This is a genomic window from Gilliamella sp. B2785, assembly GCF_026537005.1.
GTDB classification, from domain to species: domain Bacteria; phylum Pseudomonadota; class Gammaproteobacteria; order Enterobacterales; family Orbaceae; genus Gilliamella; species Gilliamella apicola_E.
The window spans coordinates 57,672-115,342 of the sequence record NZ_JAFNNC010000001.1 but is presented as its reverse complement, the minus strand read 5'-3'; the positions used below and the strand labels follow the sequence as shown (position 1 = coordinate 115,342).

60 protein-coding genes and 1 other annotated feature (2 of these 61 cut by a window edge) are annotated in these 57,671 nt (G+C 33.0%); of the genes, 35 read left to right on the top strand and 25 right to left on the bottom strand.

Features of this window, described 5'->3' with window-relative positions:
* The 9 genes from hisIE to J3U24_RS00535 form a co-directional block, all read right to left on the bottom strand.
* On the bottom strand, nt 1-365 hold the 5' portion of the coding sequence (hisIE, locus tag J3U24_RS00575; RefSeq protein ID WP_065563476.1) for a bifunctional phosphoribosyl-AMP cyclohydrolase/phosphoribosyl-ATP diphosphatase HisIE. 262 nt of this gene lie to the left of the window's left edge; 365 of the gene's 627 nt are visible here — the first part of the coding sequence; the start codon lies at nt 363-365; the stop codon falls past the left edge of the window.
* Entirely contained in the window at nt 359-1,135 is a 777-nt protein-coding gene (gene hisF / locus J3U24_RS00570) for an imidazole glycerol phosphate synthase subunit HisF (protein WP_267336882.1), read from the bottom strand. The genes hisIE and hisF overlap by 7 nt, the downstream gene beginning before the upstream one ends.
* A complete protein-coding gene (gene hisA, locus J3U24_RS00565; protein ID WP_370632616.1) occupies nt 1,117-1,854 on the bottom strand; it encodes a 1-(5-phosphoribosyl)-5-[(5-phosphoribosylamino)methylideneamino]imidazole-4-carboxamide isomerase in 738 nt (245 codons plus the stop codon). Before hisA ends, hisF begins: the two co-directional genes overlap by 19 nt.
* A gap of 17 nt (nt 1,855-1,871) precedes the next feature.
* Nucleotides 1,872-2,459, bottom strand: a complete 588-nt coding sequence (hisH, locus tag J3U24_RS00560) for an imidazole glycerol phosphate synthase subunit HisH (protein ID WP_065563474.1) — start codon at nt 2,457-2,459, stop codon at nt 1,872-1,874.
* Nucleotides 2,460-3,527: a bifunctional histidinol-phosphatase/imidazoleglycerol-phosphate dehydratase HisB gene (gene hisB, locus J3U24_RS00555; RefSeq protein ID WP_267336881.1), complete on the bottom strand. Its 1,068-nt coding sequence runs from the start codon at nt 3,525-3,527 to the stop codon at nt 2,460-2,462.
* 8 nt (nt 3,528-3,535) lie between these two features.
* Nucleotides 3,536-4,594: a histidinol-phosphate transaminase gene (gene hisC / locus J3U24_RS00550; protein ID WP_267336880.1), complete on the bottom strand. Its 1,059-nt coding sequence runs from the start codon at nt 4,592-4,594 to the stop codon at nt 3,536-3,538.
* A 12-nt stretch (nt 4,595-4,606) separates the two neighbouring features.
* Nucleotides 4,607-5,905, bottom strand: coding sequence for a histidinol dehydrogenase (gene hisD / locus J3U24_RS00545; protein WP_267336879.1), 1,299 nt, complete (start codon nt 5,903-5,905; stop codon nt 4,607-4,609).
* Between the two features lie 4 nt (nt 5,906-5,909).
* Nucleotides 5,910-6,809: an ATP phosphoribosyltransferase gene (gene hisG / locus J3U24_RS00540; RefSeq protein WP_065563470.1), complete on the bottom strand. Its 900-nt coding sequence runs from the start codon at nt 6,807-6,809 to the stop codon at nt 5,910-5,912.
* A gap of 32 nt (nt 6,810-6,841) precedes the next feature.
* Nucleotides 6,842-6,967, bottom strand: a sequence feature (His leader region).
* 191 nt (nt 6,968-7,158) lie between these two features.
* Nucleotides 7,159-7,551, bottom strand: a complete 393-nt coding sequence (locus J3U24_RS00535) for an Lrp/AsnC family transcriptional regulator (RefSeq protein ID WP_065563469.1) — start codon at nt 7,549-7,551, stop codon at nt 7,159-7,161.
* A 106-nt stretch (nt 7,552-7,657) separates the two neighbouring features.
* Between J3U24_RS00535 and J3U24_RS00530 the strand changes: the two genes are divergently transcribed.
* Together J3U24_RS00530 and J3U24_RS00525 are read left to right on the top strand one after the other, a co-directional pair.
* The gene (locus J3U24_RS00530) at nt 7,658-8,209 is read left to right on the top strand and encodes a cysteine hydrolase family protein (RefSeq protein ID WP_267336878.1); all 552 of its coding nucleotides are present in this window, start codon (nt 7,658-7,660) and stop codon (nt 8,207-8,209) included.
* Nucleotides 8,210-8,350: 141 nt separating this feature from the next.
* Nucleotides 8,351-9,505: a hypothetical protein gene (locus tag J3U24_RS00525; protein WP_267336877.1), complete on the top strand. Its 1,155-nt coding sequence runs from the start codon at nt 8,351-8,353 to the stop codon at nt 9,503-9,505.
* Between the two features lie 366 nt (nt 9,506-9,871).
* Here J3U24_RS00525 and J3U24_RS00520 read toward each other — a convergent pair whose 3' ends face one another.
* Nucleotides 9,872-10,288: a DoxX family protein gene (locus J3U24_RS00520; RefSeq protein WP_065734870.1), complete on the bottom strand. Its 417-nt coding sequence runs from the start codon at nt 10,286-10,288 to the stop codon at nt 9,872-9,874.
* Nucleotides 10,289-10,702: 414 nt separating this feature from the next.
* On the opposite strand from J3U24_RS00520, the gene J3U24_RS00515 reads away from it, so the two are divergent.
* Nucleotides 10,703-11,326, top strand: coding sequence for a TetR/AcrR family transcriptional regulator (locus J3U24_RS00515; protein WP_065563465.1), 624 nt, complete (start codon nt 10,703-10,705; stop codon nt 11,324-11,326).
* 116 nt (nt 11,327-11,442) lie between these two features.
* On the opposite strand, the gene J3U24_RS00510 is transcribed toward J3U24_RS00515, so the two are convergent.
* Both J3U24_RS00510 and crcB read right to left on the bottom strand, forming a co-directional pair.
* Entirely contained in the window at nt 11,443-11,841 is a 399-nt protein-coding gene (locus J3U24_RS00510) for a cell division inhibitor SulA (protein ID WP_065734868.1), read from the bottom strand.
* Nucleotides 11,842-11,947: 106 nt separating this feature from the next.
* Complete coding sequence (crcB, locus tag J3U24_RS00505; protein ID WP_065734867.1) at nt 11,948-12,325, bottom strand: fluoride efflux transporter CrcB; 378 nt, start codon at nt 12,323-12,325, stop codon at nt 11,948-11,950.
* Nucleotides 12,326-12,511: 186 nt separating this feature from the next.
* Between crcB and J3U24_RS00500 the strand changes: the two genes are divergently transcribed.
* From J3U24_RS00500 to hxlB, 8 genes are all read left to right on the top strand, one after another.
* Entirely contained in the window at nt 12,512-13,114 is a 603-nt protein-coding gene (locus tag J3U24_RS00500) for a riboflavin synthase (RefSeq protein ID WP_065734866.1), read from the top strand.
* A gap of 505 nt (nt 13,115-13,619) precedes the next feature.
* Nucleotides 13,620-15,590 (top strand): BglG family transcription antiterminator, encoded by a 1,971-nt coding sequence (locus J3U24_RS00495; protein WP_267336876.1) that lies wholly within the window; start codon nt 13,620-13,622, stop codon nt 15,588-15,590.
* Entirely contained in the window at nt 15,580-16,035 is a 456-nt protein-coding gene (locus J3U24_RS00490) for a PTS sugar transporter subunit IIA (RefSeq protein ID WP_065563460.1), read from the top strand. Before J3U24_RS00495 ends, J3U24_RS00490 begins: the two co-directional genes overlap by 11 nt.
* A gap of 29 nt (nt 16,036-16,064) precedes the next feature.
* Entirely contained in the window at nt 16,065-17,402 is a 1,338-nt protein-coding gene (locus J3U24_RS00485) for a PTS galactitol transporter subunit IIC (RefSeq protein WP_065563459.1), read from the top strand.
* 14 nt (nt 17,403-17,416) lie between these two features.
* Complete coding sequence (locus J3U24_RS00480; RefSeq protein ID WP_065563458.1) at nt 17,417-17,701, top strand: PTS sugar transporter subunit IIB; 285 nt, start codon at nt 17,417-17,419, stop codon at nt 17,699-17,701.
* A 97-nt stretch (nt 17,702-17,798) separates the two neighbouring features.
* Nucleotides 17,799-18,314 (top strand): YjbQ family protein, encoded by a 516-nt coding sequence (locus tag J3U24_RS00475; RefSeq protein ID WP_065734864.1) that lies wholly within the window; start codon nt 17,799-17,801, stop codon nt 18,312-18,314.
* A gap of 15 nt (nt 18,315-18,329) precedes the next feature.
* Nucleotides 18,330-18,980, top strand: a complete 651-nt coding sequence (rpe, locus tag J3U24_RS00470) for a ribulose-phosphate 3-epimerase (protein ID WP_267336875.1) — start codon at nt 18,330-18,332, stop codon at nt 18,978-18,980.
* A gap of 10 nt (nt 18,981-18,990) precedes the next feature.
* On the top strand, nt 18,991-19,527 hold the full coding sequence (hxlB, locus tag J3U24_RS00465; protein WP_267336873.1) for a 6-phospho-3-hexuloisomerase: 537 nt from the start codon (nt 18,991-18,993) through the stop codon (nt 19,525-19,527).
* Nucleotides 19,528-19,796: 269 nt separating this feature from the next.
* Here the strand turns inward: hxlB and mmuM are convergent, their stop codons facing one another.
* The 6 genes from mmuM to mfd all read right to left on the bottom strand — a co-directional run bounded on the left by mmuM (nt 19,797) and on the right by mfd (nt 30,526).
* Nucleotides 19,797-20,723: a homocysteine S-methyltransferase gene (mmuM, locus tag J3U24_RS00460; RefSeq protein WP_267336871.1), complete on the bottom strand. Its 927-nt coding sequence runs from the start codon at nt 20,721-20,723 to the stop codon at nt 19,797-19,799.
* A complete protein-coding gene (gene mmuP / locus J3U24_RS00455; protein ID WP_065734860.1) occupies nt 20,723-22,114 on the bottom strand; it encodes an S-methylmethionine permease in 1,392 nt (463 codons plus the stop codon). Before mmuP ends, mmuM begins: the two co-directional genes overlap by 1 nt.
* Nucleotides 22,115-22,264: 150 nt before the next feature.
* The gene (locus J3U24_RS00450) at nt 22,265-23,785 is read right to left on the bottom strand and encodes a DUF945 family protein (protein ID WP_267336870.1); all 1,521 of its coding nucleotides are present in this window, start codon (nt 23,783-23,785) and stop codon (nt 22,265-22,267) included.
* A gap of 250 nt (nt 23,786-24,035) precedes the next feature.
* A complete protein-coding gene (locus J3U24_RS00445) occupies nt 24,036-25,421 on the bottom strand; it encodes a DUF945 family protein (RefSeq protein ID WP_267330315.1) in 1,386 nt (461 codons plus the stop codon).
* 103 nt (nt 25,422-25,524) lie between these two features.
* Entirely contained in the window at nt 25,525-27,051 is a 1,527-nt protein-coding gene (locus J3U24_RS00440) for a DUF945 family protein (protein ID WP_267336869.1), read from the bottom strand.
* A 25-nt stretch (nt 27,052-27,076) separates the two neighbouring features.
* On the bottom strand, nt 27,077-30,526 hold the full coding sequence (gene mfd, locus J3U24_RS00435) for a transcription-repair coupling factor (protein ID WP_267336868.1): 3,450 nt from the start codon (nt 30,524-30,526) through the stop codon (nt 27,077-27,079).
* Between the two features lie 153 nt (nt 30,527-30,679).
* On the opposite strand from mfd, the gene lolC reads away from it, so the two are divergent.
* From lolC to lolE, 3 genes are read left to right on the top strand one after another with little or no spacing between them, the layout of a single operon-like run.
* On the top strand, nt 30,680-31,882 hold the full coding sequence (gene lolC, locus J3U24_RS00430) for a lipoprotein-releasing ABC transporter permease subunit LolC (protein ID WP_416380076.1): 1,203 nt from the start codon (nt 30,680-30,682) through the stop codon (nt 31,880-31,882).
* Nucleotides 31,875-32,567: a lipoprotein-releasing ABC transporter ATP-binding protein LolD gene (gene lolD / locus J3U24_RS00425; protein ID WP_065563449.1), complete on the top strand. Its 693-nt coding sequence runs from the start codon at nt 31,875-31,877 to the stop codon at nt 32,565-32,567. The genes lolC and lolD overlap by 8 nt, the downstream gene beginning before the upstream one ends.
* Before the next feature lie 13 nt (nt 32,568-32,580).
* On the top strand, nt 32,581-33,819 hold the full coding sequence (gene lolE / locus J3U24_RS00420; protein WP_065563448.1) for a lipoprotein-releasing ABC transporter permease subunit LolE: 1,239 nt from the start codon (nt 32,581-32,583) through the stop codon (nt 33,817-33,819).
* Nucleotides 33,820-33,869: 50 nt separating this feature from the next.
* Here lolE and J3U24_RS00415 read toward each other — a convergent pair whose 3' ends face one another.
* From J3U24_RS00415 to J3U24_RS00405, 3 genes are all read right to left on the bottom strand, one after another.
* Complete coding sequence (locus J3U24_RS00415; RefSeq protein ID WP_267336865.1) at nt 33,870-34,595, bottom strand: rhomboid family intramembrane serine protease; 726 nt, start codon at nt 34,593-34,595, stop codon at nt 33,870-33,872.
* Nucleotides 34,596-34,649: 54 nt separating this feature from the next.
* The gene (locus tag J3U24_RS00410; protein WP_267336863.1) at nt 34,650-35,144 is read right to left on the bottom strand and encodes a GNAT family N-acetyltransferase; all 495 of its coding nucleotides are present in this window, start codon (nt 35,142-35,144) and stop codon (nt 34,650-34,652) included.
* A gap of 203 nt (nt 35,145-35,347) precedes the next feature.
* Nucleotides 35,348-36,256, bottom strand: a complete 909-nt coding sequence (locus J3U24_RS00405; RefSeq protein WP_267336862.1) for a LysR family transcriptional regulator — start codon at nt 36,254-36,256, stop codon at nt 35,348-35,350.
* 216 nt (nt 36,257-36,472) lie between these two features.
* Here J3U24_RS00405 and J3U24_RS00400 point away from each other — a divergent pair, with 216 nt between their 5' ends.
* Complete coding sequence (locus J3U24_RS00400; RefSeq protein WP_267346953.1) at nt 36,473-37,666, top strand: MFS transporter; 1,194 nt, start codon at nt 36,473-36,475, stop codon at nt 37,664-37,666.
* A gap of 88 nt (nt 37,667-37,754) precedes the next feature.
* The gene (locus tag J3U24_RS00395; protein ID WP_267336860.1) at nt 37,755-38,480 is read left to right on the top strand and encodes a serine/threonine protein kinase; all 726 of its coding nucleotides are present in this window, start codon (nt 37,755-37,757) and stop codon (nt 38,478-38,480) included.
* 274 nt (nt 38,481-38,754) lie between these two features.
* Here J3U24_RS00395 and J3U24_RS00390 read toward each other — a convergent pair whose 3' ends face one another.
* Nucleotides 38,755-39,336: an IMPACT family protein gene (locus J3U24_RS00390; RefSeq protein ID WP_065734849.1), complete on the bottom strand. Its 582-nt coding sequence runs from the start codon at nt 39,334-39,336 to the stop codon at nt 38,755-38,757.
* Nucleotides 39,337-39,396: 60 nt separating this feature from the next.
* Here J3U24_RS00390 and nfi point away from each other — a divergent pair, with 60 nt between their 5' ends.
* Together nfi and J3U24_RS00380 are read left to right on the top strand one after the other, a co-directional pair.
* Complete coding sequence (gene nfi / locus J3U24_RS00385) at nt 39,397-40,062, top strand: deoxyribonuclease V (protein ID WP_065563507.1); 666 nt, start codon at nt 39,397-39,399, stop codon at nt 40,060-40,062.
* Nucleotides 40,052-40,798 (top strand): tRNA1(Val) (adenine(37)-N6)-methyltransferase, encoded by a 747-nt coding sequence (locus J3U24_RS00380; protein ID WP_267331970.1) that lies wholly within the window; start codon nt 40,052-40,054, stop codon nt 40,796-40,798. Before nfi ends, J3U24_RS00380 begins: the two co-directional genes overlap by 11 nt.
* A gap of 11 nt (nt 40,799-40,809) precedes the next feature.
* On the opposite strand, the gene J3U24_RS00375 is transcribed toward J3U24_RS00380, so the two are convergent.
* From J3U24_RS00375 to apt, 3 genes are all read right to left on the bottom strand, one after another.
* On the bottom strand, nt 40,810-42,219 hold the full coding sequence (locus tag J3U24_RS00375; RefSeq protein ID WP_065734847.1) for a basic amino acid/polyamine antiporter: 1,410 nt from the start codon (nt 42,217-42,219) through the stop codon (nt 40,810-40,812).
* A gap of 37 nt (nt 42,220-42,256) precedes the next feature.
* The gene (gene ddaH / locus J3U24_RS00370; protein ID WP_065563439.1) at nt 42,257-43,027 is read right to left on the bottom strand and encodes a dimethylargininase; all 771 of its coding nucleotides are present in this window, start codon (nt 43,025-43,027) and stop codon (nt 42,257-42,259) included.
* A gap of 243 nt (nt 43,028-43,270) precedes the next feature.
* The gene (gene apt / locus J3U24_RS00365) at nt 43,271-43,816 is read right to left on the bottom strand and encodes an adenine phosphoribosyltransferase (RefSeq protein WP_267331968.1); all 546 of its coding nucleotides are present in this window, start codon (nt 43,814-43,816) and stop codon (nt 43,271-43,273) included.
* Between the two features lie 250 nt (nt 43,817-44,066).
* Between apt and J3U24_RS00360 the strand changes: the two genes are divergently transcribed.
* From J3U24_RS00360 to J3U24_RS00275, 17 genes are all read left to right on the top strand, one after another.
* Nucleotides 44,067-45,419, top strand: a complete 1,353-nt coding sequence (locus J3U24_RS00360; RefSeq protein WP_267336859.1) for a vWA domain-containing protein — start codon at nt 44,067-44,069, stop codon at nt 45,417-45,419.
* Between the two features lie 2 nt (nt 45,420-45,421).
* The gene (locus J3U24_RS00355; RefSeq protein WP_267336858.1) at nt 45,422-46,888 is read left to right on the top strand and encodes a sensor histidine kinase; all 1,467 of its coding nucleotides are present in this window, start codon (nt 45,422-45,424) and stop codon (nt 46,886-46,888) included.
* Nucleotides 46,869-47,552, top strand: coding sequence for a response regulator transcription factor (locus tag J3U24_RS00350; protein ID WP_065563435.1), 684 nt, complete (start codon nt 46,869-46,871; stop codon nt 47,550-47,552). Before J3U24_RS00355 ends, J3U24_RS00350 begins: the two co-directional genes overlap by 20 nt.
* 112 nt (nt 47,553-47,664) lie before the next feature.
* The gene (locus tag J3U24_RS00345; protein WP_267336857.1) at nt 47,665-48,348 is read left to right on the top strand and encodes an RHS repeat domain-containing protein; all 684 of its coding nucleotides are present in this window, start codon (nt 47,665-47,667) and stop codon (nt 48,346-48,348) included.
* Nucleotides 48,349-48,360: 12 nt separating this feature from the next.
* On the top strand, nt 48,361-48,780 hold the full coding sequence (locus tag J3U24_RS00340) for a hypothetical protein (RefSeq protein WP_065734842.1): 420 nt from the start codon (nt 48,361-48,363) through the stop codon (nt 48,778-48,780).
* Between the two features lie 471 nt (nt 48,781-49,251).
* Complete coding sequence (locus tag J3U24_RS00335) at nt 49,252-49,917, top strand: hypothetical protein (RefSeq protein WP_267336855.1); 666 nt, start codon at nt 49,252-49,254, stop codon at nt 49,915-49,917.
* Between the two features lie 181 nt (nt 49,918-50,098).
* On the top strand, nt 50,099-50,488 hold the full coding sequence (locus J3U24_RS00330) for a hypothetical protein (protein WP_065734837.1): 390 nt from the start codon (nt 50,099-50,101) through the stop codon (nt 50,486-50,488).
* A 14-nt stretch (nt 50,489-50,502) separates the two neighbouring features.
* The gene (locus tag J3U24_RS00325; protein WP_267336854.1) at nt 50,503-50,859 is read left to right on the top strand and encodes a hypothetical protein; all 357 of its coding nucleotides are present in this window, start codon (nt 50,503-50,505) and stop codon (nt 50,857-50,859) included.
* Nucleotides 50,860-51,250: 391 nt separating this feature from the next.
* Complete coding sequence (locus J3U24_RS11520) at nt 51,251-51,898, top strand: RHS repeat-associated core domain-containing protein (protein ID WP_324123761.1); 648 nt, start codon at nt 51,251-51,253, stop codon at nt 51,896-51,898.
* Nucleotides 51,840-52,370: an SMI1/KNR4 family protein gene (locus J3U24_RS00310; protein WP_267346952.1), complete on the top strand. Its 531-nt coding sequence runs from the start codon at nt 51,840-51,842 to the stop codon at nt 52,368-52,370. Before J3U24_RS11520 ends, J3U24_RS00310 begins: the two co-directional genes overlap by 59 nt.
* 318 nt (nt 52,371-52,688) lie before the next feature.
* Nucleotides 52,689-53,141: a hypothetical protein gene (locus J3U24_RS00305; RefSeq protein WP_220679812.1), complete on the top strand. Its 453-nt coding sequence runs from the start codon at nt 52,689-52,691 to the stop codon at nt 53,139-53,141.
* A gap of 223 nt (nt 53,142-53,364) precedes the next feature.
* On the top strand, nt 53,365-53,649 hold the full coding sequence (locus tag J3U24_RS00300) for a hypothetical protein (protein WP_267337875.1): 285 nt from the start codon (nt 53,365-53,367) through the stop codon (nt 53,647-53,649).
* A 635-nt stretch (nt 53,650-54,284) separates the two neighbouring features.
* Nucleotides 54,285-54,917, top strand: a complete 633-nt coding sequence (locus J3U24_RS00295; RefSeq protein ID WP_267336850.1) for an RHS repeat domain-containing protein — start codon at nt 54,285-54,287, stop codon at nt 54,915-54,917.
* A 266-nt stretch (nt 54,918-55,183) separates the two neighbouring features.
* On the top strand, nt 55,184-55,849 hold the full coding sequence (locus tag J3U24_RS00290) for a hypothetical protein (protein WP_267336849.1): 666 nt from the start codon (nt 55,184-55,186) through the stop codon (nt 55,847-55,849).
* A gap of 470 nt (nt 55,850-56,319) precedes the next feature.
* The gene (locus tag J3U24_RS00285) at nt 56,320-56,523 is read left to right on the top strand and encodes a hypothetical protein (RefSeq protein ID WP_267336848.1); all 204 of its coding nucleotides are present in this window, start codon (nt 56,320-56,322) and stop codon (nt 56,521-56,523) included.
* Between the two features lie 560 nt (nt 56,524-57,083).
* Entirely contained in the window at nt 57,084-57,320 is a 237-nt protein-coding gene (locus tag J3U24_RS00280) for an RHS repeat-associated core domain-containing protein (protein ID WP_267337021.1), read from the top strand.
* A 56-nt stretch (nt 57,321-57,376) separates the two neighbouring features.
* Nucleotides 57,377-57,671, top strand: partial view of a hypothetical protein gene (locus tag J3U24_RS00275; protein WP_267336847.1) — the 5' end (the start) only. The gene runs 383 nt beyond the window's last position; 295 of the gene's 678 nt are visible here — the first part of the coding sequence; its start codon is at nt 57,377-57,379; the stop codon falls past the right edge of the window.

The following is a 57,671-nucleotide window of genomic DNA, read 5'->3' as shown; positions in this document are numbered from 1 at the left end:
TCGTATAGAAAGCCCCATTCAGTTTTAGAATTCTTAAAGCAGCTGTTTGTTCCAGTATGACAAGTTGGTCCAATCGGATTGACTAAAATTAACAGCGTATCGTTATCACAATCGGTTGAGATATTAACCACGTTTAAAAAGTTGCCTGAGGTTTCGCCTTTGGTCCATAAACGTTGTTTAGTTCGAGAATAAAACGTTACTTTTCCGCTACTTAGAGTTTGAGCTAAAGCTTCCTGATTCATATAACCCAGCATGAGCACTTCACCAGAAATATAATGCTGAATAATAACTGGCATTAAATTATCGATTTTTTGCCAATCAAGTGATTTTGTATCTATCTGTATTTGGGAATGTTGAGTTAACATAATCGTATTTCTACTCCATGTTGAGCTAAATATTGTTTAAGTTCGCCAATATTAATAATTTGTTTATGAAAGACTGAAGCCGCTAAAGCACCATCAACATTAGTTTCTTTAAAAGCTTGTAAAAAATGCTCCATAGTACCCGCACCGCCAGAAGCAATCAGTGGTACTTGGCAAACTTCTCTAATCGTTTTAAGTTGCTTAAGATCATAACCATTACGAACACCATCTTGGTTCATCATATTCAATACAATTTCACCGGCACCTCGCTTTTGGACCTCTTGAACCCAATCAATTGTATTCCATTTGGTGGCTACAGTTCGCTTTTCATCACCGGTAAATTGATAAACGTGATAACTATTTGAATCTTTATCATACCAAGTATCAATCCCTACCACGATACATTGCACACCAAAGCAATCAGCTAATTGAGTAATCAAGTTTGGGTTAGCTAAAGCAGGGGAGTTGATTGAAATTTTATCTGCCCCATAAGTTAAAATCTGCCCAGCATCTTCAACCGTTTTTATACCACCAGCAACACAAAAGGGTATGTCAATAACTTGAGCAACTTTAGCCACCCAACTTTTATCAACCACACGCCCATCAGATGAAGCAGTGATATCATAGAAAACCAGTTCATCTGCACCTTCTTCCGCATAGCGTTTAGCTAATGGTACAATATCACCAATGATTTCGTGATTACGGAATTGCACGCCTTTAACAACTTGGCCATTACGAACGTCCAAGCAAGGTATTATCCTTTTTGCCAACATGAAATTGCCTCCTGAACTGTAAATTTACCTTCTAGTAATGCCCGACCCACAATGACACCAGCAACACCACTGTCTTTTAAGTCCTTTACATCGTTCAACTGTCCGATTCCACCAGAAGCTTGAAAATCAATAGTTGGGTATTTTTTGCTAATTTCTTGATACAAGCTTATGTTAGAACCAGTTAATGTACCATCTTTTGAAATGTCAGTACAAAGGACATGTTTTAAGCCATAAGGTAAGTAATCCTCAATTACTTGTTCTAAAGTTTGCTTAGAATCTTCTTGCCAGCCATGAATAGCGACATTTTTATTGCCATATTTGTCAATACGAACATCCAATGCTAATACCAAAGATTCAGGTCCATAATTTTCAAACCATTTTTTTACTAATTTGGGATCTTTAATTGCAGTTGAACCGATAACAACTCGTGTTGCACCAGCAGAGAGAAGCGCTTTAACATCATCTTCACTGCGAATTCCTCCTCCAACTTGTACTGGAACTTGGACACCATTAATCAGTGTTTTAATTAATGCGATTTGTCGAGCTTTTGGATCTTTAGCACCTGTTAAATCAACTAAATGTAGTAATTTAGCTCCTTGCCTCTGATAGTCTTGTAATCGAGCTAAAGGATCATTACCATAATCACGTTTTTGTTCATAATCACCCTGATGTAATCGAACCACAGTGCCATCAATTAAATCAAGAGCAGGAATAATAATAGGGTAAACTGCCATTTTTACATCTCCAAAAAGTTCTTTAGTAATTTTGCACCGGCTGAGCCAGAACGCTCTGGATGAAATTGCACACCGTAAAAGTTGTCTTTTTGTACGGCAGCTGTAAAGCTTTCGCCGTAATTGGTTTCTGCGATAGTTGATGAGCATAATGGTAAGGCGTATCCATGTACAAAGTAAAAATAAGCACCATTAGGAATATCTCGGAATAAATGGTGGCCAGCTTTAGGGTTAACTTGATTCCACCCCATATGCGGTAGTGGTAGTCCACAATCAGGAATTTCAGAGACTTTTTCGTGAATGATACCTAACGTATGGACATGCCCTTCATTACTATAATCGGCTAAAAGTTGCATACCAAGGCAGATGCCTAATACAGGTTGGGTGCAAACTTTTATCAGCTCGATTAAATTCCGTTCTTTTAACTTTTTCATTGCTGCAGATGCGGAACCCACACCCGGTAAAAAGAGTTTATCCGACTCAAGCACAATATCAGGTTCAAGACTAATAATTGGATTATAGCCTAGTCGTTGTATTGCGTATTTTACTGATGAAAGATTTGCACAGCCTGTATCGAGAATGACAATTTTCATCTATAGCACTCCTTTCGAACTAGGTAATCTATCACTTTCAATTTTAATTGCTTGTTTAAGTGTTCGAGCAAACGCTTTAAATAAGCTCTCGATTCTATGATGATCATTATTTCCTGATGTTTCAATATGTAAGGTGATCCCCATAGCATAAGTTAAAGAGTAGAAGAAATGCTCTACCATTTGTGTACTCATATCTCCAACTTTAGGATCACTAAATTGTGTCGAAAATACAAGGTAAGGCCGACCAGAAATATCTATTGCACATTTTGCTAAACATTCATCCATTGGAATAACTGATGCATAGCGTGTGATTCCACGTTTATCTCCAAGAGCTTGTTTTAGCGCTTCACCTAAAGCAAGGCCAGTATCTTCAATGGTGTGATGATCATCAACATGAAGATCACCTTCAACTTGGATATTGAGTTTAATGCCACCATGAGTAGCAATTTGATCGAGCATATGGTCAAAAAAACCAATACCTGTATTAATTTGGCTACCACCTTGTCTATCTAACCAAACCTCAACTAAAATCTTAGTCTCTTTGGTGTTTCTTTCGACTTTTGCATAACGATCTGCTGTGGTTAAACGTTGAGCTATTTCGTTCCAATTAAGATTTACTGGATCATAACGTAACCCTTTTATTTGCATATTTTCTGCAAGCTGGATATCAGTGACCCTGTCACCAATTACATAGCTATTTTGTTTGTCTAAGTTGCCATTCATTAAATAAGGAAGCACCAGTTTTAGTTTAGGTTTACGGCACTCACAATTGTCCTCAGGAAAATGTGGACAAATTAAAACCTCTTCAAATCTGACGCCTTGTGATTCAAATATTTGCATCATTAAGTTATGAGGGCCATCAAATTTGGCTTGTGGATAGCTGCTGGTGCCTAAACCATCTTGATTGGTCACCATAACTAATTTATAACCAGCAGCTTGTAATTTAAGTAATGCGGGTATCACATTTGGTTCAAATTCAAGTTTTTCGAAACTATCAACTTGAAAATCGATAGGAGGTTCAACAATTAATGTTCCATCACGATCGATAAATAAATATTTTTGTAACATACTTGCTCCTATAATATGGCTTTAAGTGCTGTTATTACTGCTTCACATTCAGCTTGAGTACCAATCGAAATTCGAACAAAACCATCTTGACCAATTGATTTACTTTGGTCGCGCAATATAATGCCTTCATTCCAAAGTTTATGAAATACATCCTTATTACTCTGAAATTTAACACATAAATAATTTGATTCACTAGGATAAACTTTTTCGACTATAGGCAGTGCTGAAAGATGCTTAGCCAGCTTTTCTTTTTGATTATTCAGATTGATGACATGCAATCTCATCGTATTAATACCATCTTTACTCAATGCCTGAGTGGCAATGTCAGCTACAGGTGTAGCTAATGGATATGGAGCGATCACTTTTTGTAACGCGTCGATTACTGGCTTATTAGCTAAAGTAAATCCACAACGTAAACCGGCAAGTGCAAATGCTTTTGATAAGGTGCGTAAAATCACTAAGTGAGGAAACTCTTTAAGCCAACTGACTACCGTTGAATTAGGCGAAAACTCAATATAAGCCTCATCAATCACAACTAGCGCTCGATTTTCGGCTATATTAAGTAATGTTTTAATATCATCTTGATTGATTAAATTACCAGTTGGATTATTTGGTGAACAAACATAGATTAATTTAACACTATCAATATTTTGCTTAATTCCTTCAAGATCAAGTTGCCAATCTGATTTGGTCGGTACAGTTTTAGTTTTTATTCCTAAAGTTTCAGCACTGACTTGATACATACCATAAGTTGGTGGACAGTAAAGTATTGTATCTGTATCAGGTTCACAAAAAGCACGCATTAATAGCTCTATCGCTTCGTCAGCACCGCGGCTAACTATCACTTGATCAGGTCGAACTCCTGCATACTGCGCATAACCATTTATAACATGTTCAGGCTGTGCTTCTGGATAACGGTTTAATGTTTGTTCTGTTAACTGATAATTGGGGGCAACAGGGTATTCATTGGCATTTAACCACACGTCACCTTTACCACCAATACGTCTGGCTGATTGATAAGGTGTCAACTTTTGTACGTTTTTTCTGACTAATTGATTAATATCCATTTTATCCACCTATTATTTATTATCAGCATTAAGTTTAGCTAAGCGAATCGTTACCGCATTTTTGTGTGCAGTCAGTTGCTCAGCTTGTGCCATTAGCTCAACTGCTGTACCTATCGCTTTCAATCCATCAGGCGTTAATTTTTGTACAGTCATCCGTTTTTGAAAATCTGGTAACCCGAGGCTTGAATAAGTTGAGGTATAACCATAAGTAGGTAATACATGATTTGTACCTGATGCATAATCGCCAGCAGACTCTGGTGACCAATCACCGATAAATATTGAACCGGCACTATTAATTTTATCAACCAGTTGATCCGCATTTTTAGTTTGAATAATTAAATGCTCAGGCCCATAACGATTGCTGATATCTACACATTCTTCTAAATCATTGGTTACTATAAGTCGGCTTTCTTTCAACGCTTTTTCAGCAATATCTTGGCGCGATAGTTGCATAAGTTGTTTATCAACCTCAATCGAAACTTCCTGTGCAATCTTCTCATCAGGAGTAAGTAGTACCACTTGTGAATCCGGTCCATGTTCAGCTTGAGAAAGTAAATCAGCAGCTATAAAAGATGGATTAGCAGAACTATCGGCGATGACCAATACTTCAGAAGGGCCTGCTGGCATATCAATAGCTGCACCATCAAGACGTTGGCTTACTTGACGTTTGGCTTCAGTAACATAAGCATTACCCGGGCCAAATATTTTATCGACTTTTGGAACTGACTCGGTACCTAATGCCATTGCAGCAATCGCTTGTGCCCCACCTAGTTGATAGATTTCTGTTACACCACAAAGATCGGCAGCATATAAAATTTCGTCTGCAATTGGGGGAGGTGAGCATAAAATCACTTTACGACAACCAGCAATTTTGGCAGGAATAGCCAACATTAAAACAGTCGATAATAAAGGAGCAGAACCACCAGGTATATAAAGACCAACTGAATCAATAGGTCTGGTCACTGATTGGCATTGAATACCTGGCATAGTTTCAACTGTTATGGTTGGTCTCACTTGTGCTTGATGGAATTTTTTAATATTGCTCACAGCTAATTGCATTGCCTGTTTTAAATCCATTGTGACACGACTAATTGCTGTTTTTATCTCATCTTCAGTTAATTTAATTTGATTGGTTTGAGTTTTATCATATTTACTACTCAATGCTTTGAGGGCTTGATCACCATTTTGTTTAACCTGTGTCAAAATATCTTTAACCACTTGGCTAATAGAATCTGAGGCAGCAATTGCCGGGCGAGTTAATAATTCTGCTTGCTGTTCTTTAGAACAATTTTGCCAATAAGAAAGCTTCATTTGATTACTCCATCATTTTTTCAATTGGTAATACAAGGATTGAACTAGCACCTAATGCTTTTAGTTTTTCCATGGTTTCCCAGAATAATGACTCAGTGCTAACCATGTGTAATGCTACCCGATTTTGTTCACCGGTTAATGGTAAAATAGTTGGATTTTCTGCACCAGGTAATAGCGAAACAACTTGATCTAAAACTGCTGTTGGAGCGTGAAGCATAATATATTTAGATTCACGAGCTTGAATTACACCTTGAATTCGAGTCATCACTTTATCGATTAGGGCTTGTTTAGTGCAGGACATTTCACCTTCACGTTGAATTAAGCATGCTTTAGATTTATAAATGACTTCTATTTCTTGTAAACCATTGGCCTCAAGAGTTGCACCACTTGATACCAAATCACAAATTACATCAGCTAAACCAGCTCGAGGAGCCACTTCAACAGAACCATTAAGCAAACAAGTTTTAAAACTTACATTATATTGAGAGAGATAACGGCGGAGTAGGTGAGGATAAGTTGTTGCTACACGCAAATTATTTAAGCACTCAGGACCAGTATAGTTAAAGTCACGAGGGGCGGCAATAGATAAACGACATCCTCCAAAATCAAGTCTACGTAATTTTTTATATTGTGGATTATAACCTTCAGCTTGCCTATCTAGAACTTCTTCTTCTAAAACATTTTCGCCCACAATACCAATATCAACTACGCCATCAATCACAAGGCCTGGTATATCGTCATCACGAACGCGTAAAATATCAATTGGCATATTTTCAGCGAAAGCAATTAGACGTTGCTCTTGTAGATTAATTTTGATACCACACTGAGCTAGTAATTTTTTTGACTCATCACTTAAACGTCCTGATTTTTGCATTGCTATACGTAAACGTGAATTATCCAACATGTTATTCTCCCTAAATAAAATTATTAACCACAAACAAAAAACCCTCGGAAGTTTGATCTTCCGAGGGTTCTCTATTTGCTTTTGCGAAATCACCGGAAGACCATTTGTCTTCCAGCACCAATCGCCCGAAGACTATTCAGGAATGATGGTGATGATGGTGTTTAGTCATACAAAAACAATTCATAAAAATTAAAACCTTTAAATTTAACTGTTGTACAAAATATAACAGAAACGATTAATGAGCAATAGCTTTTTGTTAATTTATTGAAATAAATTGTAAGCAATCGATTATTATTAACCATAATGACTTATCAAATATAAATATTTAATCATTTATTTTTACGATTAATTATAAGATTTGTTTTAACTTATGGCTGACTTTATAACGACTATAATCAGCAATTTTATTTAAGAAGTTCTCTAGACTATTATTTTCAAAGTGGCAGACAATCATATAACAACCATCACCAGTAATTTTGTAAAATTCGGAAACCTCATCAAAAGATTTTACTAACTTTTCAAAAGATTCAAATTGATTTGAATTCATATAAATAGTAATAAATTGTAATTGAGATTTTTGCTCTTTAATGGTGAATTTTTCGATAATATGATTATTTAATAACTCTTGCACACGTTGACCAACTGCTTGGCTTGACAAGAATACCTTCTCTCCAATCTCTCGCCAAGATTGACGACTATTCTCTTTTAACTCATTTAATATAGCGCGATCTTTTTTATCCATATTTTCATTTTGAAAGCGAATTGCTGTTAATTCCTTCAATTTACTATGTTATTTAAAAGTTAATACCTGCAGAATAATAACATAAAATATTATAAAGGAGAGCAAAATGACGCAAGCATTAATAATTATTGATGTGCAAAATGATTATTTCCCTGAGGGAAAATACCCATTAAATAATACCGAACAGACGTTGAAATATATTTTAAAGTTACAAAATTATTTCCGTCAAAAGCAATTGCCGATTATTTATATACAGCACATTAATCAAGATGTTAATGCCGCTTTTTTTGTAAAAAATAGCGACGGAAGTCAGTTACATTCTAAATTACTTCCTCTTGAAGAGCATAATGAATTTATTGTTCAAAAAGCATATCCAAATAGCTTTTACCAAACTCATTTACAACAGAAGTTAGAGCAATTAGGTATATCACAATTAGTGATTTGTGGAATGATGAGTCACATGTGTGTTGATTCCACCACTCGCTGTGCATTTGAACTAAATTATCAACCAATTTTGATTCACGATGCTTGTACTACTCGTGATCTTAACTTTAGTGGCAATATTATTGCATCACAAGTAGTTCATGATAGTTTTATGTCTGCATTAATGAAGTTTGCAACAGTAATGAAGTGTGAATCGTTTATACAAAAAATTTAATGAAGTGAATAACTGAAATACTATCTTGAACTTTAATAATTGAAGTAAAAATTCTTATTTTTGACATTAATATTTATCTGTGATAATACTAGCTGATATCAAAATAATTTGATATTAATTATTCTGTTAGAGGTGTATTACATGTTTCAATCCGTTGGAGGGCATCATGTAGCAAGAGAGGTTATTATATTATTATTCTTGTTGCCAATTTTTTATTTCTTTTATGTTTTGTCGTTCATAGTTATCTTTGCAAGAATGAATCGAATTATTAGAGCAATTCTTGCAACTATAATTTTGGCTTTAGCTATTTATATTTCAATCAATGCTAATTTAGAGTTTTTTGTATTTTTTCTTTCAGCTATTGTTTTTCCGCTTATCATTCGTTTTTGCCAATCAGAAACGAAAAAATATTTTGGTTCAAGACATAAATTGGCTTCTCTATTGAGTTATATATTATTACCATTATTTTGTACTTTCTTTTGGCCGACTTATTTAATCATAGTACCTGGCGTGACTAAGTATTTAGAAAATAGACCAAGTAGCGAGTGTAAAAAAAATGGACGTTTAGTTGAACTGTCCAAAGATGCAATCTTACGTATTTATCCGAATTCTAAATATTCACCATTTTGGGTTATTGAAGGATATAATAGTGCTAATGTTTCAGAAAGAAAATTTTGCGAGAAGTTTTCTAATGATGTAGCTCATAAAATTGATAAAATTAGTGATATTAGAATTGACTCGAGTGATATTTGCCTTCATCCAACATCCAAAGCATTAACTGCTTATTGCAATAATATAAAAAATGAAAATTTACAATTTAACAATTTAGATATTGATTTTTTTAGAACTAATAAGAATAGCTCTGATGACAGTTCATTTAAAATATTTCAAGAAAACTTAGAGTATGCAAAAAGTAAAGAAAACTGCGATTATTGTTATAATAAATTTATAGAGAGTAATCAATTTGACAATAATATAGTTCTGTATAGATTTAAAAATAATAATATTCTAATTGTTCCCCAACCAAATTGGTTACCTATTCAATCTGAACCATTAGTAATTAAATGTTCAATTGATAAGGATTTAGGATGTCATTATATTTATGAATATAAAGGGGATTTCAAAGTATCACTTCACTATGAATTTATTAGTCATGATAATAAAGCTAATTATGGAGAGGAACCCATTTACAACCAAGAGTTCATTGATAAATATTTAGAAGGTGCTCAAAAAGCCGCTTTAGTAGTTGAAGATTTTATTGAGAGTCTAAGTGACAAGCAAGATATGGTGGATTGAGACTTTAGTTAAATAGTTTCAAATTACTTGCCGATTGATGTTAGTTTATATTTTAAGGATTGATTTCAGATAAAGCTTTCAATGCTTAGATAAATTTACCCAGAATATACAGATTATAGTTTTCTTATTATTAATAAATAAACAATCAAAAAATTGTAGCGTAATATGTTTAATAAAATAGATCATATAAACATAACTGGTTTAAATAAAATATAATTATCTGAATGTTAAGATAGGGAAGAGTAATAAACAATATCGATAGGAAAACTAAGCCATTATTAAAACTAGATTGAACTATTTATTTAAGCGATAAATCAAAATTAGAGGAAAGGTAATCATTTTTACCTTTCCTAGAAATTTAACATATTATGACTCGATAATTTGTGGATATTTTTTACCAGATAGAACACTAAATCTGCCGGTTCCAAGCAATGAAAGACTAAAAGCAGTTAAAGACATAAATGCTGGATATTCCCAACCACCACCTGGATTAGTAAATGACCAACCATTAGCCCAATGCACAATAGTTATTATTGCTAGTTGAAAAAAGGCAATTAATGCAACAGCGCGAGTTAGAATACCTAATAGCAACAATGCACCGCCACCAATTTCAAAAACGATTACAATATAAGAAAAGAACCCAGGAAAACCAAGAGTGTGAAAATACTCTGCGGTACCTTCTGGTGTTAGAACAAGTAACTTTGTAAAACCATGAGCTAAAAACATCATACCTAAAGCAATTCGTAATACGAAAGCAGCTACATCAGTTTGATATTCTTTCATTGTGTGTTTCCTATATTAAGTTAACAAAATAATAAAAATCTTATATATCTATTACTTATTTGAAACATAGGATACTGCATGTGAGATTGTCTCACAGTTAACAATCAATAGTAAAGGAACATTAAAATATTAAAGTTCTTCTTATCAATATGAATTAGTACTATTAATTGCGATAAAATAGCGGTGCGACTAATGTCGCACCGGTATTACTTACTTATTGTTGGTGTCGAATAGAATTGGTATTTAAATTTGTTTGCCTAAATTATGTTTCTAAACATTCAAATTTTATTGGGTAACATTATATATCAAAAATGAGACTTTAGTCTCATTTTTTTAAAATATTTCACAATTAATAATTTATTATTTAAAATGAAAGAAATGGAGTAAAATTAATATAAGTCAAAAAACACTGTTATGAACAAATTTGAAACTAGTTCTTTGAACAACTTTACAAGTCTTAAAAAAAAGAATTATGAGCGACTATTAGAGATTGCTTTGGACTCATTAGAAAATGGAATTGAACCTACGATTACTGAGTTAGCTGATAAATCAGGAATCTCAAGATCGACTGCTTATCGCTATTTTCCAACACAAAATGATCTGATATCGGCAGTGGTTAATCGTTCACTTGATCCTATTTTACAATGGCATACAGACGAACAAAATATAAGCCAAAGAGTTAATGAATTCATATCGTTTGCTTATACTGAAATGATAAAACATGAAGGTGCTATAAGAGCGACGATGCGATTATCTTTGCAACAATGGGCTAATGAGCGTTCTAAATCAGCACCTAATACAACAAAACGAGTACGGGAAAATCGTAAAGAGGTAATTTCGAAATTATTACAACCGTTACAATCACAGCTTAGTGAAGAGCAATATAATAAAGTCATTTATACCATATCAATCATCTGTGGTTCGCAAATAACGGTTTTAAAAGATGTTTGGAATTTAGATGATTCATATATTATATCGCTTTCTCAATGGATAGCTAACGCTATCATTAATCAAGCGAAAAATGATGCTAACACTTAACGTGTTTTTTTCCTATTTCCTTTCTAAGTTTTTAAAAACGAAAAATCATTCAAAACACTGCCATATTAGACAGTGTCTTTCTTTTATAACTATAAATTTTAGAAACAGATATTTTTTTAATGGTATTGAATTGGTTGTTGGTTTTGTTCATCGTGAACTAAAAACAAACAGGTATTGCTGGTTAAAACAGCTTGTTGTAAACGCAGTTTATCTTGCTCATTAAGATCATTAACACATGCAACTACATAACTACAGGTTTTACTTTGTAATGCTTTCTCAATAGTAGATACTAAATTTTCATTATTCAAATTAGCTAAATGAACAACTTTTTCTTTATCTAGTCCAGCAGTATTCACCCATGAACGTTTCAGCATCGGACGATCTGATAGCCATAATTGCCATTTTTTCTCTTTATTAAATGAACGTAATAAAGGTCGCTGTTGTTGTAACACCTGTTGAAAGGGTGTTTCAAAATTGATAGCCATAAGTTGTGGTGAAGAATGTTCAATAAGCATAAAAACCTCGATACTGTTTGCATATACAGTGTATATTAATACAGTAATTTGAGGTTGTAAATACTATTTGTGATCATTTTTTATATTGTTTTGGGTTAATATACCTTCATGAACGAAAAAATTGATAGGTAAAAAAGCCTAAAAATGTCATTAAAACTGAGCCAGTAACATGAACAGCAATGGTCGCTAATCCCCAACCAATACGACCTTCTTGAAGAAAATTAACAATTTCAGCTGAAAATGTTGAAAAAGTAGATAACCCACCACAAAAACCTGTAATTATCAGCAATCGCCACTCAGTAGAAAGATTTGCATGATTAAAAAAAGCAATTGCAAAACCAATAATATAACCAGCGATCAAATTAGAAAATAATGTACCTAAAGGAATAGCAAAAGCAATGACATTTAATTTTAACGATAAGAACCAGCGAAGCAATCCTCCGAAAACTGAACCGATTGAAATAGCTAAAATAAGTTTCAACATAAATGGGCAACCTTTAAATCATAAATTAAACCTGATCATATCAGTAGAGCATCCAATTGGATATCTTTTTGAAGATAAAATCATTCATTTATTAAATATATTAAATATTCGATTTCAATCGTTATTATTTTTTATTGGTTTGCGCTAAAATATTTAGCTAAATGATTAAATATAAAGGTTATGATAATGTTTACAGGAATCGTACAAGGTGTTGGTCAGATTATTTGTATCACGGATCAGGACAAATTAAGAACCTATAAAGTCAAACTTCCACACAACTTAACAAATAATATTGAAATCGGGGCATCAATAGCAAATGATGGCTGTTGCTTAACTGTAACCGGAATTGAAAATGACTGCGTAACCTTTGACATTATGCAAGAAACCCTTGCTTTAACCACTCTCGGCAATAAGAAGCAAAACGACTTTGTTAATATTGAACGAAGTGCTAAATATGGTGATGAAATAGGTGGGCATGTAATGTCTGGACATGTCTCTTGTACTGCAACCATTATCGATATCCAAAAAACAGCTACCAACTGTCAAATGACCTTAGCTATGCCAGAAAAATTTATGAAATATGTGCTATATAAAGGCTTTATTGGTATAGACGGCGCAAGTTTAACCGTTGGTGAGGTTAAAGATAACCATTTTAACATTCACCTGATCCCAGAAACCTTATCGATTACTACTCTGGATACCAAAAAAGTAGGGGATAGTGTTAATATCGAAATTGATTCACAAACTCAAGCTATTGTCGATACGGTTGAACGCGTATTAGCAAAATAAATGATTGATCACAAAAGATTATTTAATAATGGTTTATTGCAAAAAATAGACTTTTTATTGAGGTAAAAGCAAACTATTAAAAGCATCAAACCATTATTATTGAATTAACTTATAATATAAGTTATTACAAACATTTATCCCTTTTAAAAAAAATAAACTCAGCTATTTAATAGGATGAAAATATTAAAGATATGCTTGACTATCTGAAATGAATCATCCAAATAATCATCATTCTTAATTTATTCATTAAAAAGAAATATAAAATAGTAATTTCATGTCAAATGACTAAATGTATTACCTCATTATTAAGACCTTTATAATCATCTAGATTAAGAAAAATACCCCACTTTAAGATTGCTATTCACGCAATCAGACTTTTCAACATTGGTTATTATCACATTTGATTCCAGATTAATCTGGAAAAAAATGTAATCGTCTTATTTATTTATCTAACTATACTTTAAATCATCATGAAGGTATTACATATAGAAAAAGGAGTTGAGTAATGGAAAGACAGATCAAATTACTTAAACTACTTTTTAGCCAGTCAGAATTTAAACCGGCTGCTTTTTTTAGTTCAAAATTATTAATTTCAACTAAAACCGTATATTGCGATATTGAAAAACTAAACGAACGTTTAAAAACGATACCGAATATGGATATTCGAATCGAAAAGTCACCTCGTAAAGGATTAATTTTATTAGGTCAAAAAACGGATATTGAAACAATAATTAATTATTTAGAACAAAAAAATAGTCACAGTTATTTTAATAAAAAATCACGGCGATTAAGTCCTGAATACCGTCGCTTAGATATTGTTAAACGATGTTTATTGAATAGTGAAAACGTATCACTTGAGCAATTATCTTTTGACTATTTAGTCAGTAAAACATCATTACACAAAGATATCGAATTTATTAATCGTGCGCTTGAACAAGAAAATATCGTATTAACCGTCACCCACAAAGGAATTCATGTTGACGGTAATGAAAATCAAATACAACGAGCGATTAAACATTTTCTCTCCTTATATATTCACAAACAAGATGACTATTATCTAAATCAATTGATGAAATCCTTTATTGGGGATGATTCGTTTGAACAGATAAATCGATTACTGTTTGAACGTTTTGAATCGGTCGTTGCACAATCTACTGAGCATTATCTATCTTCGCTACTGATATCAATTACCATTCAACTTAAGAGATTGTGTTTGGGATATTCAATTCCTGAAGAAAATGATTTTTTATTTAATCATATTCGATATATGCAATCCTACTTAATTGCCTCGGAATTGGCAAAAACACTTGAGTCAACTTTTCATGTGGCGTTTCCAACCAATGATATTAAATATTTAAGCAAACTGTTTTTTGCTCATCGAATCATTGATGAAAATATCATTGTTGATGACAGTTTTTATGAACAAATCATCTTTAGGATAATAAAAAAAATTGGTGACATTGAGAATGTAGATTTAACGGGTGATAGTAAATTGTTTCACTCTTTATTGTCACATTTTCCATCGATGATTACTCGTTTACAAAAGAAAATCCGTATTATAAATCCAATACTAGACGAGATAAAACAAGAATATTCTAAATTATTTAGTGTGTTATGGTATGCACTTTCAGACTTAGAACGTAAATTTGACATCCATTTAAATGATCATGAAATATCATTTTTATTGATTCATTTTCAAATAGCTTTAGATAAAGCCGCGGATGCAAATAATATTGTCATTATTTGCCAATATGGATGCTCTTCATCAAATTTAATTTTGAATAAAGTACGAAAACTTTTACCGTCGAAAGATAATATCGAAGTCTATTCTGTTTCAAAATTAAATTCGACCAAACTTAGTAATGTCGATTTAATCATCACAACACTTGATATCAACAACATTAATAAACCAATTGTCAAAATATCGTCATTATTAAACAATCAAGATTACCAAAATATTATCCAAGCTTACGCCAACTATGTTCTTAATAAACAACCCGATTTTTCAGACAATTACTATCCAACAACAGCTAAATTCGTTAAAGCCGATTTAATTGAATTAAACGTTGATATTCAACACAAAAATGAATGCCTTAACTTACTGATAAGTAAGCTTGAAGAGAAAGGATTTGTAACTAAAAACTATCGTGATTCAGTGTTATATCGTGAAGAAATCGGTGATACCTCGATTGAAAATGGAATTGCTTTACCACATGGTTCACCAATGTTTGTTATCAAATCAAGCATATCAATCATGACCTTAAAACAACCGATCAAATGGGGCATGATTGATGTCAGCATCATTATCATGGTTAGTCTTTCGGAGAACAATATTAATAGTATTAATGACGTTTTCACTGAAATTTATGAAATAGTCTCGAATAAACAGGCAATTTCATCCTTAAAAAATCTCACAAACTTTAAACAACTTAAACTATTTTTGGACAATCAAAGAGGAATCAAGAATGTACTTTGATCAGCATTTATGCCTATTCAATATTGAGGCAAAAACTAAAGAAGAGATCTTAACAACAATGGCACAAATGTTATTTTCACATGGAATTGTTAAACAAGACTATTTAGATGGAATTTTGCAAAGAGAAAAACAATATCCAACAGGATTATTAATTAATTCCGTCGGTTTTGCCATACCACACACTGATTCTTCAAAAGTTAATCAGTCACAAATTTGCTTTGCATCCCTAAAAAATCCAATCATTTTTTCTGGTATGACTGATGATAAAGAACAAATCCCAGTCAAATTCATTTTTATGCTAGCAATGAAGCAGCCACATGAGCAAATTGAAAATTTACAAAACCTTATTGGCTTATTTCAAAATGATGAGCAAATAAAATTATTAGAAAAGTGTCAATCAATTAACGAATTTACCTCTATTTTAAATACCGCAGGCGTTAAATAGGGTTGATTAATTTTATCAAGGAGTTACAAATGGATAGTGTCATTAATATTTTTCAATGGTTAATAGATCTTGGTGGAGTGGTTTTTTTACCAATCATCATTTTTATCATAGCCTTATTTTTTAGAGTCAGTTTTTCCAAAGCGATAATGTCGGGTATTACCGTCGGTATCGGTATCGTTGGTCTTGGATTAGTTATCGGTTTACTATCTGACACTTTAGGTGTTGCCATCCAAAAAATGGGTGAACAGTATGGAACATCATTAAGTATTATGGATATTGGTTGTGGAGTAGGTGGGCCATTGGCATTCTCAACGACATTGGGGTTATTGCTAATTCCAGCATCATTAATTATCAATTTCTTATTTATCTCACTCGGTTGGACTCGAACTTTAAATGTCGATATCTGGAATTTCTGGTTTGCGATTTTCCTAGGTTTAGTGGCATATTCAGTCACAGGTGAATATTGGGTTGGTATCATTGGCTGTATAACTGCAGTAATGTTGCAATGGTTTTTAGCCGATCTATTACAGAAACCAATAAGCTCATTTTTTGGTTATCCTGGCATTGCTATTACTCACCTCATGGCATTATCGGGTGCAATTGTCGCAATCCCATTAAATTGGATCTTTGACCGAATTCCAGGTTTAAATAAATTAAATGCCGATTCAGAAACGCTAACCAAACGTTTTGGTATCTTTGGTGATACTGTTGTTATCGGATTAATCATCGGTATTGTTGTAGGGATTTTAGCCAATTATGATGTTCCAAAAATTGGTCAGCTAGGTATTTCAACTGCTGCAATCATGAAAATTATGCCAAAAATGGTTGCAATGTTTATGGAAGGCTTACTTCCTGTTGCTGACGCTGCGCGTGAATTTACTAGCAAAAAACTTAATGGAAAACAAGTAAACATCGGAATGGATGCCGCGTTAACTGTTGGTCATCCTGCGGTAATGGCAACTGCGTTAATCATGGTGCCAGTATCATTACTACTTGCTTTGATCTTACCGGGTAACAAAGTACTACCTTTTGGTGATTTAGCCTTCTATGCATTTGGCATCTGCTTAATGGTACCGTTCTTTAAAGGTAATATTATTCGTTCAATCCTTGGTGGCACCATTTACCTAGTTATCTGCCTATATATGGCAACTTGGCTTGCACCAGTCATCACTGATGTATTCCATCTAGCTAATTATGATGTAGGTACAGCTGGTATTGTTACTGTAATTTTATGTGGATTATGGCCTGTAACACTATTTGTACTGTTATTAACCCATATCGGATACCTTGGCCTAATTGGTTTAGCTCTCGTAATCCTTTGCTTGCTTATCTATATCAACAAAATCAAAAAAATTGAAATGTATTAAAAGGAAATAGTCATATGAAAAATTTACTCATAATGTGTGGTGCAGGTCATGCAACTTCAACTATTGCAGTAAGCAAAGTCACTAAATGGCTTAGTGATGAAAAATTAACAGATCAAGTGAAAATTTATCAATCTAAAATTGCTGATGAACTTAATAAAATCGACTCTTATGACGTTGTGGTGAGTACCACCATCGTACCAGATTCAATTAAGGCTAAAGTCATCAACGGTTTACCATTACTTACTGGTGTAGGATTGAATGAGTTTTTTGCAGAGTTAAAAAAACGTTTAGCTATTTAATTGAAAAGCATCATAAAGTATTTATAACGACCGCCTCATTGACTTTCGTTAACTGAAATAACAAAGTTAATGAGGCTGCAATAAGGAATAAAGCAATATGAAAATTATTCATCATGCCATTGAAATCAATACTGTTGCTGGCAGACACTCTTACCATGATATTACTGAAGAATTAAATCAATTTGTTAAGCAATCCAATATCGAAAATGGTCAGTTAACCATAGCTACCACACATACAACTTGCTCACTATTTTTTGAAGAATGTATGCATGACACTAATTTTTTTGGGGATGAGTTTCTTCATGTCGATATCAACAATACCTTAGAAAAAATTGTACCACGCATGACCAGTGAAAATCAGTACAACAGCCCAGGTCCAAAGCATGTTGAATTTGGTTTAGGACTTAGTGATCCCAATTATCCAGCAGAAAAATGGGTTATGCTAAATACTGATGCTCATATCAAATCATCACTTTTTGGTCATTTCTCATTGGTGTTGATCATTAAAGATGGTTTGCCACTATTAGGGCAATTAGGAAAAATCTATTTTGTTGACTGGGATGCGCTTCGTGAACGAAAACGTCATGTCAATTTTATGTTGATGGGCTGTTAATAAGAGGGAATAATTATGATACTGTCTCCATCACTATTTAATTCTGATCTTTATCAGATTAAAGAAAACTTGGAAAAATTGAAATCATTGGGTATTCGTCAATTACATATTGACGTGATGGATAATCACTATGTACCAAATCTTGGTTTTAATGCAAGCTTTGTCAAAAATTTAAAAACACATACTGATTTCATTTTAGATTGTCATCTTATGGTCGAGAAGCCTGAGTTAGCCATAGCAGATTTTATTGATGCTAAAGCTGATATTATCACCTTTCATTACGAAGCAACGACCCATCACTCATTCATTATCAACAAAATAAAAAGTAACAATATCAAAGCTGGAATAGCTATCAATCCAAGCACACCCATTGAAAACCTTAAGCTACTCTTACCTTTTATTGATTTGGTACTAGTTATGACAGTCAATCCTGGTCAAAAAAATGAAAGCTTTTTACCTTTTACCTTACAAAAAATTGAACAATTAACCCGTGAAAAGCAAAAAGGTAATTATCATTACGACATCCAAGTTGATGGCAATATTACCGACCAAACTATATCACCATGCATTGCCGCTGGAGCAAATAGCATTGTATCGGGTGGATTCATCTTTAAAAATAATGCCATAGAAAGCAATATTGAAAAATTAAAAATGGCAATAAAATAGGAATAAAACAGTGACTATCAAAAATGTACTTAGCAATATATTGACAGAAATATCGGCGCAGGAAGGCAATTTAAATGAAGATCAACTTCAGGAATTTAAAAACGCTATTATTTCCGCAAAACATATCTTTTTAGCTGGAACCGGCCGATCAGGATTAATGATTAGTGCATTTGCTAATCGATTAATGCATTTAGGTTTAAATGTGAGTTTAATAACTGAAATCAGCAAACCTAAAGCAAATGTTGGCGATTTATTGATTTTAGGATCTAATTCTGGGGAAACTAAAAGCCTCATCGCTTATGCTAATCAAGCAAAAGCAATCGGTGTTAAAATAATCCTATTTACCACCAACAACAACTCAAGTTTAGCAAAACTAGCTGATAACATTGTTGCAATTCCAATCAATGTTGTTCAATTAAATCAACCTATGGGCAGTACCTTTGAACAACTATCTCTGCTGACTTATGACAGCATCATTTATAGCCTAATGGAAGATTTGAATCAAACGCCAGAATCAATGAAAAATCGACATGCCAATATTGAATAGCATTGAGTCTAAAAAACTCCAAGTCTCAAACCTAAATTAGTGATGGATGCTTTTGGAGGCAAGTCCATTGCATCTACACTATATGGGATAGTTAACATTATCGTATTTAATATCTTTATAAAATTTTGAGGAACGGGTTTTTTGATTCAAAAAAAGTTGAGGAGCGGGGTTTTTGAGGGGATGAGAATGCAAATAGCTCTTAAAAAGTTAAACCGCCATTAATTTATCTATTCAATTAACAGCGATTTTATCCCTTACAGATTGAATCACTATTTAATGTTTTTTAAATAGTCAGCAATTTCTGCAATATCTTTAGGTGTAGTTTGGCAGCATCCGCCAATCAATTTAGCACCTAATTTTAACCAAGTTGGTAATTGGTTTTTGAAAGTACAGTTGTGTTGGTGATTTTTATGCCATTGTTTGGTGGTTGGATCATACTGTTCACCTGAGTTTGGATAAACAATCAAAGGTTTTCTAGTTAAGGTTTGTAATACGGTTAATGCGGCAGTTACTTCTTCTAAGGCAATGCAATTAATACCAACACTAACCACTTGATCAACGTTATTTAGATAATCGATCACTTCTTTTAGCGGGGTACCATCGCTAAGGTGATTAGCATCTTTTAAGGTAAATGAGAACCATGCTGTCATTGTTGGATACTGTTTCAGTACTTTAACAAGCGCTTTAATTTCAGCAAAATTGGGTAAGGTTTCGCAAGCTAGGATATCGGCTTTTGCATCGATGAGTGCTTGTATTCGGATCTGATGAAACTCGATAAATTCTTCTTCACTTAATTGGTAGTTGCCTGTGTATTCTGAACCATCAGCTAAATAAGCACCATAAGGACCAACTGAACCAGCTATAAATAGTGGTTTATTTTTACCAATCTGAGTTAAATATTGCTCTTTTGCTTGTTGAGCCAGCTCGACACTTTTTTTGATAAGCTTTATAGATTCATCTAAAGATATCCCTTTTTTAGCGAACCCTAAAGGTGATGCCTGATAGCTGGCAGTGGTTGCACAATCTGCACCAGCTTTAAAGTAGTCATAATGAACTTGCCTAATCAGATCGGGTTGTTCTATTAATACTTTGGCTGACCACAAACTATCATTAAGATCACAGCCACGGCGCTGTAACTCACTAGCTAAAGCACCGTCAATTATGATATTTTGGTTGAATGATATTGGATTAGACATTATCGGTTCACTCGTTGTTGATAAGCTCGGGTAACATGATAGGCGATATAGCAAAACACCACAAATGGAATACCACAATAAAGCGCGATGCGCTGTTCTGGATCGAATGCCAAACCAACACAAGCAACTAAGCATAGAATAAAGCCTAAAATTGGTACTAATGGGTATAAAGGTGCTTTATATTTGAGACCTTCAATGTCAGAAGATGAAAGTTGTTTTCTAAAAAAGTAATGAGAAGCACAAATACTTAACCAAACCGCCACCACAGCAAATCCAGAAATCGCGGTTAGACCGACAAACACCGTATCTGGGGCGATGACACTTGAAAACAGCGCTAATAAACCGCCAATCATACTAACGGCAATAGCTGTGGTTGGAATACCTTTTTTATTTAGTTTACTAAAGTATTTAGGTAATGTGCCTTGATTGGATAATGACCATAACATCCGACCAGAAGCATATAGACCAGAATTAGCGGCTGATAGAATAGCGGTTAAAATAACAAAATTCATAATATCAGCCGAATAGGGGATACCAATACTTTCGAACACTTCAACAAATGGACTTTTGATTACACCAGCTTGCTCCATTGGTAGTAGCGCTGCTAATACAAAGATTGTACCGACGAAAAAGATGATTAATCTGAAAATAGTGGTTTTAATCGCTAATGGAATCGATTTTTCAGGCTGATGGGTTTCACCAGCAGCTATACCAATAAGTTCGGTTCCAGAAAAAGCAAAATTAACTGATACCATGGTCATAATTATTGGCGTAATACCATTAGGGAACCAGCCATACTCGGTAATATTATGTAAAAATGGAGCTGGCATATCATTTTTCATCGGAATTATGCCAAAAATAGCTGCGCTTCCGGCAATGATAAATACTACGATAGTGATGACTTTTATTATCGAAAACCAAAACTCACTTTCGGCAAAAAATTGTGCAGTAATTATATTTAACATAAAAATGACTAAGCAAAAAACTAAACACCACTGCCATACAGGGACTTGCGGGAACCAGTATTGCATACACAATCCGGCAGCGGTAAAGCTTGAGCCTAATGCGACAGTCCAAGTTAACCAATAAAGCCAGGCTACTGTATAGCCTGTAGCAGGGCTGATAAATCGTGATGCATAGGTATGAAAGGCACCCGTTTCAGGCATAGCCACAGCAAGTTCACCTAAACATAACATGACAAGATAAACGACTAATGCGCCAATTAAATAGGCAATGATTGCACCAATTGCGCCAGCAGTGGCAATAATATAACCGGTATTAAAAAATAGACCGGTCCCAATTACACCACCTAAAGATAGCATAATTAAATGCCGAGTTTTCATGGTGCGTTTAAATTGATTTTCATTACTAACAGAAGAATGTTTATTCATAAAATTTATTTTTAGTTAAAGTAAAAGAATCCATAATTCTAAGTAAGTTGAATTATGATTTAAATTTTCAATGATTTATATCATGACATTTATTTGGATGATTGCTCTTAATTGTAATAGATACGATTAATATAAGCGATATTTTTGTCATCATTTAACTATTAATAAACGCATTGTTCTAATCAGCTGATTAAAGAAATCTTGTTTATTTAATTTTTTATCATTAACATCAACTTCATCTTTATCTCGTTCTAAATTGTAATCAATGTTGGAATAGATTCCTTTTTCATTGTTTTTATCAAATGTAAATAATGGATTATCCTTTAAAAATTGATGACAAATTATAAAAAGTTCTCGACTACTACTTTGTATCTCTTCCAACTGAACGTTATTGTCTATAGGATTGTTGGTTTGTGCTTTAATACGTCCTAATACTTTAATTGGTATATCAATATTCCATTTGAGGGCTTTTATTTTATCTATATTACGGTACTTATAGATATCATCGGTTATTTCAATTAAAGCACGGATTGCTATATCGCCTTCATCATTGTGCCAACTTAAATTATTTAATGAAATTTTTCGATTAGAAGGGGTGAGAAAATTATCAAAAAGCCATTTTTGTTTGGCTATTGGATCGATTGGATATCCCAAATCTTCACCATCTATGCCTTCATAATTAATATCTAATTTTCCTGATCCTAGATTTTGATTGCCATAAGTAATTGAATTAATATTTGTTATAAAATAACCATCTACTGTGAGATTATCATTAAGTTTACTACTTTGCTTTATGTTTAAATTATTAATTGCAATTGGTGGAACATAAGTCGAAGTGAATTTGATTTTATCAATATTTGTTATTGAATCGATATTAGGAATGGTAAATATTTCTTGTTCATCGATATTGAAAGCATAATGGCCTTTATTTTCAATATTGCTTATATCAAATAGAAATCGATTAATCGTGCCAACGTTTATGTGTAAGTTACCAAGGTTCATTTTATATTCTATCTGATCTTGGTTTGGTTTTGCCGTTAAGATAAACTGCTCAAATGAAATAGCATCCTGTTTATTTTTATAAAGTGTTAAATTATCAAATTTTAATGTCGATATGAGTTGATTTCTGTCTTCTCCACTTTCTAAATTGTAAATAACATCTGAAATATAAAATTCTAATTTCGAATGATTCAATTTGATTGCCTTTGTCGCTAATTTAACAATTAGATATTGCCCATATCCGATGCTTGCATGACCTGTTATAAAAGGTTTATTACCCGCAATTTTCCAAAGTTCTGGAGAGTTTATTTTACCCATTTCATATTCAATCCAAGCAAATTTTGGAGTAAAAACACCATTTGCCAAAGCTGCAGTGGGGAAGGGACCATGATAAATAGTTAAATCATCATCAAATACTTTTAGGGTACTTTTTTGAGATTGATTTTTAGGGGATAAGGTAAAAGTTAAGTGAACCTTTGTCGAAAAAATATTCTTTTGATAATGGCTTTTATTAATCGTAATATAAAATAATTGTTGATAGCTATTAACTTTTTCGGTTAAGGATTGAAGGTTATTATCAAATTCTCTTTCAATAATATTGCCTGTATGCCATGAAATTCCAATATAGCCAAGTCCTAGTGCTGACATTATAATTAAGATGCTTTTTTTCATTAATATTCACTTATAATATTCTTATTTTCTAATGATATTTTTTAAAGACTTATTTAACTATATTAAGTATGTTATTTCAAAATTTAATAAATTCTATAAATTTACATCTATCATTGTTTAATCAAAAGCTTTATTTTGCGATTTGATATAACTAATCAAATAATATGTATCGGATTTGCAAATAAATTATTTTTTAGAAGCTATCCCGCCAAAAGGTGGCGGGATAAATTAGTGATAAAAAGTTTAACTTTTAAAAATGGTTTTGAAGCTCTTGAAAACTCATTTTTTTGCCATTAAGGTTGAATTGACCACTTTGTTTAGTGTATTCAATTTCAGTGAATATACCTTCCACATCTCCTTTTTTAAATAAAATTGCTGGATATGGAGATCTATTAAAAGATCTTTCAACGATGAATTGCATTTGTTTAGCATCAGACTCAAATTGTTGTTCAGAAATATTTTCATTTTCTGGATTATCAAATTGAGTCTTAATACGTGCTATAACTTTGTATGGTGCATCAAGATTTACTTTAAATTGGTTAAGTTGATCGATATTTTGAGCCAATCTTAAACTTGACATTATAGTGAAATCTGAAACATCAAAAAATGCACTGAAGTTAAAATCACCGGCTGCATTGTGCCAATTGACTTTTTTGAAGTTCATTTTGGTATTAGGTGAACTATGTTTTATTTTAGCTAAAAACGGCGCTGCTTCTGGGTAAATTTCTAAAAAAGATTTATCTAATCCTTCAAAATCAAATTCAAACGAACCATTACCTATGTCTTGTTTACCATATTTAAATGAACCAATCTTGAATGCAAAATCACCATTTAAGCCACTCTCTTTTGCTTCTAACACATAATTCCAAGCTAAATTTTTCAGAGAAATTTCTGGTGTATCTCTGGCCGATTCAAAATTAAAATAGAAATCATCAACGCTAGCATTTAAAGTATATTTATTTTGAAAATCTGCATCGTTAACAACTTTTAAATTGGTTATTTTTAATTGATTATCTGCATCATGTTGATAATTAATTTTACTTGCTTCAATCGAAATTGATGGGGCAACAAAATTAATGTTTCCTGAAGCACGCCAATTTATCTCACCAAGATCAAGTTTACCATCAGCATCTTCAACTCCGATATCTTTCAAATCAAGTACAATTGGTTGAGTTGATATGTTATAGTCTATGAAGTCAGAGTAAGACAGGCTTATATGACCTTTCATAAATGGCTGATTGCCCGCTTTTTTCCATAAATCAGGATTAAATTGTTCACTATTTTGAAATTCAACCCAAGCTTGTTGTGGTGTGAATACGCCATTTTTTAACGCTTCAATTGGAAAAGGACCATGATGAATAATCACATCATCATCGTATAATACAACTGTTTTTGAGTTTTCAATGTTTGTTACAGCTAATTTTATGTGTGTTTTAGTTGAGAAGAGGCTTTTTTCGTCATTTGTATGCGTGATTTGTACCTCAAAATTATCTTGTAAGCTATTAACTTCTTGGGTTAAATTTTTTAATGTGCTATCAAGACCATCTTCTATTACATTTCCGGTATACCATGCAGTACCAACATACCCCAAACCTAATATTGCAATAACACCAACTGCTAATTTTGTTTTCTTCATTTTTACTCTCTTGATTTCTATTACTTGTTAATTACTTTTTAAAATTAATAATTTTTACTGTTTTCTTACTTCGGGTTTAAGCCTAATCGCGTTTAATTCATAGTTATTTAAATAGTTCCAACACATTACTTTTATTATAAATTTTTCCATTAATATTAACATCATTGCTATCTTGATGTATATCGATAAATAAACCTTGCTCTCCGTCTTTACTAAAGGTAAATAATGGCGAATCATTAGACATATGTGCCAATATGTCTTGGACTATTTTTTTAGATTTATTAAATTGATCCTCTGTTATACCACTATTATTAGGCGAATGATATTGAGCAAATGTACGCGCTAGTACGTTAAGCGGGGCGTTCACGTGTAATGTAAAGTTATTGATGTTATCAAACGGATCGTTAATTGTATAAATTTTACTAAGATTAGTAACATCAAGTAAGCCTTTGATATTGATGTCACCATTATCATTATGTAAATTTAATTTTTTTAACTCAAATCGACTATTGATAGGTTGATTATATTGAGTATCTTCATCGATAAACGCTGCACCAAATTCCGCCTTATCTAAACCTTGATAATCAATATTTATTTCTGCTTTGCCTAACTCTTGTTGTCCATATAAGATCGAGTCAATACTACCGCTAAAAAAGCCATTTAGAGTACGGCTATCACCAAAATTAACTTTCTGATTGACTGAAATTTTATTTAATTTTATAGCAGGTCGTTTATCGTCTGACTCAGGAATTAAGGTAAACTTATCGAGGTTAGCTTGTAAGGTTATATTTTGATTATTGGAATCAATAGTGCTATCTACTTTTAGATTGTTTATTAAGAAAGTGTCATTATCGGACTTAGTAAAGTCATAATCAGGATTGAAAAAAGCATCTCTTAGATTTGTATTTAAAGAATCTAAACTCAATAAATAATGAGTATTTGTTGATTGTTTTTCGCCAGCAAACTCAATGTGAAGCTTATCTAAAGTGAAATATACATTAGCTTTTTTGGTGTGAAATCTATCTAAATCCAGCGTTATCGAAGGTATAGGGGAATCATTATTACTAATAAATGTAAAACTACCATTACCTAATTCGTATTCAAGATTAATATTAGTTTCGAACTCCCTTTTTTCACTAAATTTTCGACTAAAAAGTTTCATGATCAGATTATTACTATAATCCAAACTAATGTAGCCAGTAATAAATGGTTGATTTCCCATAGCTTCCCATAACGCAGGTTTAGCTTCTTGGCTGATTTCATAATCAATCCAAGCCTGTTGTGGTGAAAATATACCTTGTTTTAAAGCTGCAATTGGGAATGGTCCATGATGAATAGTAAAATCTTTATCAGCTAACGTTAATACATCCTCTGAACTTCCATCTTTGGGTGTTAACGTCATATAGATGTGTGTTTTGGTTGAAAACAGATGTCTTTCATGATTAGAATGGGAAATGTTTAACTTAAAGATATTTTGCGCATTGTTAAATTTTGCAACGGTTTCGGGTAACGTATTGTATAGTTCTTTTTCTATTACGATACCTGTATGCCATGCAATACAAATATAGCCTAATATAGTAATAATGGTGAATATAGCAATAGTAATAATGGTTAATATTGTTTTTTTCAATTCTTATGTTCCTGTATATTTCGAGCTATTTTTCTTGATGTTCAGCAAAATCCGCTAATAAATTTTTAATATAATCAATGCGTTCAATGCGCTCTAAATCAGCTTTGAGTAATTTTAATCGATTTGTTCCTTCCAAGCGATAATTTTTTGGTGATTTTTGAATTGTTTCAATTAAATAATCAACTGAAATTTTGTTGTTAGATCCAAACTCAATAAAACCACCTTTTTCACCAAATTCAATTTTTGTAATACCTAATTTTTGTGCTTGATAACGGATTTTCGTTGTTTCTAATAAAAAAAGTACCGGATCAGGTAGCTGACCAAAGCGATCGCGCATTTCGACTTGAATATCGGTTAATTCATCTAAACTTTCGATGCTTGCAATTCGCTTATATAGTGACAATCGAGTATTGACATCGGGGATGAAATCATCAGGAATCAACGTTGGTAATCGTAACTCAACTTCGGTCTGTTGATTATTGAGTAATGATTCAAGAGTCGGTTCTTTGCCTTCCTTAAGAGATTTAACGGCATCATCAAGTAATTCGATATAAAGGTTAAAACCAATTGTTTCAATCTGCCCACTTTGATCACTGCCTAATAATTCGCCTGCACCACGGATTTCAAGATCATGTGTAGCTAAAGCAAAACCAGCACCTAAGTCCTCTAATGTAGCGATAGCATCAAGACGTTTTTTAGCATCTTTACTTAGTAATTTAGGGTGTGGTGTTAATAAATAAGCGTAAGCTTGGTGATATGAGCGTCCAACTCGACCACGCAATTGATGTAATTGTGCTAAACCAAATTTATCGGCTCTTTCAATAATAATGGTGTTGGCATTAGGGATGTCGATTCCGGTTTCGACAATGGTAGTACACACCAATAAGTTGAATCGTTGATGATGAAAGTCATTCATTACGCGCTCTAAATCGCGTTCATGCATCTGCCCATGACCAACTGCAATTCGTGCTTCAGGTACCAATTCAGCTAACTTTTCAGCCACATTTTCAATATCTGATACGTCATTGTGTAAGTAATAAATTTGACCACCACGCAAAATTTCACGCAAGATAGCTTCACGAATAACTAAGTTATCATATTCTCGAACAAAGGTTTTTACCGCTAATCGGCGAGCAGGTGGTGTAGCGATAATTGAGAGATCACGCATACCACTCATTGCCATATTTAGCGTTCGAGGAATAGGGGTAGCCGTTAAGGTTAATATGTCGATATTGGCTCGCATCGCTTTAATACGCTCTTTTTGGCGAACACCAAAGCGATGTTCTTCATCAACAATTAAAAGCCCTAAATCTTTCCATTTTACATCTTCTTGTAAAAGTTTATGGGTACCAATAACAATATCGATTTTACCTTCAGCGAGTTCTTGAATTATAGCTTGTTGCTGTTTAGCGGTTTTAAATCGTGACAAACTTTCAATGCGTATTGGCCAATTGGCAAATCTATCACAAAAACTTTCATAATGTTGCTGTGCAAGTAAAGTAGTCGGGACTAAGACTGCGGTTTGTTTATGATTTATCACCGCTAAAAATGCAGCACGAATTGCCACTTCGGTTTTACCAAAACCAACATCACCACAAACTAATCGGTCCATAGCATAAGGTGAGCACATGTCACCAATAACAGCACCAATGGCATTTTGCTGATCTTCCGTTTCTTGGTAAGGAAAAGCTTGGCAAAACAGCTCGTATTGTTCACGATCTTGTTTGAATTCGAAGCCTGGCTTACTTTCGCGTTCAGCATAAATATCTAACAATTCAGCTGCAACATCTCGTACTTTTTCGGCAGCTTTTTGTCTAGCTTTACTCCATGCATCAGTACCTAATTTATTGAGTGGAGCATTTTCTTCATCACCACCAGAATAACGGCTAATTAAGTTTAGCGATGAAACGGGTACATAGAGTTTGGTATCATTGGCATAAAGTAAAATAAGGTATTCAGCAGTAATACCACCTGTTTCTAATGTGGTTAAACCAGCGTAGCGACCAACACCATGCTCAAGATGTACAACAGGCTTACCTGGTGTTAATTCTGCTAAACTACGGATTAAACTGTCAGTATTAATTGCCTGCTTGTTCTCTTTCTTACGACGAATAACTCGACGACCCAATAATTCGTTTTCAGTAATAAAGGCCAAATTTTGTTGATGATCGATAAAACCTTGTTCGCTAGCACCAATCATTAAACAATAACGGTTATCCGATTGTTGGCTAAGTTGAGTGATGGTGGTTGGATGTATTCTTATACGGCCTAATATTTCTAGCAATGCATCTTTTCGACCTTCTGATTCGACTGAAAAAATAATCTTGCCATTAAAATTTTGAGTAAATTGTTCAAAATGTGAATAGGGATTTTTCTGCTGAATCTGTATAGCAATTTCAGGCAGTAAACTAAATGGTAAATTAATACTTTTGTTCGATTCAGTGATTTGAGCGCGTGAAACCGTAATTCGTGGATAGTGTTTGAAATGAGCAAAGATTTCATCGGTTTTTGACCAAATAATTGTTGGTTCTAAAAGCGGTCGCATAGGATCGACTTTTCGGCTCTCATAACGCTGAGTAATATCTTGCCAATATTTATTAGCAAACTGTTCGATGTTAGCAGTGTTAATGATCAGTGTATTAGATAAAAAATAGCTAAATAGTGGCGTGAGTGGTTCATTAAAGAATAATGCCTGCCAATACTCAATACCAGTTGGTAAAATATTTTTACTAACTTGTTGGTAGATACTTTCTGGGTCTAACCTTACTTCAAATCTCTCTCGCCATTGGGTTCTAAACAATTCTATTGATGTTTTATCAAAAGGAAACTCATGAGCAGGTAGTAGTTGAATTTCGGTAATTTCATCGAGAGTCCGTTGCGTTTCGACATCAAAGGTCCGAATGCTGTCTATTTCATCATCAAAGAAATCAATGCGGTAAGGGCTTTCACTGCCCATCGGATAGATATCAAATAATGCTCCGCGAGTAGCATATTCACCATGTTCCATGACTTGACTAACTGAACGATAACCCGCATTTTCAAGTTGCAAGCGTAGATTTTCCCGACTTATGGCTAAGCCTTTTTTCATCATAAAGACATGCCCACCTAAATAGTTCTGCGGGCAAACTTTTTGCATAAGCGTATTAATTGGTAAGATTAATGCACCTTTGGTCAAATGCCCTAGATTATATAGGCAAGATAATCGTTCTGACACGATATCTTGGTGCGGTGAGAAGCTATCATAAGGAAGCGTTTCCCAATCGGGGAAGAAGATCGACGGATAGTGTGAAAATTGTTTTAGCTCTTCATGGAGACGAGTTGTTTGTTGCATATCATCTGTAACAATCACCACTAAACCATCATGTGCGTCAATGACTTGCGCACAAAATTGAGATAATGAAGAACCGACAAGTTGACCAACTTGTTTAACTTCACCTGATTTTTTAGGAATGATGCTAGAAATATTATTAGGCATGTTGGAATAATAGATAATTGCGACAAAGTTATCGTGATATTATAACGTAATTATATGGTTGTTTTCTATAACTGTTTAATCCTGTATGATAAGCAACTAAAATTTAAAAAGTTGATTGAAAACTTCAGGTATTTAATAACTATTATGTCAAAGATATTTCGTCCATTAGTATTTTATATTGGTTTACGCTATGTATATGGGCAAAAAAACGATGGTTTTGGCCGATTTGTTTCCTGGCTATCTATGATTGGAATCATGCTTGGTTCTATCGGTTTAATTGTGGTATTGTCGGTAATGAATGGGCTGGAAGAGCAGATGCAAAATAGTATCTTAAAGTTTTTTCCTCAAGCACAAATTACCTCTAAAACAGGTAAAATTGATTCTAGTATTATCACTTCATCGCAATTTGAAAATATCCAAGGTGTTGAGCGGATAACGCCGATTATTACCGGTGATGTGGTTTTACAAAGTCAACAAAGTATCACGGTCAGCACCTTAATGGGGATTACTGCTGACGACCACGATCCGATTGAAGATTATGTTTATGCTGGTTCAATCGATACCTTACAGGCGGGTAGCTATAATGTAATATTAGGGCAGACGTTAGCCGATCAGTTAGGTGTGATAGTTGGTGATAAGATTCGCTTGATGGTCACCGATGCCAGTCAGATTACACCAGTAGGGCGTATTCCTTCCCAACGTTTATTTACCGTGAGCGGGTTGTTTTCCGTTAATCATGATATCAATCAAGCGTTAATTTATATCAATCAAACTGATGCTAGAAATTTATTACGTTATCCTGCTAATAATATTAGTGGCTGGCGTCTATTTTTAGCTCATCCACTTGAAATTTCATCAGTAACAAAAAATCCATTACCTGAAGACTTGGTGTTTACCGATTGGCGAGCAAAACGAGGTGAGCTGTTCCAAGCTATTAAGATGGAAAAAAATGTGATGGGGCTGTTGATTAGTTTAATTGTAATTGTCGCGGCATTCAACATTATTACTTCGCTTAGCTTGTTAGTTATGGAAAAACAAGGCGAGGTGGCCATATTAAAAACGCAGGGTTTATCACGCTTTAAGATTATGCTGATTTTTATTATTCAAGGTGCTAGTTCAGGTGTCATTGGAACTTTATTAGGTAGCGCCATTGGTTTGTTACTTGCCTCATATTTAAATGAGTTGATGTCGGTGCTTGGTTTATCCTTTGCTGGTATTGAATTACCAACGCTAGTTGAACCTGCACAAATTATATTTATTATTTTCGGATTACTTATGTTATCGCTAATTTCAACTATTTATCCTGCATATCGTGCAGCCAATATCCAACCAGCCGAGGCTTTACGTTATGAATAATTCACAGCCACTTCTTTCAGCTAAAAATCTCTATAAAACCTATAAAGAAGGCAAAATGGTGACCGAGGTATTAAAAGATGTCTCGTTTGATATCTATCCTAAATCATTGCTGGCAATTATTGGTAGCTCTGGCTCAGGTAAAAGTACTTTGTTGCATTTGCTTGGTGGATTAGACAAACCAACTTCAGGTGAAATCACATTTAAATCTCAACAACTGAATCGCTTATCAGAACAAGAAAAAGCACATTTGCGTAACCAAGAAATTGGATTTGTATATCAGTTCCACCATCTATTGCCTGACTTTACTGCGCTTGAAAATGTAGCAATGCCTTTGTTGATTGGAGGCACATCACCTAGCGAAGCTAAAAAACGTGCTATGGCGATGTTAGAGTCGGTAAATCTCGTTAAACGTGCTAATCATCGTCCATCTGAACTATCAGGTGGTGAACGTCAACGCGTTGCGATAGGACGAGCGTTGATTAATAATCCGGCACTAGTAATGGCTGATGAACCAACGGGTAACTTAGATAAATCAACAGCTGATTCAATTTTTGAGTTACTGATAAAACTTAATCGTGAACATGGTACGGCTTTTTTAGTGGTGACGCATGATCTCGCTTTAGCAAATCAACTCGATCATCAATTGATTATGAGTGATGGGCAGTTGTCTCATTCGGTGAAATAAAGGTAAATGGATTATGAATTTATCATTAATCACAGCCATAAAATTCCGTAAAGGACGCCGTAAAAGCGGTATGGTTTCGTTGATATCAATTATTTCAACTCTGAGCATCGCTATAGGTATTGCTGCGCTGATCATTGGCTTAAGTGCCATGAATGGTTTTGAGCGTGAATTAAATGATCGAGTTTTATCGGTCGTGCCTCATGGACAAGTTTATTCTCATATGGGCAATTTGGAAAATTGGGAGCATATTCAAACTGAACTGCAAGAAAATAAACGTATTGTATCTGCCATGCCGTTTGTTAGTTTTACGGGATTGATTGAAAATGGTAGCAAGCTTGGTGCGGTTGAAGTACAAGGACTTGACCCAGAACAAGAAAAGAAGATAAGTGCATTACCTAATTATGTACTTAATAATAAATGGCAAGATTTTAAAGCAGATAATCAACAAATCATTTTAGGTGCCGGTTTAGCTAAATCACTTGCAGTTCAAGAAGGGCAGTGGGTTTCTTTGCTTATTCCGGTTTCAAACAATCCAGAACAACTTAAACCACCTCGTCGAGTTCGTTTACAAGTACATGGTATTTTAGATCTTAGTGGTTCATTGAGTAACAATGTAGCTTTATTACCTTTAACTGATTCACAAAAGCTACTCAATATTGGTGACAGTGTCACAGGATTGATGATCAATGTAGATAATGTTTATCAAGCTAGTGATATTATTGGCCAGGCAACGTTGAATCTTGAAGAGAATCTCGATTTTAATAGTTGGGAACGTACATTTGGATTTATGTATCGTGATATTCAAATGATTCGACAAATTATGTATTTAGCGATGATTGTCGTAATTGGCGTTGCTTGTTTTAATATAGTATCGACGCTAGTTATTGCAGTTAAAGATAAGCAACGAGATATCGCTATTCTTAAAACACTTGGCGCAACCAATAATCTTATAAAACGTATTTTTATTTGGTATGGTGTAATTTCAGGTTTGATTGGTAGTGTGATTGGCGTGGTGCTTGGCGTTATCGTTTCATGGCAACTTTCAAACATAATGGGTATTTTTGAGTCGATGATGGGACATAAAATCTTAAATAGCAACATCTATTTTGTTGATTTTTTACCATCCGAAATTCATTTATTTGATGTTGTCATTGTATTTATTACAGCAATGTTATTAAGTTTGATTGCCAGCTATTACCCAGCTCGAAGAGCGTATAAAATTGATCCGGCTCGAGTGCTAAGTAGTTATTAATAAATCAGATAAAATAATAAAGGCGCAAAGTTCAATTTGCGCCTTTATTTTTAATAATTAAAACCATATGTTGTTTTATAATATTGATAAATTGAATATAACAGCAAACACGATGCCGCAAAGAGGATTAAGATTAATAGAGTGTAAATATTGCTTTGATAGCGAAATTTTTTCAAACAGACCGTAACTATCCCACCTAGAATAAACCCTGTAATCGCACCACCAATGTGCGCCATATTGTCAATAGAAGGTAACAAACCTAATCCCAGAGTCAGAAATAAACTGATTACAATAGACTTGATAGGCATCTCTTGCAGATCGGTACGATTGATGAGTGAATAGGCAAGCAGTGCAGTGATAATACCTAAGATAGCCCCCGAAGCACCACAACTAATAACACTATGACGAATGGTTGAAACGTCACTCGCTAAGCTACCAAATAAGCCGGACAATAAGTAGATACCAATAAAAGAAAATGGTGGGATTAATCGTTCTAAAACAATCCCAACACTCCATAATGCTAACATATTCATAGCAAGATGAGCTAATCCTGCATGTACAAAGATATTGGTAAATAAACGCCAATATTCACCAGAAAAAGTTAACTGAGCAACATCAGCACCCCAGTCAATCAAGAAGGCGTTTTCCATATATGTTGAAAAACCACGAGAATCAAGTAGATGAGAAATAACAAACCATGCAACATTAAGCAGAACTAAAATACTCGTAATTTTTGCTTGTTGAAATAAATATTGAAGATTTCTTAGATTGCCCATGTGTGGAGTATCCCTTTTGAAAAAAATAAATCATAACTAAGTTAGATAGATGTGTTAATCCAGATGCTTACCTAAAATAACTAAATCACGCTTGACGCCATCAAGTTCGGCAATTTTGGGGAGTAGTGCCCAATGTTGATAATGAAGCTTTTCAAATAGTTTTATGCTAGGCGTATTGTGTCCAAAAACATAGCTAAGTATGGCTTCGATACCAATTTGCTTAGCAAATAATTCAATTTCAGTCACTATGGTTTGACCGATTTTCTTCCCTCTAAAATCTTGATGAATGTATAAACTAATTTCAACCGTTTTATCGTAAGCCGGACGGCCATAAAATGATGATAAGCTCACCCAACCACAAGGTTGATTTTGATATTTGATTAACCAAAGTGGGCGTTTTTGTGGATTATGCTGCTCAAACCACGATAAACGACTTTCAACAGACACCGGCTGTAAATCAGCTGTAACTTGGCGACTAGCAATTGTTGAATTATATACATCCACGATAAAAGGCAAATCATCTAAAGTTGCATCTGTGTAAGTAATCATAAGTTTAAAAGAAAAGTGATTAGTTTTGCATAATTGTAATGGCTTTATTATGTACAAGCAACCAAAGGCGATTTAATAACTAAAAAAAGAAAAATAGTTTAAAAGAATTTACCAAAAACCCCTTTCCTCAACATTTTTGACACCATTTCAATAATAAATAAATTAGCAAAAAAAGTTGAGGAGCGGGGTTTTTGAGGTTTAATTTAGCTGATTTTATGCTGATTAAAATAATCAATTATTGCTTGATTGACTGTTGAAGTTTTAATGTTTTTACGCCATATCAGATAAATATTTATTTTTAATTTTTTATCTTGGCTGTTGATCAACTTTTTATAGATAACACCATCGACTTTCACTTGTGTCATCGATTGTGGTAAAAGCATTATTGCTTTACCTAATGCAACTTCCAGTAGCATAGATAAATTATCAGCGAGTTCGGCACGACGATGTAGTGGGTGGTTTAAGCTATTGAAAACCTTTTCACACTGGTCGTAAAAAAATGGGTTTAAATGTTGTTTAAACCAAAACAGGGGTAAATCAATCACATCATTAAGATTAACTTTATCTTGTTTACTACATGGGTGATGAGCTGGCAATACTAAGGTCATGGGTTCTTGATAGATTAGTATTGAGTTTTCATTAAAATCTCTAGTTGAATAATCCGAAACAAAGGCAAAATCAATATTGCCTTTTTGTAACTCAAGTAGCAGCTCTTTAGAGGTATAGTTATGTTTATATATTTCTGTTTCATCACTAAATTTAGATAAAAACGATTTGAAATAAGGAATATAGTCAAAACTTAAGGTTTTAGTTGTTCCTATAATAACTTTTTCTAGATGCTTTGTTGATTTAACCATTGAACAAAGATCACTTAATAATTGTGTTACTTTAGATTTTAGTATTTCGCCTTCATTGGTTAATACAATATTGTGAGAGTTCCTTAAAAATAGTGTGCTTTGTAGGGTTTCTTCCAAATTTTTAATTTGAGTTGAAAGAGGAGGTTGGCTGATACCAAGTTTTTTGGCTGCGCCAGTAAAGCTAAGTTCTTCACAGACCGCAATGAAATATTGTAATTGCTTAATAGTCGGTAATCTTTTGCTGTAAATGTCCATAATTACACAGTTCTTAATACATCAATTAGTTTGGTGTCCAAATCGTCGTATAGTTTTTTAGCACGATAATCATTTAGTTATTATGAATGAGTTTTACATCTTTTGCTAATCATCATTTTTGGCTATACGATTTTCGTATAACAAAATATGTATTTTTAAATTAACTATTTGTCAGATAGTCTTCTTGAAAACTAATCAATCTTTATTATGAAATCTATGTTAAAAGAAGAAACAATACAGAAAAAATCCAGTCTAATTTTATCAGCAATTTTAATTGTGCTATTAGTCGGCTCGGTTTATATAAGTCAACTTATCTTTCAAGAAATATCAAAAAGTTATCATATTGATATTTTAGAAGCGAGAAATGTGTTTAGTTTATCTTGTTTTTTTTATGCCATATCTTTTTTTATTTATGGTCCACTCTCGGATAACGTTTCAACAAAGTTATTAGTTCTGATCGGCAGTATTGGTACTATTTGTTGTCTTATTTTATCGGTGATCGTTGATTGTTTTGATTTATATTTGGTTGTTATGTCATTAGTAGGCTTTTTTGCTGCTGCTGTTCCTGCTGCTTTGTTTGCTTATACCGCTAAAAACACGCCAAATCATAAGTTACCACAAGCAATGGGAATTATGATTTCAGCTTCCATTGTTGGCATCATTTTTAGCCGTAGTGTGATTGCGATGTTAACTGATTTTTGGTCTTGGCAGATTGCTTTTATCATTTATGCGGGATTAATCATTGTAGTATGTCTTTTTGTTCCTTTTGGTATAAAGCAAACAACAAATCAATCTCCAACAACCAGTTTGATAGGTATGTATTTCTCTGCACTTAAATTATTTCTAGATAAAACTGTCGTTATTTTTTTAGTAATCGGTTTTTTACTATTTTTTGTTTATCTTGGAATATCTTCTTTACTCACTTTTTATTTGAAAGGCGCACCTTTTTACTTATCTTCAACCGTTTTAGGTTGGTTGAATTTTGCTGGTCTAAGTGCGGTTGTTGGTAGCATGATCACTGGTAAGTTAACTCAAGTCATCAATGAAAAATACTTATTCATTATCTGTCTGTTAGCTGTATGTATGTCGATTGTCACTATCGGATTTAGCTCATCATTATATGTTATTGGATTAGGCATTTTTTGTTTATTCCTATTCGTATTTGGTATTCAACCATTAGTGATTGCAATGCTAAATAAAATTGTACCAATTAGTTCTAGAGGAGCTATTTCGTCTTTATATCTTCTTGCTTGTTTAGCTGGCGGTAGTATTGGTACTTATTTACTCGGTATTGTTTATCAAAATAAAGCTTGGAATGGAGCCATAATACTTTGTGTCTTTTTGTCTATCGTTAATTTAATCCTAGCGTTAATTGCGATTCGATTAATTAAAAATAGTATTAAAAATTAATGTGTTATAAATAAGGAAATTAATAATGAAAAAATTTTTACTGCGTATGTCGATGTTTATATTTTGCTGTTTTTATGGAGGGTCATCTATGGCAGGTTTAACAAAGATTTCCTCAGACTTCAATGCTCCAACAGGAATCGCATTTGATAGTAAAGGGGAGATGTATGTGACAGATTGGTCAAATAATTCAATTTTGAAAATAAATGCTAATGGTAAAAAAGAGACTTTTTATTCAGGTATATCTTCACCAGCTGGAATAGTTTTTGATGCAAAAGATAATATGTATGTTTCATCTTATGGCGATGATTATATTTTAAAAATTAATCGTGATGGTAAATCAGAAAAAATTTCTGATGGTTATCATACGCCTACCGGAATCGCTTTTTCTAATCAGGGGCAATTACTCATCACTAATCGTTCAACAGGTGAAATTGTTTCGCTTGATCTTCAAACAAAACAAAAAAATATTGTTGCTCGTGGATTAACTACACCAGTTGGCGTGACACAATTAGCGGATAATAGTTTAGTTGTTTCTCAATACAGTGGACGTCTAACTATGATCAGTCCAAATGGTATTCAAACGGAACTCGGCGCCGAATTTAGTCGCCCAGGTGTAGGTATTGTACGAATTGCCCCAAATGTAGTAGCAGTGGTTGATAATGGTGCCGGTATGGTGCGAAAAATTGATGTACAAAGCAAAAAAGTGACGACATTAGTTTCGAACTTATCTCAAGCTGTTGCATTAGCTTATCATAATAGCAGTTATTACATTGGCACATGGGGTGACGGTAGTGTATATGAGTTTAATAATTAACTATTTATCACTAGCAATTATTTATCCTTGAGGGGAAAGAAAAAAAGTTGAGGAGCGGGGTTTTTGAGGTTTTATTTAAATGATTAAAATCATTTACATTAATTCTTTATATTATTACGCCGCCTCGACTAAATATGTTAAATAAACTTTCTATTCTGATTGAAGCTGTATTTTACTTTATACTTTTATGAATTATTCATTTATCTATTTCATCATCAGTTTAATTAAGCTTATTGATAAAATTTATCGATATTGAAGATACTCAAAAGATTTCTTATACTTCAATAATCACTCTTCCGCGAGTAATATCACTAATATTCTTTTTAAGTGTGAGTAAATTGTCTTGCGTGATAGCGATGCCGACTGTGACACCTTCTGCATCAAAATTTTGTTGTTCAATAATTGCATCGAGTTCCTTCAGTCGGTTTTCTATAATAGGCCACTCGTTATAGTAACAGTGAAATTCTAAGGTTGTTCTGGCAATAAGTTCTATTAATTCAGCTTGTTGTAAGCAATGGCTTGCTGAACCACCATAAGCACGAATTAATCCACCTGTGCCTAATTTAATTCCGCCAAAGTAGCGAGTCACAACAACGACGACCTGATCGCAATCTTGTCCTTCAATAGCCGATAGAATAGGGCGCCCAGCAGTACTGGTAGGTTCTCCATCATCATTGAAACGATATTGTTGTCCTATTTTCCATGCCCAACAGTTGTGAGTTGCATTTGGATCACTAATGCTATCAATAAATTGTGCAGCCTGCTCCGCATTTATAATGGGTGCCGCATTAACAATAAAGCGACTTTTTTTAATTTCTTCGGTTAATTCGGTTGGATTTGCTAATGTATAAGGCATACTTATTCTGGTAAAATCATTTTATTGTAACTAATAATACTCAGCAGAGTTGAAATGTCTATTAATTTAGCACAATTAAAACTTTCACAACAGCAATTAGCCAATCAGGTTAGCTTGGTGGATGATTTTAACCCAGCAATAAAATTGATTGGTGGGACGGATGTCGGTTTTGAACAAGGTGGCATGATAACTCGTGCTGCGATTGTGATATTGACATTTCCTGATTTTGAAGTGGTTGAATATAATATTGCTCGATTGGAAACAAATTTTCCTTATATTCCAGGATATTTGTCTTTTCGAGAGTATCCAGCATTGCTTAAAGCATGGCAACAGCTTAAGCACAAACCTGATTTGTTGTTGGTTGATGGGCAGGGTGTTGCTCATCCCAGACGATTAGGAATTGCAAGTCATTTAGGTTTATTGCTCGATATACCTACGATTGGTGTAGCAAAAAGAAAATTATGTGGACAATTCGAGCCTCAATCGAAAAAAGCGGGAAATGTAACGCCTCTGTTTGATAAGCAAGAACAGATAGGCTGGGTTTTACAAAGTAAAGATAATTGTAATCCGTTATTTGTTTCCGCAGGGCATAGAATCAGTCAGGACAGTGCATTACATTGGGTCAAACAATGTTTACGCGGTTACCGTTTGCCGGAGCCAACTCGTTGGGCTGATGCAATTGCGTCCAATAAGCCATTATTTAGAAAGTTTAGTCATGCCAAATAATCAGCTACCATTAAAAAAAGGTGGATTTACCTTTAAGCGTTTTTTTGTTGCTCATGATAAAAGTCCCATGAAAGTGACAACGGATAGTTGCTTGTTAGGTGCATGGGCACCAATTAAACCTGATGTAAAAAATGTTTTAGATATTGGTACTGGGTGTGGCGTTATTGCATTGATGCTTGCCCAGCGTTTAGAAAACCATTCATGTCAAATTGATGCGATCGACATTGATCCGCAAGCGATTATGCAATGTCAGCAAAATAGCTTAAATGCTAATTTTCAAACGATCCAAGCATTAAATATCAATGTTAATCAATTTAGAATAGATGATAATGCTTGTTATGATTTGATTATAACTAATCCACCTTATTTCCAATCAGCAGTCGAATGTCGAAATACAGAACGTCAGTTGGCTCGTTATACCGAGAGTTTAAACTATCAGCAACTTATTGATGCGGTAATTCGTTTATTAAAACCAAATGGATTATTTTGTTTAGTCTTACCTTATCATGTTGCAGATAAATTTAAACAGTTATGCGAGTTAAATAGGTTATTTTTATGCAGTGAAATGCAAGTAAAATATTCAGCTGATAAGGATTTTTCGTTGGCACTGATGGCCTTTTCATTTCATCAAAATGATAATTTCCTTAGTCAATCATTGTGTATGCGTGATGACCATGGGAGGTATTCTCAACCATTTAGAGAATTATTGGCTGATTTTTATCTGTTTCGTAAATAATGCCTTTTTGGTTATTGCGGAATAATGTAGAAGTATATTATCGCTATAACAGCTAGTATAACTATGGTTATGGCATAAATTTTGTCATGCAAATAACTGAAAGATGATAGATGCCTTTGTTTTCTTGCATAAAGGTAGAACAATAATCCAACACTATATAAGATCATGGATAGTAATAAATAAGACACTCCACCAGCATAGATTAACCAGAATCCATAAATTGAACCCAGTGTACCGATGAATAATAGATGTTTTTTTCGTTGCCTTATAGATAGTTTAAACACGAATAGTGCTGATAGTAGATAGGGGATGAGTACCATTGAAGTTGATAGCTGAATTAAGGTGTTGTAACCCGATTGATAAAAATGTGCCAAAATCATAAGTACACTAATTAAACTCGTTGTTAACCACAATGCATTAGCGGGTGTGCTGTTTTTATTGAGTTTACCGAAACAACTAGGTACGGTATGTTGATTTCCTTGGCCAGAAAGGAACAGCATTTCAGCCGCTAACATTAACCAAGACAATAGTCCACCACTGACCGACACAATCAAACCAATGTTGATACATTTAGCTCCCCAACTACCTACAACATGTTCAATCACTAAGGCCATGGATGGATTTTTCATTTGTGCTAGTTCGTGTTGTGGGACGATCCCTAAAGATAGTACCGAAACACAGACTAATAATAGACTGGTAATAGCAAAACCAAAAAAGGTGGCTCGACTTATACTAATTATATTTTTAGCTCGAGCGGCATAAACTGTTGCACTTTCAATCCCTAAATAAACCCATACGGTATAAAGCATGGTATGTTTTACTTGACTGAGGATGGTTCCTAATTGAGGTGTCCCCCAAAAGTCCATATTGAAAGTATCAACTTTAAACGCCAAAACGACACAAACAATAAATAAACAAATAGGCACAATTTTAGCTAATGTGACTAAACAATTAAGTAAGAATGCTTGATAGATGCCTTTTATGACAAAAAAATGGATAATCCATAAGAATATAAGTCCAGCAATCACAGCGGGAATAGTTGTGCCATTACCAAAATAATTGAAGCACTCAAATGAACCTAATGCGCTAAATAGGATAACTAAATAGCTGCCACATGACATCCATGCCGATATCCAATAGCCCCAAGCGGCATTAAAACCAATATAATCACCAAATCCTTCACGAACATAGCCATATAATCCTTCATTGATTTTGTAAAAACGAATTGAAAGATACTGAAAAATTCGCGTAAGCATAAACATGCCAAATAAGGTTATTACCCATGCAATTAAAATTGCACCTGCTCCAGCCCCTTCGGCCATGTTTTGAGGAAGGCTAAAAATACCACTACCGACAATACTGCCCACTACCATTAATGTAAGTGGGAGTATGCCAAGCTTTTTTCTTACTGGCATATTCATATCGTTTTCTTATTTTAATTGTTCAGTTAAGTTTTAATTAAAATCGCAATGACATACAACTAACTCCGCCATCAATTTTGCGATATTCTGAGGTATCAACTTCGATGACTTGATAGCCAAGTGCTTCAATTTTAGCTTTAGTAATTGGATAACCAGCCGGCATGATGACTCGCTCATTAACCCAGATACAGTTAGCGGCATAACTTTCTTCTTCTGGTATTTCAATAATATTGAGATGTTGAAATTCTGGTTTAGTGATAAATTCACCCGCAGCTAATAAATTATTGTGTTCCAAATAAGCAAGTCCGGTTTTTAGATGTAATACTTTCTCTAAAGTCACCACTGAACCTGATAGTCCGTATTTTTCTAAGATAGCAATCATTTGGTTGGCACCTTCTTGATTGGTACGAGCCGATAAACCAATGTAATAGTGATTCTCAACCATCATAATATCGCCCGCTTCAACAGTGCCAGGGGCGGTAATGTGTTCAACATTATTAGGATAAAATCGTTCAATAGTATCAACGATGATTTCTGTTTCTGCACGACGGCTTACCGCGCCAGGGCGAGTGATAATGGCGCAACAGGGCGTACATAACACGGCATCTTCAACAAAAACAGAATCTGGAAATCGTTCATCGGCAGGTAATATTGTGATATCGACATCGCATTGCTGTAATGCTCGAATGTAGTTGTTATGTTGATCAAGCGCTTTTTGATAGTCTGGTTTTCCTAAATTGGCAGAGGTTAATCCGTTGATAAGTGACTTAGCTGGGGTTCTGGCAATAATATGATTAAATTTTTTCACTGTTTAATTCCTGTTATAAATATTCATTATTTTTGAATAATAATTCATAATAATAACTATTTCAAGCATTAAGTTGATATTTTATGCAAATTGAGTATGGCGATATTTGTTGTGGTTTGGGTTAGTTAAAATGAAATTAGAGTAGCGGTTAAGATAAGCCTGAATTTGATGGCAAAAATAAGGATATTAATAAATGAGGATGTTGCAGACGAATAGGGCGACATTTCGCCCTAAAAATATGCGTTATTCACCGGCAAAATCGACTAATGTGTAACAGTTAATTCCCATATCAGTTAATTTTGTTTTCCCGTGTAAATCAGGTAAATTAATTACAAATGCTGCATCTTGAGCAATACCACCTGCTTTTTGGATTAATTTTGCGGTAGCTGCAACGGTGCCTCCAGTTGCGAGTAAATCGTCAATAATTAACACTCGTTCATTAGGTTTGATCGCATCGCAATGCATTTCTAAGGTATCTGTACCGTATTCAAGTTGATACTCTTCTTTAAATACCTTACGCGGTAGTTTATTTGGTTTTCTTACCGGTACAAAACCAACGCCTAATGCTAACGCGAGTGGCGCTGCAAAGATAAAACCTCTAGCTTCGGTGCCAACCACTTTATCGATTTTTTTATCTTTATAATGCTCAATTAAAAGATCGACAGATGTTTTAAATGCAATAGGGTTTTCAAGTAGACTGGTGATATCACGAAATAAGATACCTTGTTTAGGATAATTTGGTATTGTGATAATGCTATTTTTAATAAGTTCAAGTTTTGATTGAGTCATTTTAAATGTTCTCTAACTATTCTCTTCAAGAGCGACTAATTTTTTATTATATACCTTTGCACTTTAGACTGGCAATAAACAAACAGTTAACGCACCGTAAAATAGAGAGATTGGTTAGTTTAAGTACTAATAGGTGTTTTTTATCACGGTTTTACTTTTTACAACTTTTTACAATTAAATACATTATTTAGACAATTTATTTGGCGATTGATGAATAATTGAATAAACTTTATATAGGAAGGAAAATACTATGAAATTTATTAAACTATTTGTCATGTTAGGTTTTGTCTTGTCTAGTTTATTTAGCTATGCCACGACAATTCTACCAAGTTCACAAGTTTCACAAATTAACGTCCGTTCAGAATTGTCTTCACCTATTATTATGGCAGGAAGTGAAGAAACCAATTATTTAAAAGTTTCATTAACTGGTGAAAAAGCGAACTCTAATAAACATGTGCCGATCAATTTAGCGCTTGTTATTGATAAATCAGGTTCAATGCAAGGCGATCGCATAGTAAAAGCGAGAGAAGCTGCTATTTTTGCGGTTAATATGCTAAATGAAGAAGATACCTTATCTATTGTTACTTATGATTATGATGCGAAAGTTATTGTTCCAGCAACTAAAGTAAAGAATAAAGAACAAATTATTAAACTAATCAATAAAAATTTAGTTGCAGGTGGAGGAACAGCCTTATTTGCAGGATTGAGTAAGGGAATAAAACAAGTTGAAAGCCAACTTACGAAAGATAAAGTTAATCGTATTATTTTGTTATCTGATGGTCAAGCCAATATAGGTCCTAGTTCAGTAGCTGAACTTTCTCAATTAGCTATTATTGCGGCTAAAAAGAATATTGCTATTACCACAATGGGGATCGGTTCAGATTATAATGAAATATTAATGTCATCTATCGCAAGTTATAGTGATGGTAATCATGTATTTGTTAATAATACTTTTGATCTTGAAAAAATGTTTGTTCACGAGTTTACTGACGTGATGTCCACAGTTGCTCAAAATGTTGTGATTACTATCCAATTGAAAGATGGCGTTAAACCAGTGCGTTTACTTGGTCGAGATGGTGTAATCAAAGGTAATCAAGTTACGATTAAAATGAATCAATTGTTTTCAAATCAAGAAAAATATGTACTGTTAGAAGTCATCCCTGAGGAAGGAAAAGTTGGCCAAAGTAAAACGTTAGCTCAAATTGATTTATCATATGACAATTTATTGAGAAATAAAGCTGAACACGAAACTCAATTTGTAAGCGTAGCGTATACCGATGATAAAAAGTTGGTCAAGGATTCAATGATTCAAGAAGTTTTAGCTGAATCAGAGATCCAGAAGGTAACCATTGAGAATGAAAAAGCTTTAGAGTATTACAATCTAGGTAGGTATAAAGAAGCAGAAGATATTCTTATGGAAAATAGTAAAAAACTTAGCTCAATTTCAAATTCAGTATCCTCAGAAGAGGCAAAAGAAAGATTAAAAGGCCAAATTGAAAAAAATAATATTATGGCTGATGCTGCTAAAGCTGATAAAGACGTTTTCAACAAAATTTCAGCTGAAAAGCAGTTTGAGTCAAAAAGCAATGTAATTAAGAAATAATTATGAAAAGATTAGCAACGATTTTATCTTTAATGATGTTAATAGCGTTTATAAGCTATTTAGGTTGGCGAAGTGTAGAACACGAAGTGTTATTACGAGAAAGCAACCAAATCTTACTCGCCAAAAGCCGTATAAATAATATCAAGTTATCGATTGAATCGTTGCTAAATCAGCGTCTATCTTATCTGAGTAGATTGTCACTTCAAATTAGTGACGACAACGATAAAGCGGAAGATTTATTAGGCTCAGAAACTGATATTAAAAATATTTTTATCATCAATAAAAATAAAATTTTATTTGTAAGTGATGTGTATGATTCGCAATGGCATAAGATAGTAGAATCCATCGCTTTAGATAATTCTGTTTTATTCAATCAACAAGATCATACTGAACAGTTTCAACCAAGTTCTGGTTGGTATCAAATGTATAACCACTTAATTTACTGGTCAATTCAATCGGATAATATTATTGGTTTTGAGCTTTCTAACATCAAGCTCTCTTTTGATATGATCAATTTATTAGATAAGCAAGCTTTTGATGATAATTTCAAATTATCCGATGGCGATAAGCAGATTTATACCAATGGTGAAAAGTCTGATAATGAAATGTTGATATCACTAGACTATCCTTTACAAAATTGGCATTTGACCTATTATTATTCCTCCCCAAATGTTGTTAATTTGTATTTCTTAGGTTCTGTTGTTATTGGTCTTTTCATTACCGTAATACTTGGATTGATTTTCTATAGCTATCGAGAATATACTCGAACATTGCGCTTAGCAAAACAGCAGGTTAGTTTTGTCGGGCAAGTTTCCCATGAATTTAAAACCCCCCTAACCAATATCACACTATATTCTGAAATGTTGTCAGAGTATCTAGAAGATGAGCCTGCACCCATTCCTGATTATTTGCATGTAATCAGTGCTGAAAGTAAGCGATTAACTAGGCTAGTTCAAAATGTTTTAAGTTTTAATAAACCACTTAGTGTCAATATAAAACCAGTTAATTTAACCGAGCTAATCAACCAGATATATAATACCTTTAGTCCTATTTTAGATGCAAAATCGTTACATCTTAATATCACTAATATTGCAAGTGATTGTATTGTTAATACGGATGAAGACAGTGTAATGCAAATTCTCAATAATTTTCTGAGTAATGCTGAAAAATATGCTTCTAAGGGCAAGCAAGTTGATTTATCTTTAACTAAATCGGGAAAACAGGTGATAATTACGGTTCGAGATTATGGTGAGGGCATTGCTAATCATTTATTAAAACAGATTTTTGATCCTTTTTATCGGGTTAGCTCATCCATAACCGAAGGGGTTTCAGGTACTGGAATAGGGTTGACGATTGCCAATCAGTTAGCTAATCAGATCAATGGTGAAATTAAAGTTATGAATCAGAATCCAGGAATTGCGTTTTCACTTATTTTAATGGAGTTAGAAAATGAAGATTTTAATTGCTGAAGACGATAAGCATATTCTTAATGGTATGTCAGATCTTCTAGAAAAAGAAGGTTATACGATTATCAAAGCAAATGATGGTAAAGTTGCACTTGAAATGTTTAATCAACATCAACCCGATTTTATTATTTTAGATATTATGATGCCTGAACTTGATGGTTATTCTGTTTGTCGTGAAATCCGTAAATTAAATGAAGATGTGCCAATTCTATTTTTATCTGCTAAAGATGAAGAGATCGACCGAGTAATTGGATTAGAGCTCGGTGCTGATGATTATATGAATAAGCCTTTTGGTATTCATGAACTTAGGGCAAGAATCAAGGCAATAGCCAAACGTTACTTAAAATCAAAATACTCAAATTGCTCTAAAGAAGACTATTTTCAATTTGGTGATTTGAATGTCTATTCTTCCGAATTGTATGCAAAAAGAAACGATCAGGTTATCGAATTAACCTTAAGAGAAATTAAGATTTTAGAGTGTTTATATCAGTTTAAAAATCAGGTTGTTACTCGAGATATGCTTTTTGATTATGTTTGGGGATATGATTTTTTACCTAATAGCAGAACGCTCGATCAACATATTTCAAAATTGAGAAAACAAATAGAAATTAATCCATCCACACCAACTTTAATTAAAACTGTTCATGGGATTGGTTATAAACATTAAATTTAATATAAATTTTATGAAGTTCAATTTTATTTTATGCAGGTAAAATCTTAGATGTAGTAACTCAAACCTGATCTGACAGTTACCCGTTTTTTATAGGTGTCTGTCAGCTATGCTAGGGGACAAGTCCTACTCAATTATATCGGATTATTTGGGCAGACCCGCTCAGGCCTATGATGATAAAGGTGAGCTGGTTTGGCAGGTGGAATTTGACATCTATGGAAGAATACGGGAAAATTTATTTAACAATAAGTCGTTTATTCCGTTCAGGCAACTGGGGCAGTATGAGGATGTAGAAACGGGGCTTTATTATAACCGTTTCCGGTACTATAACCCTGAAACAGGTTCCTATATTAGCAAAGACCCTATTGGACTCGCTGGAAATAACCCGAATTTATACGCTTATACTCACGACTCCAATACGATGGTCGACCCGCTGGGGTTGGATATTTTTGATAGTATTGATTGGGATTTACCTGTAAATACAAGAAATGGTGTAAAAACTAATTTAGATTTAGCATTGGAGGGTAAAGCCCCTTTTATAGTGAAAGATGGGAAATATAGTCAAATTAATTTGCATCATTCCAAGCAAAATGCTAAAGGTTCATTATTTGAACTATCAGCATCAACACATCAAAAATATTATGGAAGTGATGCGCTCCATCCTCATTTACCAAATGCACACCCTGATAATCCAGTAAATAGAGATTTATTCAATATTGATAGAGAAGCTTATTGGAAGCAAAGGGCAGAAGCAGAAGTTAATGCTCGAAAATTAAAAGTAAAATGTCATTAAAATTTATTTTATATGTTATCAAATAAAGTTATAAACTTTTGTAAAAATAATGGTTGGTGGTTCAATGATGTATCAGAAGAATATTCAAATGTTTTATTAGATTTAAACATTTCATTAGAAACAGATTTTAGTCAATTTTATTTACATGCAGAAGATGGTCCAACTTTTTATTCTAGAGGATATGAATTATATCAAATTTGTTGGTTTTCTATAAATTCTCACTATGATTTAGATATCAAACGAACTCATGAGATACTTAAAATGCCTAAGCAGTATATACCGCTTGACAGCTTTGAAGGTGAAGAAGGTTTTTTTTATAATATAAAAACAGGAGAAATAATAAGCTTTAAATTAGGAGAAGAATTAAGTAATTTGCAACCACAGTGGAATAATTTTAATGAATTTTTAGAATGGTATTTTGAATTAAATTGAAAAGAACAAGCCAACTTTAAAATTGGCTTTTTAAATTAAAAATATTTATTCCACTGGTCTAACAATTCCCATTCCGAATTAGGGAGTAAAGATTTAACAAGCGAAAAAAGGTTATAAAAGTCTAGGGGAGAATGACAGAGCCTAAGCCCTTTGCACTGCGTTTCCGCTAAAAGGACTGTTTGCCCAATATTACAAATAGAGTTAAGCGAAAAAACTAAATTCTTATCATCAGTAATCAATTTTAGATATAGTAAAGTAATTAAAAATTCTTGAGAATAAAGGATTCTTTTCCGTTTTTAGAATGATTGTTTTTTTTATTAAATTTGTATTACGATCAACAAAAAGCAGATCAAATATATGGTGCATCGGGTAAGATTTCAAAGGAAATAAATTAGTATTATGTGTTTGATAAAAAAGGAAATTTTATATTAAACAAGCTAAATTTAATAATTAAAAAGTAAAAGGAATCAAATGTCATTTGATAAAAAAATACGAGAAAATTTAGATGGAAAGTATCTAACAATATATAGCGATTCTTTCAAAGAAGGAATAGAATATGCTTCTAAATTAAAAATTAACCATGTTCAAATAATTTGGGTATCTAAAAAAGAAGTAGATTTTAAAGAGTTTGAAAAGGTTGGTGATTTTTTAAAAATAATATCCTTTGTAAGCGTAGTAGATCATATTAAAAATTTAGATTCAATTTATTCATTACAGAGGATTGAAAAACTTTATTTTCAACAAAAGCAAAAATTTAAAATAGATATTTCAAAGTTCCCAAAAATTGAATATCTAGGTAGTGAATATTGGAAAGGCTTAATAAATATAAATAAAGCACATTCTCTGCAAGGTTTGTTACTTTTAAACTTTCCCAATGTAAATCTTAATGAACTATCAGAATTAAAAAAGTTACAAAAACTTCATATCTATAGCTCAAAAATAGAAACGTTAGCAGGAATAGAAAAACTTCCTTTGAATAACTTATCTTTGGTTCGGAACAACGCTTTAGAAAATATAGAAGCCATAAAAGAACTCAAAAAATTGAACGATTTACTGATTGAAAAGTGTAAAAAAATTTCTGATTACACTTTATTAGATAGCTTAAAAAATAAAGTGGATATAAGAATTATTAAATAACTAATTCAAAATTACTATCCTAAATTTTGTGTATTTATCCACTAAAGGTAATGGTTGATTCTGTCTTCAAATTCAGAAAATTTTAAAACGGGGCTTTATTATAACCGTTTCCGTTACTATAATCCTGAAACTGGCTTATGTATTAGCCAAAATAGATAATAACCCGAATTTTTATGCTTATGTGCATGATAGTAATGCTTGGGTAGATTTTTTTGGATTATCATCTGCATACGAAGTAGATACTTATGATAATTTAAAAGCAAAAGATGTTGTAGGAGATAAATTAGGTATTCATCACGTACCTCAAAAAGCATTGGCAAAAACGCAAGTTGTACGCTATCCTCAAACAGCATTAGCAGGAGATGCTCCTGCAGTTAGATTGCCTGATGCTGAACACGCCACAATAACAAAACTACAATCTCAAAATAAAGTAGCACGTTCTCAAATGACAGCAACACAGTTGTTACAGGACGATATTGATATGTTACGTACACATACAAACGCACCTGAAACCTCTATTGAAAAGCTAAAAGATATGAATAAACAGAAATATGGAATAACTTGTCATTAAAGAGAGTATTAATAATGGAAAACAATCTAATTGAAGTATTTGGAAAAATAGTAAAAACAAGTAGAGATAGTGGTTTAGATATAGTATCGAATTACAAAAACAACATTGAAATTCCTAAAAGTCCAGATGAAGAACAAAAAGCATTAATGGAATTAATAAAAACATTAGATGCCGAGCAGTTTGATCAATTACAAAAAGGGGTAAAGTATTGTATAGAGCTTTCTCTTTTTAAATTGATAAGCACTATTGAAAGTGGCGTAAGCGATTATGCTTTTGACTTATCTATTCAAAACAGTAGTGATAAAACACAATTAGTTGGAGAAAATATTGATAACGAGCTTTCTCTCGAATATTGGCATTGGATTAGTTAATATTGAAATTTATTATTAATTGGTTGGTATTGCACCAACCAATTTTTTATTTCTTTCAGAATGCGGAATAAAAAAGGGGGCAAAAAAAGGTGTGGCAAAGCCACGCATTTATAAAAATTGCTCAGCAAAATTTGGTTTCTTGTCCGTTTTTGGCTGTCGAAACAGCCCAAAATAAAAAGTTATTCACAATTATACTAAACCTCATTACTGTTCTTGGGTACGAGCTTTTTACACACTATCAATTTGTATTTGGGCGGTTTAGCGTTTTTTTGTTTTTTCAGAATCTTTCGAGCTGTTTTTAATTCGCAATTTTAATAATTAGGATGTGTAAAGCTATCTTTCTACTGCAAAGCTATGCGAGGGCAAGTCCTACTCGATTGTATCGGATTATTTGGGCAGACCGGCTCAGGTCTATGATGATAAAGGTGAATTGGTTTGGCAGGTAGAACTTGACATCTATGGAAGAATACGGGAAAATTTATTTAACAATAAGTCGTTTATTCCGTTCAGGCAACTGGGGCAGTATGAGGATGTTGAAACGGGGCTTTATTATAATCGTTTCCGGTACTATAACCCTCAAACTGGCACCTACATCTCTAAAGACCCTATTGGCCTCGCAGGAAACAAACCCAATCTTTATGCCTATACCTTCGATTCTAATTCGGAAGTTGACCCGTTTGGGTTGATGGCTAATTTTCCTACTAATATAGATTTTACGGGACATCCTGATTTATTCCCTTCTGAAGGAGCAATTGTTAAAATAAAAATGCAAGGTTCCCGTGGAAGAGATTTTACAGAAGCGTTTAAAAAATCTGGCATTGATAGAAAATTAGCAGATGGCTATACCTGGCATCATTTATATGATTTTAATTCAACAACAGGAGAAACTACAATGCAATTAATAAAAACAGACACCCATAAAGCTACAATACCTCATAAAGGTTCTGTTTATCAGTTTGAAGCTGAATTTGGAGTAAAATATGGAACTCCTGAAGCTATTAATAAAGCCAAGGATAAGGGTAGGGTTAAGTGTAAATAAATTAAATATCATGATAAAATATAAATTAATAAACAGCTCCCAAGCAATATATGAATATAATATTACAGAAATAGAAAAGTTATTAAATATAAAATTTCCAAAAGACTTACAAGAATTGTATTTAACTTTTAATGGTGGCGAAATTGAAGGAGATAAAAACGTATATATAAGTAATTCCGGTACTGAATACAGTATAAAAACATTTATGCCAATAAAATATAAACGTTTTACTGAAGATCAATTATTAGAAGAGAATACGATATACTTTATTAATAAAAAATTAGTTTCTAATAATTATTTAATTTTTTCAATGGATTGGGGGGGATTTCCTTTTTGCTATAATCTACAATATGGAAGTATATATTTTGCAAATTTAGAAACAGAAGAGTCTGATAAAAGAATGGAATTTGTTGCAAATTCTCTTGAAGAGTTTATTAACGGCATGAAAACAGAGGAAGAAGCTTATAATTAATAATAACAACAAGCCAATCCAAAAGTTAGATTGTTTTTGTCATTTTGCGGTAAAGCCTAAATTCTTATTATTTAGTAGTAGATTAAAGATATTATAAAGTAGTTAAAATTCTTAAGGATTATTTCGTTTTTAGAACGATTGTTTTTTTAATTTGTATTCCGAACCACAAAAATCCGATCAAATATATGGTGCATCGGGTAAGATTCTAAAGGATAAAAATTGGAATTATATTTATGATAAACAGGGAAATCTTATTATAAAAACTCCGAGAAATTTTAATAATTCTGCCAATAACTTAACAAAATAGAAAGATTAGGTATGTCAAGAATAATAAAAAAAAATAATATTTGGTATTTTGATGATTATTTTGATTATTTAAATAAAAACGAAAAACAAATACCAGAAAATACTAAATATTTTATACTGGATCATGAAAGATATCTTATTAGAGGAGAAAAAACATTATATGATTCTTATTTTAAAAGTTTAAAGTATAGTATTGGTATAGGAAAGAAAAAAGATTTATTAAGTATAATTTTTACCAATGCTTTTAATACAAAAAAATATTGTTTTGAGTTTCAAAATGTAATAGAAATAAAATTAAACTGTGATTTAGATTACTTAAAAAGCTCTTATTTATTGATTCATCAGTTTTCGATCAATAAAGATAATAGTTATAAATATGAATTTATCTTTACTGATAGATCTAAAATAATTCTGAAATTTAAAAATATATCGATTAAAGAAGAAGATATCAGTAATTATGAGTAAAGTATTAGATTAGATAAGTTTTGTATAGTTAACTCATTCAACAATATTAGAAACCAATCCAACTCTAAAGTTGAATTTTTTCTTTTAAGAGTTTAGTTTATCTAACAACTCTAATTCTTCCTTAAGGATAAGAAAGCGGAGGGGTTGGAAGTGTAGAGCATATGTTCGTTTGGGAACCTTGGAAATATGGAAGTTTATTCTAATTAATTTTAATATAAAATTTATGAAAAAGGCTAGTCCTGAAAAAAAAGCTTATGTAAAGAAACTTTGTGAGGAAGGTATTGTAAAAGCAAATGAAATTTTAAGCCATCTTAAAGAAGGTGAGTTTTATCAGGAATTATCACGAGGTGCTTTAATCAATATAAAAAATGAATTAAAAGAAATGAGTTTAATTTTGGATAAAAAACAATATGATCCAGCCTATCCAAGATTCATTTTAGATTATCCGAAAACTGATTTAATAGATTACTATGTTAATATATGGTATGAATATTATAAAAAAACATAACAAAAAGCCAACCTTTAGGGTTGGCTTTTCTGTTTTTGTGTTTCAACGGTTCAGCTTGTCCAGTAGTTCCATTTCTTCCTCGGGGATAAGGGAGCGAATCAGTTGCAGGATGTTGTAGATATCCCATTTATTATGTTCCGTATAATTCGGAAACGAAATTTTTGCCAGTAAAGCCGTTTGCTCAATATTACAAATAGAGTTAAGCATAAAACCTAAATTCTTATCATCAGGGATGAATTTAAGATAGGGTAAAGTGATTAAGATTTTTTTTAAAATTTCTATTCCGATCCACAAAAATCCGATCAAATATATGGTGCATCGGGTAAGATTCTAAAGGATAAAAATTGGAATTATATTTATGATAAACAGGGAAATCTTATTTTAAAAACTCCGAGAAATGTTAAAAATTCTGCCAATAACCTACCAAAAAATTCATCTTTCTTAAGTGAAAATATAAATTCTAAGAACAATTTTGGGATTGAAGAAAATGAATTTGACCGTAAGGCCGAAATACGGCGATATTCAAAATCCGAACTCAAACAATACGATAAAATAAGAAAAAAAGAACGCTTGAAAATTCTGCCCCTCCACAATGGCGGCAAGGTTACTGGGAATACCAATGTCAGGGAAACGGAATGTTACAAGCGGTACGCAATCCTCAGGGGAAATGGATCCGTTTTAAATACGACGCTTTAACTAGAAGAACAGCTAAAATTGTAAATACAAAGATTTATCGTTATCTTTGGGATAATAATGCATTACTTCATGAGTGGTTTTATGAGAATGAACGTCGTCCAAAGGTTGTTTCTGATGAGCTGGGAATGCTTATGTGGGAACAACCCGAACCGGTCGAAACCCTGACCACTTGGGTTTATGAGGAAGGAAGTTTAGTACCCACAGCTAAGCTATGCGAGGACAAGTCCTACTCAATTGTATCGGATTATTTGGGCAGACCCGCTCAGGCCTATGATGATAAAGGTGAATTGGTTTGGCAGGTGGAGATTGACATCTATGGCAGAATACGGGAAGATACCTTTAACAATCAGCCGTTTATTCCGTTCAGACAACTGGGGCAGTATGAGGATAAGGAACTAGACGGGCTTTATTACAATCGTTTCCTATATTATAATTCTGAAACAGGGCAATACATCAGCAAAGACCCCATCGGTCTGCAAGGAAATAACCCGAATTTTTATGTGTATTTGCATGACAGTCATGTTTGGGTTAAACCGTTGGGATTAAAGGAGCTTATTTATTTTTGTTCGTAAGTGGGTACAAATACACAGGAAAGGATTAAGCAGGGTGAATAAGTGTTCCATTTCTATCAAAACTAATCAAGTAGATAAATATGTACAGGGAAATAAACATAATATTCCTAAAGAGAATTAAACAATTATATGCTTAGTAAATCAACTTGGTATACAAATTCACACTTACAAGAAAAACAACAGAGTTAGCAGATAAATTACGAGCTGATTATGAAACTGACGTAAAATCAAGAGCGCAAACAAGTTGTCATTGATTTAATATAATTATGGAAAAATACAAAGTAAATCTTACCGAAACATCTATCTTTAAAGGGATAACAATTTTATTTGATTATCTTGAAGACGGTCTTGATTATGCTCAACAAAATAACATTAAAGATGTTTGTATTCGTACAGATATAAATGATAATCAAAAAAAGACTGTAAATTTTGACTTTTTAAACGATAGAAACTTCATTGAAACTTTTCATTGGTTAGTTCCGCTTACTAAAAGATCTAACATTGAGGGTTTGTACTATTTATCAAATTTGAAAAATTTACGTTGGGACTTTGATATTATTGACCTTTCCAATTTTCCAAAACTAGAGAACCTTAATATTGGATACTATTCTGGAGTTACGGGTTGGGAAAATCTAAAGTTGTTAAACCGATTAATGATTGGTGGTGTGGAATCTGAAGATTTATATTTTCTAAACAAAACTGATAGTTTAGAATACTTACGTCTTATAAAAGGAAAGTTTACTACAATTAGGGGGCTTGAAAAATGTGATAAACTCAAAACTATATTTATTCAAAGTTGCAATTCTTTAATTCACGTAAAAGAAACAATAAAACAAATGAAGAGTATTGAAAATTTAGTCATAGAAAAATGTAAGAATGTGGACTTAAAAGGAATTGAGTTAATAGGATTAAAAAACATATCTATTATCTAAGATTTAGAATGTTACCGAATTTCGTAATGATTAATACGGGAAAAATTGGATAGACTACACTAATTAGTACCAGTTTTATAAGGTCATTGTTATGATAAATAAAAATAAAAGAAGGTACCAACAATGACAATACATTTACCACAAATAGAAAACGTAGTTTTACAAATGAATTCAAAATACAGATGGTGATGCCGTACCAAAATGGTAAAAACCGTGCTGATATCGTTGCCGAGTATGACCTCACTAAATCTGCATTAGTGCACTAGATAAGAGGATAAAGCAATACCAAACCACCGGAGCGTTCACCGCCCAAGAAAATTGCAGTACCGAAGAAAATGAGCTGATAGCGCTACGCAAAGAGAATAAGTGCTTGTTAATGGAGAATAATATCCTAAAGCAAGCGACGTTGATAATGGGACGAAAATCGAGTTAATTTCACACAATAAGCATCGATGCAGCATCCGCACATTATGCATAAATTACTGTTAGAGGCTGATATTCCTTGGCAGGGTAGTAAATTCACTGGGAATTTAGATGATTTTATGAAAACCGCAAAAGAGGCATATAAAGATATTGATGCAAAAGTTGTCTTAAAATTTCCAGGAAAAAATGGACGAATTGTACAAAAGAACCTTACTCCATTAGTAGCCTTAGAAAAAATAGAAAGAAGATAAAAAGTAAATCATTAATTAACTTTTTTAATAAAAATAAATTGTTAAGTGATGATACTCTTGAAAAGGGAATTATCTTACCTATAAATACAATGTCCTTTAATCAATTCTATTTTGACTTTTTTTAGAAAATCAAAAACAAACTTATTTTTTAGCTAATAATTGGACTAAAATAGCTGAAAAAGAGATTTTTAATTTAGACATAAATGAAAATGAACTTTGGATATGTAGCATGGATGTTCTTAATGCATGGGATATAAATAAATTTACTTAAAATATTTTAGGTTATACTACAAAAAATGAAGTAGAAGGCAAAGAGTCGTTTTATTATGAAGCTCAAAAAATAAATTTTGCTTCAGGAAAATATCTTGTTACGCTACATGGATACAAAAGGATAAAACATAACGAACCTGTAAATGATGATGAAGACTATGGGCTTGGCTTTGAATTAAAGAAAGTAGATGATTTTTCCATTAATTCAGAAATTCCTGAAAATATAAATTTTGAAATTGTTGATTAACAATATTGAAATAAAAGCCAACTCATAAAAGTTGGCTTAGTAAATATTAGGGCAGTATGAGGATGTTGAAACGGGGCTTTATTATAACCGCTTCCGATATTACGACAGTAATACAGGAACTTATATAAGCGAAGACCCGATAAAACTTGAAGGATACAACCCAAATTTTTATGCAAATGTGTATGATTCGAATACGATGGTTGATCCTCTGGGGTTGGATTTACATCATATTATACTCAATCAGATATTTAAGGAATTTAGAAAAAATTTAGAATGGTAGTTGTTATATACAAAATGTATCTAAAAAAGCACAAAATTTAAATAATATAGAAAAAAATGAAATATAAAAAATTCGATGTTTCTTATGATCCAGTAATTACTGGAATTAATAATGGTGGAGCACAATTAAAATTAAAAGAAAATAAATCTTTCATCTCTAAAGAGGAAAAAAATAAATTTAACAAATATATTGATGAGAATTTAAATAATAGAGACAGAGTTTTTTTAAAAACTTTCAAATCTATTAATGAGGAACAAATATCTTCAATAAAATATTATCCAACGCGAAAAAAAATAAAAAGAACAGATTTTATAAGTTATTTGCCTTATGAATTTGGATTAAATTATATAA

Coding starts and splice junctions, on each gene's coding strand:
- J3U24_RS00510 (WP_065734868.1), bottom strand. CDS start 11,841: ATGCTTATTGAACATTCTTCACCACAACTTATGGCTATCAATTTTGAA.
- J3U24_RS00490 (WP_065563460.1), top strand. CDS start 15,580: ATGTACTTTGATCAGCATTTATGCCTATTCAATATTGAGGCAAAAACT.
- J3U24_RS00400 (WP_267346953.1), top strand. CDS start 36,473: ATGTTAAAAGAAGAAACAATACAGAAAAAATCCAGTCTAATTTTATCA.
- J3U24_RS00525 (WP_267336877.1), top strand. CDS start 8,351: ATGTTTCAATCCGTTGGAGGGCATCATGTAGCAAGAGAGGTTATTATA.
- J3U24_RS00485 (WP_065563459.1), top strand. CDS start 16,065: ATGGATAGTGTCATTAATATTTTTCAATGGTTAATAGATCTTGGTGGA.
- J3U24_RS00390 (WP_065734849.1), bottom strand. CDS start 39,336: ATGCCTTATACATTAGCAAATCCAACCGAATTAACCGAAGAAATTAAA.
- hisG (WP_065563470.1), bottom strand. CDS start 6,809: ATGTTGGATAATTCACGTTTACGTATAGCAATGCAAAAATCAGGACGT.
- lolD (WP_065563449.1), top strand. CDS start 31,875: ATGAATAATTCACAGCCACTTCTTTCAGCTAAAAATCTCTATAAAACC.
- mfd (WP_267336868.1), bottom strand. CDS start 30,526: ATGCCTAATAATATTTCTAGCATCATTCCTAAAAAATCAGGTGAAGTT.
- J3U24_RS00295 (WP_267336850.1), top strand. CDS start 54,285: ATGTTACAAGCGGTACGCAATCCTCAGGGGAAATGGATCCGTTTTAAA.
- J3U24_RS00480 (WP_065563458.1), top strand. CDS start 17,417: ATGAAAAATTTACTCATAATGTGTGGTGCAGGTCATGCAACTTCAACT.
- crcB (WP_065734867.1), bottom strand. CDS start 12,325: ATGTTGAAACTTATTTTAGCTATTTCAATCGGTTCAGTTTTCGGAGGA.
- J3U24_RS00375 (WP_065734847.1), bottom strand. CDS start 42,219: ATGAATATGCCAGTAAGAAAAAAGCTTGGCATACTCCCACTTACATTA.
- J3U24_RS00395 (WP_267336860.1), top strand. CDS start 37,755: ATGGCAGGTTTAACAAAGATTTCCTCAGACTTCAATGCTCCAACAGGA.
- rpe (WP_267336875.1), top strand. CDS start 18,330: ATGATACTGTCTCCATCACTATTTAATTCTGATCTTTATCAGATTAAA.
- lolE (WP_065563448.1), top strand. CDS start 32,581: ATGAATTTATCATTAATCACAGCCATAAAATTCCGTAAAGGACGCCGT.
- J3U24_RS00290 (WP_267336849.1), top strand. CDS start 55,184: ATGGAAAAATACAAAGTAAATCTTACCGAAACATCTATCTTTAAAGGG.
- J3U24_RS00345 (WP_267336857.1), top strand. CDS start 47,665: ATGCTAGGGGACAAGTCCTACTCAATTATATCGGATTATTTGGGCAGA.
- hisC (WP_267336880.1), bottom strand. CDS start 4,594: ATGGATATTAATCAATTAGTCAGAAAAAACGTACAAAAGTTGACACCT.
- J3U24_RS00495 (WP_267336876.1), top strand. CDS start 13,620: ATGGAAAGACAGATCAAATTACTTAAACTACTTTTTAGCCAGTCAGAA.
- J3U24_RS00535 (WP_065563469.1), bottom strand. CDS start 7,551: ATGGATAAAAAAGATCGCGCTATATTAAATGAGTTAAAAGAGAATAGT.
- J3U24_RS00360 (WP_267336859.1), top strand. CDS start 44,067: ATGAAATTTATTAAACTATTTGTCATGTTAGGTTTTGTCTTGTCTAGT.
- hisB (WP_267336881.1), bottom strand. CDS start 3,527: ATGTTACAAAAATATTTATTTATCGATCGTGATGGAACATTAATTGTT.
- J3U24_RS00445 (WP_267330315.1), bottom strand. CDS start 25,421: ATGAAGAAAACAAAATTAGCAGTTGGTGTTATTGCAATATTAGGTTTG.
- hisF (WP_267336882.1), bottom strand. CDS start 1,135: ATGTTGGCAAAAAGGATAATACCTTGCTTGGACGTTCGTAATGGCCAA.
- hisD (WP_267336879.1), bottom strand. CDS start 5,905: ATGAAGCTTTCTTATTGGCAAAATTGTTCTAAAGAACAGCAAGCAGAA.
- J3U24_RS00450 (WP_267336870.1), bottom strand. CDS start 23,785: ATGAAAAAAAGCATCTTAATTATAATGTCAGCACTAGGACTTGGCTAT.
- J3U24_RS00415 (WP_267336865.1), bottom strand. CDS start 34,595: ATGGGCAATCTAAGAAATCTTCAATATTTATTTCAACAAGCAAAAATT.
- J3U24_RS00305 (WP_220679812.1), top strand. CDS start 52,689: ATGTCAAGAATAATAAAAAAAAATAATATTTGGTATTTTGATGATTAT.
- hisH (WP_065563474.1), bottom strand. CDS start 2,459: ATGAAAATTGTCATTCTCGATACAGGCTGTGCAAATCTTTCATCAGTA.
- J3U24_RS00285 (WP_267336848.1), top strand. CDS start 56,320: ATGCATAAATTACTGTTAGAGGCTGATATTCCTTGGCAGGGTAGTAAA.
- J3U24_RS00410 (WP_267336863.1), bottom strand. CDS start 35,144: ATGATTACTTACACAGATGCAACTTTAGATGATTTGCCTTTTATCGTG.
- J3U24_RS00355 (WP_267336858.1), top strand. CDS start 45,422: ATGAAAAGATTAGCAACGATTTTATCTTTAATGATGTTAATAGCGTTT.
- J3U24_RS00300 (WP_267337875.1), top strand. CDS start 53,365: ATGAAAAAGGCTAGTCCTGAAAAAAAAGCTTATGTAAAGAAACTTTGT.
- mmuM (WP_267336871.1), bottom strand. CDS start 20,723: ATGTCTAATCCAATATCATTCAACCAAAATATCATAATTGACGGTGCT.
- J3U24_RS00310 (WP_267346952.1), top strand. CDS start 51,840: ATGGAACTCCTGAAGCTATTAATAAAGCCAAGGATAAGGGTAGGGTTA.
- J3U24_RS00340 (WP_065734842.1), top strand. CDS start 48,361: ATGTTATCAAATAAAGTTATAAACTTTTGTAAAAATAATGGTTGGTGG.
- J3U24_RS00405 (WP_267336862.1), bottom strand. CDS start 36,256: ATGGACATTTACAGCAAAAGATTACCGACTATTAAGCAATTACAATAT.
- apt (WP_267331968.1), bottom strand. CDS start 43,816: ATGACTCAATCAAAACTTGAACTTATTAAAAATAGCATTATCACAATA.
- mmuP (WP_065734860.1), bottom strand. CDS start 22,114: ATGAATAAACATTCTTCTGTTAGTAATGAAAATCAATTTAAACGCACC.
- J3U24_RS00325 (WP_267336854.1), top strand. CDS start 50,503: ATGGAAAACAATCTAATTGAAGTATTTGGAAAAATAGTAAAAACAAGT.
- J3U24_RS00335 (WP_267336855.1), top strand. CDS start 49,252: ATGTCATTTGATAAAAAAATACGAGAAAATTTAGATGGAAAGTATCTA.
- J3U24_RS00515 (WP_065563465.1), top strand. CDS start 10,703: ATGAACAAATTTGAAACTAGTTCTTTGAACAACTTTACAAGTCTTAAA.
- J3U24_RS00380 (WP_267331970.1), top strand. CDS start 40,052: ATGCCAAATAATCAGCTACCATTAAAAAAAGGTGGATTTACCTTTAAG.
- J3U24_RS00530 (WP_267336878.1), top strand. CDS start 7,658: ATGACGCAAGCATTAATAATTATTGATGTGCAAAATGATTATTTCCCT.
- J3U24_RS00475 (WP_065734864.1), top strand. CDS start 17,799: ATGAAAATTATTCATCATGCCATTGAAATCAATACTGTTGCTGGCAGA.
- J3U24_RS00500 (WP_065734866.1), top strand. CDS start 12,512: ATGTTTACAGGAATCGTACAAGGTGTTGGTCAGATTATTTGTATCACG.
- J3U24_RS00350 (WP_065563435.1), top strand. CDS start 46,869: ATGAAGATTTTAATTGCTGAAGACGATAAGCATATTCTTAATGGTATG.
- J3U24_RS00520 (WP_065734870.1), bottom strand. CDS start 10,288: ATGAAAGAATATCAAACTGATGTAGCTGCTTTCGTATTACGAATTGCT.